Source organism: Fibrobacter sp. UWH5 (assembly GCF_900142505.1).
Taxonomy (GTDB): domain Bacteria; phylum Fibrobacterota; class Fibrobacteria; order Fibrobacterales; family Fibrobacteraceae; genus Fibrobacter.
Map to the genome: position 1 here is coordinate 1 of NZ_FRBB01000021.1, position 57,671 is coordinate 57,671.

Here is a 57,671-nt window from a genome sequence, read left to right on the forward strand (position 1 = left end):
GTGCACGAGGGCTACGGGAAGGAGGTGCTGGACATCTTCATGAGGGAACTCAGCGAAGAGCAGCGCAAGGGCGTGGAGCTTGTGACTTGTGATGGGGCCAAGTGGATAAGGTCAAGCATCGAGGAGTTCCTGCCCAATGCCGAACGGTGCGTGGACAGCTTCCATGTCGTACAGTGGGCGACAGACGCCCTGGACAAGGTCCGTGTGGAAGCCTGGAGGGAGGCCCGCAAGGAACGCTGCAATCCGAAACGGGGACGAGGCAGGCCCACGAAGGATAGCGTCCCGAAGGACCGCACCGCGGAGGGGATAAAGAACTCCAGGTACGCTCTGGGCAAGGCTCCAGAGAACCTTAACGAAAGCCAGCAGAGAAAAATAGAGCTCATAGCCAGCCGCTATCCGCGTCTCTACAGGGCATACCAGCTCAAGGAGGAGCTACGCATCATCCTGAAGATGGACTATGCCGATGCCAGGGAAAATCTGGACAGGTGGCTGTGGCGGGCAAGCCACTCACGCATCGGCTCAGTAAAGGATCTGTACGCAAAGATCAAGCGCAACTACGACGGAATCCTCAACACAATCAGGCTGGGCGTGTCAAACGCAAGGATCGAGGCGACGAACAACAAGATAAAGCTACTGATACGGACTGCCTATGGCTTCAGGAACATGAACAACATGCTGTCGCTGATAATGCTGAGCTGTTCCTATGTAGATGTACAGATAGCCTACGAATGGGAATCGGAATCGAGAGAATCATCTAGCAAGGCTGCCTAAATGCTTCCACACATGTTGATGATGCCTCATTTTTCTTTTGAATGGATCCTTCGCTTAGCTCAGGGGGACGTGGGGGGGGGGGCGCATCCACGTTTAGCTATTGTCAATGAATGAATTCATTTCAGCACATTTTCTAATGTTGTCAAGCCATTTGTAGATGTCCTTGGCGGAATAGGTTGGTAGGCCATCTTCATTACGTTTCTTTTCAAGAGCGCAGGCAAGCAGGGTGTATTCCTTTTCTAGTGAAGTGGCGAATACCCCCTGGTCATCAGTGTTTATAGATACGTTTATTTGGTATGATGTTGAATTTGGAACAAGATCCCTGTTGTAGAATCTTAGTACAGGGTGTTTTGAATATCGATCGAGATCTGTGATTCTCAGATTCGATGTCGGGTTTGTTTCTATTGCGATTTTCTTTTTTGCGATTTCTTCTCGCATTTTTTCTTGAATGCTTGCAATAATGTCTATATCACTATTTTCGAGAGCTTGTTCCGTAATTTGATTGCCTTTATTTCGGACTTGGGGGTCATAGTGATATTTCCAATAGATTTCTAGGGCCGCTTCATTTTGCCTTGCAATGTTTGTAGCTGGATCAGCGTTATTTCTAATGTTTTTTTTCCAGATATATTCATTAGATGTCATGTTTGGGGAGGGCTTGTCTCCTCGCAGCAACCATGCGTCATAGTAGTCGTCGATAGAATCGCTGATTTTTTTATTATATATGGCCAGGTATTGTTCCCTGAAAATGTTTTTGAGCCGTAATTTGATCCCTCCTTTGTCGGGAATAGAATAGTGATCCATTTTTTTGATTAGCCATACAGCATTGTCGAGTAAGTCTTGCCTGGGAATCACGATTCTAAAGTTTCGCGTTTTATAATAGCCATAAGGTGTTATTCCTAAAGCTACCGCATGACCTAAACGGTCTCCATTACCGAAATTCAAGAAGGTTATGCATTCATCAATTGCTCGAAGACCGTCAACAATAGAGTAGTAGTCTTCTCCTACATGAAAAGTGCGCCCTAGTTGCAGATCCCTTTTTGGGTATAGGTAGTCTAAAGTTGTTCGGCGAGGAATCTGCTTTAGCCATCTAAATATGGGGGCGAATACTTCGGGGCGGCAGCCAAATTCGGAACTAGCGGCATCGATTCCAATGATTGGATATTTTTCGGCAGAGATGCCCCCCTTAACTGATCTGTTATTTGTCCTGATCAACCAGGCTAAGGATGCTGCCTGCTTGGCTATTTTTTCTCTAAGATTCTGGTTTCGACAATAAATGGTGCAGTCTTGGGAACTTGATTTGGTTGTTTTATTGTCTGGCCGTTTGATAAAGTGAAGAATGTAGCCTGCCTTGACTTTGCTTTCAAGAAGGTTTGGCTGGTTTAAACGGAATACCTCGCTATTAATGATTTCTCCGAATTCCTTGATAGCCTGGGCTTGGTTTTGATGACAATTTTTAGGAGAAATCCTCATTTCTAAATTTGTTATTGGCTGATTACAGGCTGTACAGTGGATTGCCATGAAGGTAAACAGCTTTTCGTAAATGGATCTTTCTGGGATGAAAGTGGATTTTCTGCGTTCAATTTCAGAAAAATGTGAAAATCCCTTTATGCCGTCGTTTTGCAGAAGGAATCGGCTGAACTTATTTTTTGCTAGTAGGTAAACATGGAAAGGTAAAAAGATTTTTGACGCGCTTTCGGACTCACTATAAATCCTCTTGAAAAGTTCAAACAAGAGCTTTCGTTCTCCGATTAAGGGCACGTTGTAATATCTTTTGATGTCTTGCGATGTGATTGGATTGCGCAAGGCGTAATCAACGTACTTGCCTTTATAGTTAAACGCATCGAACTTTGCTGCACTAATCCCAGCACAAAGTTCCCTAGATGACATGTTGATGGATGCTTTGTCGCTTTTTAAAATTTGATATAATTTTCTTCGATCTTTGTCTGTATCTTGATTTTGAATAACTTTGAATAGGTAGAGTCGAGAAGCACGGGCTTTTTCTACAATACCATACATTTCGTTTGATATGTCAAAAAGAGACTGACGGATTTTCGCTTCTTCGGCAGTGGCGTTCATTAACGCCAACCAATTTAAATAGAAGCATAGGGATGAACCGTACAGGTGAAAGTGCAGTTCGCTGAGCCCTTGGTTTAATACTGTAGACAGTTCTGTATTGTCTGAAGTAATGTGAGGCTTCCATGCAAATGAATCAATCTTTTGGTTGTGCCGTGCAGCTTTGCTTGCTAAAAATGCTGTTGTGAATAAATCTTCGCCGACGATAGATGATATATCGTTCCAACTTAGATAATCATTGTATTTGCAAACAGGTTCATCTTTTTGCCAAAGCAAAAAGTTTTCGGCAGCGACCAAAGGAATGTTAAAAATATGGACGTTGTTGGACTCGTTAGATTTTAACCAATAGTCCTTGGCCATGGTGTGAACCGCCGATATGACGTCGGTCCCGTACATGGAATTGTGCTTCAAAAAATTGTCTTGAAAACAGCTTTCTTCGAGACCTTTATAGAAAGGCCTGATTGAATTATGTTTATCAATTTTTGATTCTGATTCAACTACGGAATTGATGTCAAGATCAACGAAATATGTTTGGAGGACTGCGTCTATATTGGTCATTTAGAGATCCAAATAATTTTTTTTGTAGAATTCAATGAATTTTTCTACAAGATTTTGGATTTCGGGGTTGCGCCATGGATTTTCTCTTGCAGGAATATTTCTTGTTATCCATTGTGACATTTTTTGATTATAGAATTCCTTAGGCTTCAAGACTTCACGGAATGTGGCTCTAATTTCTTCTGTATGGTAATTTTTTGCTAAGCTGAATTCTTTAAAAATGTCTTCGTATACTTCATATGACGGGGGGTAAATGATTTTTTTATCGTCGTCATCAAGGCTATATTCGTTATAGCTAGCCTTTGAATATTGTATGGCGAAAAGCTTGTCGAAAGTTTTGTTGTCGGCTTCGTTTAGTACATTTTGGAATTCTTTGACGAAGTTGTATTCGATAGCGTGCCAATCTCCATTGTTTGTTTCAAGATAATTGCGAATGTTGTATTGATTGACATTGTTAAAGAATTTAATTATGACTTCTCGATCAGAGCCCTGGTATTTACTTTCGGGGGTGTAGGCAATGGAATTCAGAAAGTCATTTAATACTTCCATATTCCGGATTGAAACAAAGGATTCTATTCCGTTTGTCCTTTTTTCTATACAAGTTTTCTTAATTCTGTTGTATAGGGAATCGCATTCTTTTTTTGTTGCGATTGTATATAAATCTTCGTCAATTCGCTTGTAGCACTCTTCGATATGATTCAGGTTAAAAAAGAAGGCTAATACATCAAAACAAACGTAGTCAACGTTGCTAGTTGAGGTTTGCCATATGATTTCTTGAACCTTACGATATTCGTTGTCGTTTTGATATTTTTTGTAGAAACGTCTAGAAATCATCAATGCGAAAAACTCAATTAGGCGAAGTTCTTTTATTGAATCGTTATTATTGATTGATTCAGATTCTATTTTGTCTTCTATAGTCTTGAATTCGTTTTGAATTGTTTTCAACGAAATGACTCGCCAGTCTCGTCTTAGCTTATAGCTTCCCTTTGTTTGGGGGAGAAGCTGGTAATCAAAGGTGTCGAAATAGTCTCCAGCAGACAAGATGTCGTAATCTGAAATATTGTTCAGTAATGAATTTTGCCGAATATTTTCTTCAATTTGGGGTGTTGTTGTTTTTAGATCCTGTTCTGTTTTTAGGTCGTATAAATCATATAGTCGCATAGAGTAGAATGTTTCTATGGCGAATAAAAAGGCCTTGTCTTGCTGGAATACAATCTTCTGCTTTATATACTGTATGACTTTGTTTACGTCGCCAAGAGAAATATTGTAGGATGTGTTGAATTCATTGCAAATAAAATCTATTGTCTTCGTTGAACCCTTAGGATTGCCCCTACCATCCTCTAGGTATTTATTGTGAAGATGTCTGACCACCGTTTTGTTGATTGTTGCGATGTCTGCTATGTTGAATAAGTTTGTAATGAAATTGCTGTCGGTAACGGTGAGTGTACTTCTTGCCCAGGATGTTGTGAAGTAATGAGAAAAACGTTGCTGGTTTTCCTTGAATTCTACGATATTGTCTTTGAATTCTTCCTTATCCTTCATTTGTATGAGCAATGACAGAAGTTGGTTGAATTCACGAAGGGTTCTGGGTACAATAAGGCTTGTTGTTCCCTTTGTATGGTAAAATAGATAACGGGTCTTGTTAAAAATGAGCTTTGTGACAGCGTATCTTGCGTGATATCCAGAGTTTTTTTCGTCTTTTATCCAATTGGAACCTAAGAAACTTTTGCTTTCTGGGATTTGTTTAGAATATGGTAAATATACATCTAAAACGTTATCGAATAAATTCTCGAAGGAGGGAAGTTCGAATCTGTGATTTTCGGGTATGAGCTTGATAAGGTATTTGTTTGCCATGTCGGCAATAGTGTCACTGCTCATGTTGTTTGATTCGAGGAGTAGTTTGTATTCTTTGTAGAATTCCTTTTCAACCACTTTATCTAATTGAGTGATTTTTAAAGCCATCAATATAACGACATTACTATGGTTTAGATATTTGCGGATCTGTTCAACCATTTCGTAGCCACATGAAGAATGAAGATCTATGTCGTCGATAGGGAGTACAAGAATGTTTTTCTGTTTGATGTTTAGGTAGGCGCTTATCAATTTATTGATTGAGCTTTCTAAATTGACCGATGCGCTAAGATCTATCAGTTTTTCAACGTTGTCGCTTTCTGAAAGGCAATTCCCGTCGGAATACTTTCTTTGGTTCATGTAAGAAATCGTATTTTTTACAATTTCAAATTTTTCTAGAATATCCTGCTTTTGGGACAGCGTTGTTTTATTTTCGTTACCGCTTTCGACATCTTTTTTGAAATCTGAAAATATTTGGCCCAAAAATACATCTAGAATGTTTGTGTTCTTGTCAAAAAAGGATGGGTCTATTGATGGAAGAACCGCGAATTTTTGTTTGGCAAAAACCTCGTTTTCGTAGATGAGATCATTTTCATTTTTATTAAGCATATGAGTGATTGAGTACATACAGGATGTTTTACCTGCACCTCTTTCGCCTATGAATGCAAAAATGTTGTTTTTGGGCTTTTGACCAAAATTGTTCCCAGAATTATTTGTTATGGCGATGTAGTCTTGCAGTTCCTGGAAAAACGACTCGTAAATCGTGCTAAAGACGGAATCCTTACTTTCGTCTCTATTTTCCACGTATATATTTGATTCTGCTTTGTAGTAGTACTTGATTGTCCCGTTATGTTTAGTATTTGGCATAATCGCCCCTTTTTTTGTTTTTACGCGCTAAATATAATTTTGTATGAAAGATTTTTGTTTTGTGTAAGATATTTGAAGTAAAATTTGTTTTATTTAGTCGTGGTGTCGTCCTTTTTTTTTTCAAGACAAAAGGCTTTCTATTTACAAAATTGTGGTGGGAAGGTTGAATCCTTCGCTTTGCTCAGGATGACGTGGTGGGGTGCAGGTGGATGACGTTTGTGGTATGATGTGCCAAAAGATGCAAAATGAATGTATATTGACGTTGAGTAGGGAAACGGCTATTATGTCAAAGACGCAGATTCAGCATTTTATTTCGGAGGTGGAAAACCTCTGCGAAGATGATAAGCTTCAGATAATTTCCATAATCCTGGACTCTTTACGCGTATCATCTAGAAAATCCATGGATGACGAAGCTGCCGTGAAACTGTTTGAAAAGTTTACTGGGTGCATAAAGGCTGATACTCAAGTTGATTGCCGCAGAGAAAAATGCGAATATCTTGACGAAAGGTATGGGGCATAATGAAACTCTTTGTGGGTACCAATGTTTTCGTTGAGGTAGAGTCAAGTTTTTTTGAAAAATAACACGTTCCAACATCAGTTTTAAGCCAGGTTCTTCCTGGCTTTTTTTATAACGCTTTCATTATTCTTTTGAATGGATCCTTCGCTTTGCTCAGGATGACGCGGGGTCGCGACACTCATGCAAACAGTTGTTTGCAAAATGATCAACCCTAATTTGTATCCCTTGACGCGGCAGGGTTAGTGATTCTAGATTTGCTTTTGGGACCACCGGTCGGTCGCCAACCTGCCTAAAGGCTGTTATTTAGATGAACCAAAACAAGAGGTAATTATGGCTCGTGAAATACGAGAAACCCCGATCTTGTTCGGTGAGGATGCTCGCCGTTTCTTAGCCCGTATGCAGGAAAAACGCACCGAGTCTCCAGAAGCTCGCGCTAGACGCTTACGGAATTACGAAATCATGTGTAAAGCGTATGAGGAGGGAATGCGTGAAAAACGCGCCCGCGAAGAAGCAAATGGAGGTGTTGATCCTTGTTTCAGACAGGTGTGATTGTCCCTAAATTTCTAAAACTTAAGTCTTCGGAAACTGTTAAAGCATTTGATTGTGGCGATGCTGATTTGAATGACTTCATTTTAAATCAGTCGGCTCCATTTGCTAAATCATTGCTAGCTACAAGTTATGTGTGTGTCAATCCGCAAGATGCTAGTGACGTTTATGCATTTTGTAGCTTGGCGAATGATAAGGTTGCCATAACAGATTTTCCGGGCAGGACTGAGTTTAATCGTTTCCGTAAAAATCAAGGTTTTCCTCAAGCTAAACGATTTAAATGTTATCCTGCAGTTAAAATATGTCGCCTTGGGGTTGATGTTTCTGCAAGGAAAAAACATGTTGGATCGATGGTTGTGGACTATATCAAGTCTCTGTTTTCAATGGATAACAAGACTGGCTGTAGATTCCTTACTGTAGATGCGTATTTGGCTGCGATTCCATTCTACCAAAAGAATGGGTTTGATTTCTTGAATCACGTAGATGAATGTAATCCGCATACCCGGTTGATGTACTTTGATTTGATGGACATTAAATGAAAGTGGTTCGTGAAATACGAGAAACACCGATCTTGTTCGGCGAGTTTTTTTATAGCGAAGAAGCTAACGGAGGTGTTGATTCATGTCCAAAAAAACTACCGATACAACCCTCAGCAAGTTCAGCCTCGTCGCAAAATCCGAGGGCATGGACATCGACAAACTGGAAAAATTCTGTGCAGAGAACGGGGTCTCCTTTACCGAGCTTCAGTCCTGGAGAGACTTGTCCCTGTCCGCAATGGAGAACTTTGGTGACGGAAACGTGATGTCCGTAAAACAGCATGAGGATGAAGTTGCCAAGCTCAAGGCGGAACTCGCTCGGAAAGAAAAGGCACTTGCTGAAGCCGCTCAAGGTATATCGTAGGCTGGAGTCTGCATACAAGGGAAGACGGAAAACTGGCGGAACTTCTTTTTGCGGAAACAATCCAGAAGCGTTGTCCTGACCAGAACATTTCGCTGCTCGTCCATGCGGACAACGGGAAGCCAATGCGGAGCAAGGATCTAAAGTCGCTATTCGAAATGCGGCATGTGATGTCCAGCCACAGCAGGCCGCACACGAGTAACGACAACGCTTTTGCCGAAAGCATCTGTATAACAATGAACACCTGCATTCAGGCCTGGATCTATTGCCGCCTTGCGCAGTCCATTTTGGCTACCATCAGGAAATTCTCGATCGTCGAAACGCCCTGCTGGAAAGATCTAGAGAACTGCATCCCGAACGCTTTGGGGGAAGGAGAAAGTTCTATAAAATTGAAGAAACAGTCTGCTTAAAGCACCGTATACACTTGCCAAAGGCGGGATGACGAATTAACTTTTAACTGAACAACCCGAGCGGACATATTGCCTGAAAATTGCCGGGAAATCTGCAGGGAGCACGGAATCAGTTCCGCACTCTACTATCGCTGGCGATCAAAGTACGGCGGCATGGACGCCTCCCTCATCGCCCGCCTCAAGGAGCTGGAACGCGAAAACGCGCAGCTGAAGAAAATGTACGCAGAGGAACGTCTCAAGGCTGAAATCGTTCAGGAGGCTCTCTCAAAAAAATGGTAAGGCCGTCTTCCAGGAAGGGGACCCTTCCCGCCGCGGCATGTTTGCATATACAGGAAAATTCGCGGCATCCTTGGCCGTGTGAAGAGGAAATTGCTGTAGCAGTTTATTGGGGAGCCCCTATGTGGAAAATAGCTGGAATAAAATTTTGTCAACTATTGTTTGCAAAATGAAAAAAAATTTTGATGGGCTTGCTTTTTTATTTGAGTTAGTGTACATTTGTGTAGCTTTTGCGAGCCGGGGTTCTTTTTATGTTTGAGGAATCCAAAGAAATGGAAGGAGGTGTGTTGAACATGGTCATTTACAAAATGTATATTGGGGGAGTGAAATGATTGGAGTTTTCTCGGTGCTTTTTGACATAGAAAAACTAGTTGGCTTTGCTGCCTATATCATGAAAAAGCTTGATGTCGATTCCATGAAGTACATCATGCTTATAAAGTTGATGTATCTTTCGGATCGAAAGTTCGTGGAACTGTATGACAGCACCATTTCTAATGATGATTTTGTTTCTATGCCCAAGGGCCCGGTTCTTTCTAGACTTTTGAATCTTATTCGAAATGATTCTTGTGAAAATCTTCAGAAAACGTGGAACGAATATTTTAGCACAAGTTTCAATGATATTCGTATGAATGAAAATTTTGCCATGGAAAAAATCAACAAACTTTCTCGGGCCGAAATGAAGGTCATTGACGATGTTGTTGAAAAATATGGCAATTGGGATCGATGGGCTCTTATTAACGAGGTTATGCATAAGCTTCCCGAGTGGGAAGACCCCAATGGTTCTTCTCGTCCGATTTCTCTCAGAAAAATGATGCTTGCTTTGGGCAAAAGCGAAGATGAAATTAATGCGGCTGTTGAAGAAATTGAACTCTACGAGCGGGAACTAGCTTAATGTGTAATCTTGAAGAAAGTTTTTCTCGTTTTGATGATAAGACCACGCATCGCTATTTTGTGATTACCCATGTTGATTCCAATGATGATGTTTTGGTGGTTAATCGTTCTACATATCATGGTTTACCTTCGGAAGAAACGACATGCATTCTAAATCCAGGGGATCATAGCTCTGTTGAGCATACCTCATATATTCCCTACAAGAGAGCAAAAATTGAGAAGTATTCTTTGATTCCTCGTAATCGCTTAGAAAAAGATGTTTCTCATGAATTGTACGAACGGATGCGTAATGGTGCAAGGATGTCGGACTTTATTCCGTATGAATGTTATCAGTTTATTATGAGTCACTGATTCCCTCGGGAAAATGCAGGTTTATCAAGCCATTAAAAAGAAGCAACTGCGCGTGAGGGGCGGGGCGTCGCCTTGGCGGCGAAACGGTCCCGCAACATAAAGCGCGACGGCACTGTTGTGCCGGGCCGCCCATAGCAAGGTTTCTAGATTTCCGAGGTATTTCCACATGCGCGTTGTCGTGCGTATAGAAGTATTTCTCGTCCACTTTGGTCGTTTTCGTCTAACAACTTTTCTGCCGCGCTAAAAAAATGACGCATGCTAAACTCGGCAAACACGCAATCATTCGGGTATCCGTCAAAGCTGTTTTCCGATGCATATGAAAATGCTTTTGCAAGTATCATAATTTCAGAATACGAAAGTTCCATTTTATATTTTCTTTGAGTATCGAACATGGGATTGTCTGTCGTTGGCAAATAATCTTTTATTTTCTCCAAACAATTGTCGTCATGCCCGATTCCACAAACATTAGACCATATTTCATATATTTGACATTCTAGATTGAAGATTTTTATTCCATAATCTTCAATTTCTTTTTGATGCGCATATAGAACGTCTCGAAGATTGTTGTGAATAAATCTGCGAAGTTCGATTTCCTTATCAAGAGAAAGCTTTATTCCTAATTCTTTAAGCTGTTCTACTTTATTTTCCGTATCAATAATTGATACTAGGAAGGATTCGACAGAGAATGTATTTTTCTGGTTCATATTTTCCTCATTTGCTTGTCTAGTCCTGCCAAAAGTAGATTACAAAATGTGAGTTGATTGCGTTTTCAGAGAAGCGCATATAAGAACATCGCCCGGCAAGCCTAGAGTCTTGCCGGGCAAAAATATTTTATTGTTGGTCAATAATGCTCTTTACCAGCAAGTAAACCCTAGTTCCCAGGCCTTGCGGCCAACGATCCTTGACATTTACATCCAAAGATTCCGCTCGTTTAATTGCATCTTGAACAAAAGGCATCAAAGATTCTGCATCATAGGATGATTCTGAATATGCCCCCATCAATTCACGAAGACGCTTCTTCAGCAACGGGTCTCCACTCTTTGATACTCTCTTGTTGTCCAAAAGGTTCTGTTTCTCCGAGTCGCTAATCTGAGAAACGTCAATCTTATGCAATAGCAGCCATAGCTCAAAGCATGGGTTGCTAAGGCAAAAATGCATATATTCTTTTTGTTCGCAGCGAGCTGCTATTTCGGACAATGTTTTATCAAGCCACTTGTCCTTGTCGATGACCAGCCACAATTGATCCTTTTTGTCAAGGTCAAATTCCTTGGCGAAAGTTTCAAGCTGCTGTTCAACGTTTTCCGGGCTTGAACTATTGTTGTCCCTTTTCAGAATTTCAACATGAACATTGGCTGCGCGTTGACTGTTTTTGACTGTTTCGAAATAGATGTTCTCAGTGTAACGACCTTCTGCGGCAATCACAACTAGACGTGATGATTTACCGCCTTCAGTCCTTCCATAACCCTTAAATTTTCGCATTCTATCCCTATAGTTTAAGATTCACAGGCGATGTAAAGAATGGAATGGCTCCATAACGACCTTGTAGGTAGCCCTTCTTTATGTCTTCCTTAAAATCAAATTCTGCTAGAGATGTTGCGTGGCTAGCGCCGTTCTTCTCTTTTTCCACAAACCAGATTTCATCTCTTCTAAATATTTTCGTATCGAGAAGGTTGCTTTCATGTGTTGTTGCGATCAGCTGGCTCTCGCTATCTCGAGCAAGTCTTTGCAAGAAGAAGTCAAAAATTTGGTACGAAAGTCTTGGATGCAGACTTCTATCGATTTCATCAACCAGGAAAACATAGTTGCCCAGTTTCAGCATAATCAACATAGGAATAAGGTCGAATAATCTAATAGACCCATCCGATTCCTCGTGCATATTAAAGGTGTATTCCTTATTATCCGATCCCTTATGGATGGTTTTCTGCATAGAAATCTTTATCGATCCATCTTCAGCCATTTCGAAGAAATACAAATCCTCTCCATTTCCAGAAAAGACGATGTTTTTACTATCAGGTTTTAGTTCAGACTGTATTTCGGCAACAATATCGCTAGACAGCTTGAGTTCTTCTTTATTTATCGGAATACGTTTAATCCGGTCGATGCCGGTATTAAAGTACTTTAACAGAGAATTGAATGATTTTTCGAAATTCTTGTCTTCTTCTATTTTAAAGGACAAACCTTGAAATCTAGATTCGGGGAATATGATTCGCAAAGTTTCGTCGAACCAACTATAAGCGTTCTTAATAGAGTCAATGCCTTCACCGTTCCTGCTATTGTATTCAGATAGAAAACTCTTTTTTGACGGCGTTGCCTTTGCTAGGAATTCGATAAACTTTGCAGTTTCTGTATTAAGTTTCTTTTCTCCCAGCGAGATGCTGTTTTCTCCCGGTTTAACAGTACGTTCAAAAACCTTTTTCTGAGAACGCGCCTTAACTTCATAAAGCCATTCTTCAACAACGCCCTGAATATTGAATTTCATTCCGTAAGCAAAATATTTTGCCCCAGACTTGAATTCAATTTCAATTCTAGAAGGTTCGTTATCGGGTCCTTTTAGTTTAAATGGTTCAATAAGGTTTGCGGGCCACTTTCCACAAGCAATTTCCTTGAGCAGATGAATTGCCTTTATGACATTACTTTTGCCCGAAGCATTTGCACCATAAATTATACCAGATTTCAGAAGGGAGATTTCATCTCTCTTTTGGGCTCGAACAACAAGTTCCTCAAGGTTGTCACTTTTTCCTGCAACAAAACTTATGCTTGTTTCTTCATTAAATGAATAAATATTCTCAAACGAAGCTCTTATGATCATTCAAGTCCTCCTTCGTGAAAATTTCAAGCCAAATTTAGCAAATTACCGACATAAATATCAATATTTTTTTTAAATTTGTCAAATTTTATTAAAAAATAGTTGTAAAATGACAAGAAAAAGATGCAAAGATTTGTAGAAAAACCTTCCATGACACTATATTCTTTGAATGTTTATGCCCATCCGCAATCAAACTGCGGTCAAGCTTATAAGAAACGGAGGATTTTCTTATCGTAGAATTGTATAATCCATAGATCAAAAACTCTGGCTCAACTTTCCATTTTGAAGGTTGGGTCACAGTTTTCTTTAAAAAGGTAGATGCCCATAACATTAGATTCAAGGGTAGCGCCTGTGCTATTGCTGGTGCATTGGTATTGGGGCAAAACCGTTGTTTCGTGCAACCTTTTTCGCTTGTAGGCTGCGGGAGGAGTCTGTAAAAATGTACATTGTGTTTAAGGTGGTAAATGTCCAATGATTAATCCGATATATGGAACAGATGTTTTATTGAATGCGGCCTTGTGGGTTGCAGAACGTCTTCCTGATCAGGATAGGCGTATCCACAAACTGTTCAAGATTCTTTGGTTTGCTGATTTACATCACCTTAAGCAGTATGGTTGCTCAATTACTGGTGATACTTATATTGCTATGAATTATGGCCCTGTGCCATCAGCCCTTTATGATATAATCAAGGGTAACTGCTCGCCTGAATTGCGAGTGTTCACAAAGTACGAGAATGGATTCTTTGATATTTCAAAGAAAAGCGACAGGGAGTACCTCTCTGAGTCTGATGTTGAATTTCTTCAAAAATCCATGGATGAAAATGCTTCCCTCTCTTTTCCGAGCCTAGTCCAGAAGTCTCACGCTTCTGCTTGGAATTCCGCTTGGAAAGAAGGGGAGAATACGTCTATTCGTATGAGTGAAATCCTTGATGAAATTGATGCCGATGCAGAAATCCGTGAAATTGTCAAGAATGAGCGTGAAACACTTTCTGCATTGAACGTTAACGATGGCTGATGAAGAACTTGTACAAGGTGATGTCGTTCGTTCAATGACAGGAACGATTGTTAATTGTGAACACCAGAAAATGCTTGTGTTTGTGAACGAACTTTCCGGAAAGGTTGGTCTTGTTACCATTAACTCTAAACCTTATCCGAAGAGGGGACCAGAAACTCAACTATGTTGATTGTTCTAGCCTATTCGTGAAGACTATTGAGGAATTCAAAAATTTGATGAAGAACGGCCAGGTTTTCCGTATAGGCAATGTTGATACCAGAACGATGGATAAGATTGTTCTCGCTGCTTCTGACAGTAAGCTTCTGAGAGATTTCCAGAAAAAGTTCTTCGATTCATCCTTAGGTTGAACTTCCAACATCATGTTTTAAGCCAGGTTCTTCCTGGCTTTTTTTATAACGCTTTCATAATTCTTTTGAATGGATCCTTCGCTTTGCTCAGGATGACGTGGGGTCGCGACACTCATGCAAACAGTTGTTTGCAAAATGATCAACCCTAATTTGTATCCCTTGATGCGGCAGGGTTAGTGATTCTAGATTTGCTTTTGGAAAAAGAGGTACTTATGGCTCGTGAAATACGAGAAACCCCGATCTTGTTCGGCTAGTTTTTTTTCGAAGAAGCAAATGGAGGTGTTGATCCTTGTTTCAGACAGGTGTGATTGTCCCTAAATTTCTAAAACTTAAATCTTCGGAAACTGTTAAAGCATTTGATTGTGGCGATGCTGATTTGAATGACTTCATTTTAAATCAGTCGGCTCCATTTGCTAAATCATTGTAGATTCCTTACTGTAGATGCGTATTTGGCTGCGATTCCATTCTACCAAAAGAATGGGTTTGATTTCTTGAATCACGTAGATGAATGTAATCCGCATACTCATGTCCAAAAAAAACTACCGATACAACCCTCAGCAAGTTCAGCCTCGTCGCAAAATCCGAGGGCATGGGCATCGACGAACTGGAAAAATTCTGTGCAGAGAACGGGGTCTCCTTTACCGAGCTTCAGTCCTGGAGAGACTTGTCCCTGTCCGCAATGGAGAACTCTGGTGACGGAAACGTGATGTCCGTAAAACAGCATGAGGATGAAGTTGCCAAGCTCAAGGCGGAACTCGCTCGGAAAGAAAAGGCACTTGCTGAAGCCGCTGCGCTCTTGATTCTACAAAAAAACTTCGGCAATTTTGGAACAGGAAAAGTAGCGGAACCGAAGAAGCTGGAAATCCTTGCCGCCATCGAGGAGGCCACCGGCTATCGCTGCGGAATGCCCGAACGGCGTGCCCGCAAAGAAGGAATTCCTGCTGATGCTGCCGGGCGATGTTTACCAGACGAACGCCGACACCGCGAAACTCGAGGCGGAATGCGGCTACAAGCCCTACTGGAGCCTTCACGACGGCATCGCCGAATTCATGAAGTGGTACAAGAGCGACAAGAATCCGTTGAGGTAGGGCTGTTGCTGGATGCGGGGCGCAAGATGCCCACGGGGTCGCCGGCGCGCCCCCGCGAAATATTTTTCAAAAAAATGCGCCGGGGGTATTGACAACCGTCCTGCGTTTGCGTACATTTAATAGTGAACAAATGTATAGATTTTTAGAGCGATATGAACGAAGAGATTGTAATTTTCAGGACCAATGACGAGTCCATCAATGTGGAGGTCCGTTTCGAGGACGAGACGGCCTGGCTTACGCAGGACCAGATGTCCGTGCTGTTTAGCAAGTCTAAATCGACCATAAACGAGCATATAAAGAACATTTTCCAGGAAGGTGAACTGGTCGAATCGCAGGTGATGAGAAAATTCGGAAATTCCGAATTTACGCATAATTTGACGAAAATGACCAATTTTTACAACCTTGACGTCATTATTTCTGTCGGTTACCGCGTAAAGTCCCTGCGTGGCACCCAGTTCAGGCAGTGGGCCACGAAACGCCTCAAGGAGTATATTGTCAAGGGCTTTACGATGGACGATGAACGCCTGAAAAATCTTGGCGGAGGCAGCTACTGGCAAGAACTTCTGGCGCGGATTCGCGACATCCGTGCCAGCGAGAAGGTGTTCTACCGACAGGTTCTCGACATTTACGCGACGAGTATTGACTATGACCCCAAGGCGGATACATCGGTTCTGTTCTTCAAGAAGGTGCAGAACAAGATGCATTTTGCCGTGCACGGGCAGACTGCGGCGGAGGTCATCTATAGCCGCGCAGATGCCGAAAAGGTTTTTATGGGACTTACGACTTTTTCTGGGGATAAGCCGACTCTTCAAGAGGCGTTGATTGCCAAAAATTATCTGGATGAAAGGGAATTGCGAGCCATGGGGCAAATCGTTTCAGGTTATCTGGACTTCGCAGAGCGCAAGGCCGAACGCCATGAACCGATGACTATGGCGGACTGGTCAAAGCACCTGGATCAAATCCTGACGGCTGGTGGCGAACATTTGCTTAAAGGCAATGGCTCTATTTCCCATGAACAGGCGGTCGAAAAGGCTTCCGGTGAATATCGAAAATACCAGCAAAAGACGCTCTCGTCTGTAGAAAAGGCTTTCTTGGATTCTATCAAGACGATCGAGAAAAAAACTTCAAAAAAAACTTGAGCAGGGTAAAAACTTTATTGACAAATTGCCTGGTTGCAGGAATTAGAGAACAGGAAGGGCCGGGCGGGCTCTTGCCAGGGCCAAGTCGGATGATGGTGCCGCCGAGACGGTTGTGCTCGTGGAATCCGCCGCTTAAGCCCACCCCCTCAGAGAAATTTGCGAAAGACAACATACGTTATCGCTTGAACTTTATTATAATTGTCTAGTGGGTTTTGCCCGGTTTTGTTTACGATAAGAACGAGGTTTTATGGAAGGATTGCCGAGAACACATGAAAGCGACGTTATTCAGTTTGTAGTCCTTGCCATAGAAGGTGGGGCGAAAGTCCTTGGCGTGGAACCGACTGAATTCGTAAACCGTCTTGAAAAATAGAATCTGATAGAAAAGCGTCTTTTGGAAGGCTATGAAATGCTGCATACTCAAAGCAAGGAATATGTGGCAGACGACATCGCCGAAACCCTAGTCAACTGGGAGAATGATTTGTGATTTTATATCATGGCTCCTTGGTTGTTGTTGAAAGACCTCTTGTGGGAATAGGTCGCTCGGATCTTGATTGCGGCCCTGGTTTCTATTTGACGAAACACCGAGAACAGGCTGAACGATGGGCGAAAATTAAGTCTGGAAGAAAGAAAATTCCGAGGCTTTTTCTTAACATTTGGACTTTTTATCAGGGGTAGTTTACGGATAAAATTACAGCTGGTGGTTTCAAAACCATCAGCCTTTTGTTTTATCGTTTGCTCCTGTATTAAAATTGATTTACAAGCATTTTGCTGTATATGTATGACAAATTAACTGCATCTGTATTGCAGATTTTTTGCTCGTACAAAATTTTACCGAAATTTATGACAAACTATTTTATATTTCGCCAACGATCGTATTAACGGTCGTAAAACTGTTGCGTAGGGAAAATGAAGAGGAAAAGATGAAAAAAAAGACACTGTGCGTCATGACGACGGCGCTTGCCTGCGTAACTGCAGGTGCAGCGACTAATTATGACCTTCTTGGCCGTAAGGCTAGCAAGATGAATTCACCCATGGTCTATAAGGATGCTGACCACATGGCTATCAAGAAAAATGGCCTTGGTGGCGACAACCTGCAGGCTGCATCTGTAGCTGTTAAGACTGCGTACCGAGCCGAATTCGACGAAGGTATTTACAATCATGATCGTGGATCTGATGGTCTCCCTACGAAGAATTTCATCACGTACCAGACCTACTACAATACCAATTGCTACTCCCTTTATCATACTCCTAACGCCAGGTATTATTTCGGGTGGAGCCAGTACGATCAAACTCCCGTCATATACAATTTCTCCACTACCCCCTATACGGTTAATGGTGCAAAGACGGCTACGGGCTACGATGTCAGTTTCTCCAAGACCAATTCCGACAAGCTTACGATTGTGGGGATTTCTTCTTCCTACAATGACTATGTTTACTTGCAGTTCAAGAACTTCGATGAAGTGCCGTACAGCCAGAGCGGAAAGGCCTTCCCTTACGAGAATCTGAAATACAGCTATTATAACTTTAGTGACGATTATGTCGGCATCTATGTAGATACCAAGGCTTACCCGGCCTGGTTGAAGGATCAGACTCCCTCGAAGTTCTTCTTGCTGGAAGGCAGTGTTTTGGATAATATCACTTGCCAGGCTCATGTACCCACCCCGAATGACGAATACAACGCCACTCTCCTGAATTACGCTATGCCGGGTCAGAATAAGGGTGCTTACACTTTTATTCACAACTCCAAGTGCGAAAAGAGCCCGTATCCCGAAAATCCGTCTAGCCGTGACCCCCAGATTTACATGGGTGTTCATGCTGCCGAAGATACTCCCACCGATAAGTATACCGAAGAGACCAGGGAGCTGGATAATTACATCTACGAAAACCACATGCTTGAAATCGTGGGTGCCGGTAACTACAAGAACAATAGAAAGGGCCTGATGAATGCCAAGGCTTATGCCGCCAACGCAATCACCGTCGGTTCTGTAGATACCAAGAATACCATGGGTTTCTTCTCGGCCTGGGCCAACGCCCCGTACACCAACGCTGGCAAGACCGTAAGGGGCCAGAAGCCCGAAATTGCGAACTACACGGACTTTAGCTTCTTCGATAAGTCCAAGCGCAAGACCGATGTCAAGACCTACTCCAAGGGTGATTCAGTCTACACCAAGTACGAGGTTATGGATGGAACTATGGGTGCTACGGCTTATACCGCCAACATGATGGCCAATCTCATTAGGAGACAGCCTTTCATGCGTTACCATCCCGAAATGGCCAAGGCTCGACTCCTTACTTCCAGCATCCTGAAAATCAACGATGAAAACAAGAGCGGTGCCGTAGGCATTCCTTACTATCCGGCTCTCATGGGTTCTGAATACATTAACGAACCTGGTTATGAACATTACATCAATAAGTCTAACTACTGGTATGGCGATGTCAATAGGATGTTCACAAAGGTTAGCGGCAAGAATCAGTACGAACTGTTCATCCCCTTTACTGTAAAGCCGGGATATAAGTATCGTGCCGCCATTTCTTGGCTCTCTTCTGGTGACGATATTGCAACGTATAACCGCGTTCCCCAGGACTTCGACCTGTTCCTGGTTGACAACTCGGGCAAGACTCTTGCCAGTGCCTCCAATAGCGGCGCAACTCCTTATGAACTGTTGAGCTACACGGCTACCCAGGAACAGACCGTCAAGGTCAAGATTCTTCTTTACGAAGATATCAATGGTGAAGGTCATCCCCGTCATCACAAGATTAAGCTTGGCTTCAACTTCCTTGAATATAAGGAATAGATGCGGTTCCGTTTCGTAAGGTTCTGACGAATAAAACTTGACCTGCCATTAGATGGCGGGTCATTTTTTTTGATTATACAATTTGAGGCGATCAAACGATAATATAGGTGAGGTGTAAAAATATGGATATCAATTCGATTAATCGTTTCATTGAAAATGGTCTTCTGCCGTCTCACACTCTGGGGCTCATGGGTAACCATGGTATCGGCAAGACCAGCTACGTTCACAACACTGTCCGCGAGATTATCGCCAAGAAGCACGGATTGCCCCTGGATCGGGTGCATGTGATTAGCCGCTGCGTGTCTATTATGGATCCGGCCGACCTGATCGGTAACTTCCAGGAATTCGGCGGTCGAACTTATAGCTGCCCGCCCAGCTGGATTCCCACTTGCAAGGCCTACGACGACAAGATGGCCCAGCTGTACGAAGAAAACGGCATGCATTACAGCCGTCTGACCCAGTACGACGATATTTATATTCTGTTCCTGGACGAATGTAAGCGCGGCAATGCGGTTATCCAGGACGGTATTATGGAACTGCTCCTGGAGCACCGCCTGTTCGGGGTGGATCTCAAGGAGAACACTTACGTGGTTTGTGCCGACAACGACAACGCCACGATTTATAACGGCACCCGTCGCGACCCGGCCCAGGAAAGCCGAATCAAGAACTTCACTTTCGCGCCCACCGACAAGGAGTACCTCGAGGATTTCAGCCGCCGCGTGGAGGCCGGCCAGATTCACGAGGCCGTTCCCGATTTCTTGAGAAAGTATCCGGGGTTCATCGTTCTCCCCACCAAGACCATCGAGGAGCTTGCCATTCAGGGCAAGAAGGGGCCTTCGCCCCGCGACTGGACACACCTGGGGGAATGTCTGATGAATTTCAGCAATAATAACGATGACATTACCACGGGTAACGTCAACTTCTTGACGGAGATTGCGTCGGCCTATGTGGGTTTCAGCTATGCCATGAAGTTTGCGGAATTCTGCGAGGTGGATCGCGTTCACGAGATTGACGTCAAGAAGATCCTGCAGTCCATGGACAAGGTCATGGTTAGGGTTGTCAGGGAGGCCTTCAAGAATAACATCAAGTTGGCTGTTCCGACCTGCCATTCCTTGCTGGAACTGGTAAAGTCTACCAGACTTAACGAAAAGCACGAGAAAAACATCCTGGCGTTCCTGGAATGCTGCCCCAACGAGGCCATTGTAGCCTTTGTAAAGGGCTGGATGAAGGAGAAGAAGGACCAGTTCCTGGCCTGGCGCAAGACTCCCAGGCGCTACAAGATTTATAACGCCGCCCTGATGAATAAGGAGGGCAAGAACGGCGGAGCTTCTGCCTATGACGCCTGGGTCTTGAACTTTACCAAGATGAACAATATTTCGGTGTCTGACCTGGACCGAGACGATATCATTATTGCGGCTTAGGGGGTGTCGTGACGGATTTTGAAAAGAGTTTTCAGGGGACCATATGCCGTCTCCTTGTGTACAGCCCGTTCAGCTTCAACTTGCTGGTGGGTATGAATACGGTGGCTACGGATTCTGTAGAAACCATGGGGGTGTGCGTCAAGAATGGCCGCATAAGCCTTCGGTACAATCCCCAGTTCTTTGTTTCGCTGGAAGAGGGGGAGCGCACCTATGTCTTGATCCACGAGATGATGCATGTGCTGCTGCACCACTGCACCCACCGCAGTTCCAGTGACCGTCGCCGTGCCTACAAAGAGAACGTGGCCATGGATCTGGCCATTAACAGCCTGATTTATGAAGAGACGGGTATCAAGATTCCCCGTTTCAAGGAGGATGTGGGCAACTGCAGAAAGGGCGATGTCATGAGCCTTTTGCCCATGATGTTTGGCTATAAGAACTGCCTGAGTTTCGAGCAGTACTTGACTCTGCTAGATCAGGATTTCCCCGATGTTACCGTCCAGTTTGTGGGTGGGGATGGCGAAATCGACGAGAATTGCCCCCTGGGCGAAATCACAAGGTGGCGCTTGGACAACCGGCATGGGGAAGGTTTCGAGGAAGATGCCTATATCGACGACTATGTGCGAAACGTGGTGGAGAACATCGGGCGAAACCACGGCTGGGGGCATCTCGATGGCACTGGTATCGAGATGGTGATGAAGGCCCAGGAGCAGCCCTTGAACTGGGGTGATATTCTGAGGCTCAAGCTGGGGCCCTTCCTGAGTTACCAGAAGGAACAGTCCCGCAGGCGCTGGAATAAACATTACGGCAAACCCTTTCTGGGGTATACCACGAAGTGCGTCGAACCGGTGGCGGTGTATGCCGATACCTCGGGCAGCGTGGGCACCCAGGACTTGTCGCGATTCATTGTGGAAATCGAGCGTATTGCCAACTATACCGGCGTATACCTCTGGAGTTTTGACACCGCGGTTCAGGATCCCGATGAAACGGTACTGTTCAACCGCCGCTCTATTGCCCAGATTGAGTTCAAGGGGCGTGGTGGGACTAGCTTTACACCTATTTTCGAGCATGCCCAGGAGAGGCACTTTTCGCAGGTGGTCATTCTGACTGATGGTGTTGCCGAAAAGGTAGACCCTGACCTGGCCAAGGGAATGGATGTTGTCTGGGTCATAACAAAAGACGGTGACACAGATAATAAACCTGGCACCGTCATAAAAATGGATCGTTAGTTGTAGAGGCTAGAGCAGCAGCATGCCGCCTTCGCCAAGGTTCAGGCAGGCTCTGTTGCGGCCGTTCTGCTTGGCGTTATAAAGGGCCTGGTCGGCACGTTCGATAATGGAGCGGACTGTGTCGCCATCCTGGCGTTCTGTAAAGCCCAGGCTGATGGTTACGGGAATCACCTGGCCGTCGGGCAGGGGAATGCGCAGCTTTTCGACGGCCTTGCGCAGGCGTTCTGCGATTATGCGGGCGTTTTCGGTGGAGGTTCCCGGCAGGAACACGCTGAATTCTTCGCCGCCGTAGCGTACGGGCATGTCGGAGGGGCGCAGGCTGTCGGTAATGGCTCCGGCCACGGCGATCAGGACCTGGTCACCGGCCAGATGGCCGTAAGTGTCGTTTACCCGCTTGAAATGGTCGATGTCCATCATGACGGCAGACAGGCGGAAATTGCCGGCGTTGCTGCGGTTGATTTCGCGGGTGTACATTTCTTCGAGCCAACGGCGGTTGTGGAGGCCCGTAAGGGAGTCCACCTTTGCATTTTCTTCGATGCAGCGGATGTGGTATTCTTCTTCGCACACCACGCGGTTGTTGTTGCGCAGGCGCTGGCTCAGCATATGCAAAAAGTTCAGGCACAAGTCGTGAGAGGCGTTGATCATGGCCAGGGCGACTTCGGGCTCGATCACCAGAATGCGGCAGGGGTCCTTGGCGAATACGTAGGCGCTGGGCTTTACGCTGTCGAAGATGGACATTTCACCGGCACAGTGGCCCGGTTCGATGACATCCTTGAAGTTGCCGCCTTCGACTTCCATCTTGACTTCCATCATTCCGTCTAACAACACCAGCAAGCGGCGCTTGGGGTGTTCAGGGTCGATAAGAAGGGTTCCCGGTTCCACATTTACTGTATGGCAGCTCAACAAATATCCTGCCAAACTTTCAAAGGTGACGTTCTTGAAGATGTCAAGACGCTGAAATTCGGAACGGGAAATAGGAAGTGTTTCTAGATCATTTATAGCCATACCTTAATTATACAATAAATTAAGTGAAAGTTGAGATCCTTCTTAAAAATTTGTTGCAAAAGGCGAAAAAGAGCTATATTCTGTGAACAAAAAAGTTCTTTTTTTCGCGAAAATGAGGCATTTATGGGTAAAATGGTATTGAAGTCCGTCTATTTTAACGGCTCCGTCAGGGACATCCTTATTTCGGGCAAGAAGTTCGCCAAGGTGGAACGCCCGCTGACCGCAGCCGATTACAACAATGCCGAAATCGTGGACTGCTCCGGCCTGGCGATCCTCCCGCCGTTCTATAACGGCCATACCCATGCGGCCATGACCCTCCTTCGCGGTTATGCCGACGATATGCCCCTGCAGCAGTGGCTGACTCAGCACATCTGGCCCTTCGAGGCGAAGCTTACTCCCAAGGATATCCGGGTGGGATCCCGCCTGGCCATTCTCGAGATGATCAAGTCGGGTACGGTGTTCTTTGCCGACATGTACTGGCACCGCGAAGAGACCATCAAGGCGGTCAAGGAAATGGGGGTTCGCGCGGCCATTGGCGTGACGGTGGCCGATGCGCTCCAGACGCCCGAACTGACCGAGGCCAGCTTCAAGTTCCTGCAGGAACACCGCATGGAGTCTGACCGTGTTTCTCTGGCGGTAATGCCCCACGCCGTCTATACCGTTAGCGACAAGACCTTCAAACGTTGTGTGGAAGTGGCCCGCAAGGAGGAGTATATTCTTCATACCCATCTGGCCGAAACTGCTACCGAAGTCAAGGACTGCAAAAAGAAGTACGGCTGCACGCCGGTAGAACTGATGGACAAGTTCGGCGCCCTTGGCGGAAATTTCGTGGCGGCCCATTGCGTCCACCTTAGCGGAAACGACATGACGCTCATGGCGGAATCCTGTTCTGCGGCCATTGTCAATCCCTGTTCCAATTTGAAGTTATGTAGTGGCATCCCCAAGATCCACAAGATGCTGGAAAGCGGCATGCTGGTAGGCGTCGGGACCGACGGTGCTTCCTCCAACAACAACCTGGATATGCACGAAGAGATGAAGTTGACTTCTCTCTTGACCAAGGTTTCTAGCAGCGCCGAAAAGTTGCCTGCCGCCGATGCTCTGAAAATGGCTTCTTCCAATGTGGCCATTGCCTATGGCGTTCCGGCCGGAGCCATTGTTGAAGGTCTTTTGGCTGACGCCCTTTTGGTGGACCTCAGGAATGAACGTCTAACCCCCAACCACAATCTGGTTAGCAACTGGGTGTATTCCGCAGACAATAGCGCAATCAAGCACGTTATATGTAACGGCCAGTTCGTAATGAGGGACCGTCATGTGGATGGCGAAGAGGATATAATGAAAGAAGCCGAGCTGACTGCCCGGCGACTTGCTCAGTAAAACCATTTCTGGTTTTTGATCTGGCTCCTACTTTTCTGAAGTGGGGGCTATTTTTTCGGAGGCTTCCTTTACGGCCTTGGCGGCGGCTTCCTTGGCTGCTTCCTTGGCGGCGTCGGTTGCCTTTTCTACGGTTTCCTTGGCCACCTCTTCTACTTTTTCGGAGGCCTTGTTGGCCATCTTCTCTGTGATTTCAGAGGCCTTTCGTTCGGCGGCACCTACAAGGTCTACAGGCTCCGTTGAGTATCCCATAGTCGCAAGGACGGTCTTGTAGGCGGCATAAGAAACGGAATTGTCGCGGGTCTCCTGCACAAAGCCCCCGAAGGGCATTACATGGAGGATGGTCAGTATGACGAACATGACCAGGGCGCCCTTCACCAGTCCAAAGAAGGCTCCAAGGATGCGGTCCACCTTTCCAACGACTGTGTCGGATACGTAATGGTTGACCATGTGGCCAGTAAAGAGCAGGGCGAGGAAGGGAACCAGGAATCCTATGCAAATACAGATAATCGAAGCGGAAAAATCGCTAAAGCCGAATCCTGCTACGGTATCGGAAAAGAACTTGTTGATGAAGTAGGCGTCGGTAATGGCGGCAATCCAGGCCAGGAGTCTGAAAATACCACGCAGGAGTCCGTGCCAGAGGCCAATGAGCATCAGGATGGTCATCAACACGAGACTGACTATATCGATAGTATTCATATTTAGGCTAAAAATAAAATTTTTTACAGGGCGGTATGGATGAGGACGGTCACAGCGGTGCTGATGACTACTCCAATTGATAGTCCAAGCAGGAACATTTTCTTGCGGCTATCCTTGTAGAGTGCCGGGGTCGAATAATCGGATTCCGACAGGGGACCGTTGGATTCCTTGAGGGCGGAACACCAGACGCTCATATAGGGAGTGAGGTCGCGGGGGTAGTTCTTCATGATGGCGGCCAGCTGGTCGGCGGCATCGGCTGCGGTGAGGGGGCGGTTCTTGGGCTTCTTGGCTACCAGCTTCAGCACGAACTTGCGAAGGGCCATGGGGACTTCCTTGGGGAATACCTTGGGGGTGATTCGCAGTTTCTGGATGCGCTGGATGGTCTCGCTGAAGTTCGCCCCGCGGAATATATTCTGGCCGGTGAGCATCTCGATGGCCACGATGCCGACGGCGAACAGGTCGGAAGCGGGGGAGGCGTCTTCGCCAAGAGTCTGCTCGGGGCTCATGTAGGTGACTGTACCGAGAATCGCGCCGGTCTGGGTGATGCGGCTGCGTTCCTCTTCGTCCTTGAAGAATCGGTTGAAGTCCAGCTTGTTGTCGGTATAGGCGATGCCGAAGTCCAGCAGACGCACACGACCGTCGTTATCGATCATGATGTTGGCGGGCTTGATATCGCGGTGGACTACGTTCTGGCGGTGGGCGTGGCCCAGGGCGCTCAGCACTTCGTAGAGCACCAGCATAACGACCCACAGGGGAGGCTGCTTGCACTTGTCCAGGATGTTGCGCAGGGTGTAGCCGTGAACGAATTCCATCGAAAGCGATAGCTTGCCGTCGCTTTCTTTCCAGAGGCCGTAGGGTCTGGTAATGGCGGGGTGGTTCAGGTGGGCTAGGATGTTACCCTCTTGCATGAAGCGCTTGAGGGCATCGGGGTTGTCTTCCTGGGTGGTTTGCATCTGCTTGACCACCACCATGCGGTCTAGGGAAGGGTCGTGGCAAAGCCACAGTTTGCCCATGGCGCCGGCACCCAGTTCCTGTACCGGTCTATAACCGCCAATCTTAGAAGGTTTGTCGTTCTTACCTGCAGCCAATTAAAATCCCGAAAACAGTGAATAGTGAACAGTGAAGAGTGAATAGTGGATAGTGGATAGTGAAGAGTGAACAGAGGGGTGTCATCCCGAGCGAAGTCGAGGGATCTAGACGTCTAATAATGAATTATGGGATATGAGTTATAAAGTTAGGCGCCTTCGGCGCGATTATTTACCTGAAAGGAGCCGCAGGCTCCGCCCTCATACCTCATACCTCATACCTCAAACCCCTTACTCCTTGTCGTTTAGGTAAATGCTCTGGTGCTTGGTCTTGGGATTCGGATTGGGGTAATCCAGAATGTAATGGAGACCGCGGGATTCCTTACGGCGCAGAGCTGCGATCAGGATCATCTTGGAGACCTGGAGGGCGTTCAGGAATTCAAGGAAGTAGAAGTTTTCGGTTTCCTTGTTCTTGATTGCGGCGTCCACTTCCTTTTCTAGACCTTCGATGACCTTGAGGCCCTGGTTCAGGCCGGCCACGGTACGTACGATACCGCAGTGGGTCCACATCATGTCCTGAAGGATCTTCTTGCGCTTGCGCCAGAAAGCGGACTTGGTGTAAGAAACCCTTTCCTTCTTGTTGGAACGAGGTGTGGAGATCTTTTCATTGAGGAGGCCGCTTTCCACGATGTTGTCGATGGCGCGAACGGCGTAGACGACGCTTTCGAGGAGGGAGTTGGAGGCCAGGCGGTTTGCTCCGTGAACGCCTGTTGCTGCGACTTCGCCGCATGCATAGAGACCTTTGATTTCTGTACGGGACCAGGTGTCTACCAGAACACCGCCGCACATGTAGTGTGCTGCGGGAACGACGGGGATCCATTCCTTGGTCATGTCGACGCCCACTTCCATGCACTTGGCATAGATGTTGGGGAAGTGGCTGCGGATGTCCTTGGGGGTGTGGCCGGTCAGGTCGATGTACATGTGGGGCTTGCCCAGACGCTGCATTTCGCTGTGGATGGCGCGGGCCACGATATCGCGGGGTGCCAGGGAGTGGAGCGGATGCACCTGGTTCATGAATTCTTCGCCCTTGTCGTTCTTGAGGATGCCGCCAAAGCCGCGGACCGCTTCGGAAATGAGGAAGGGCTTCTTGAGGCTGGGGGCGTAAAGGCTGGTGGGGTGGAACTGCATGAATTCGATGTCCTGCAGTGCTGCACCTGCACGGGCTGCAATGGCCATGCCGTCGCCGCAGCTGTCGGGCGGGCATACGGTGTACTGCCAGATACGTCCGGCGCCACCGGTAGAAAGGACTGTGGACTTGGCGTAGATGTTTTCGACTTCGCCTGTCTTCTGGTGAATGATCTTTGCGCCGATGCAGCGCTTTTCCTTGCCTTCGCCCTGGCAGATCAGGTCCTTGATGTAGCAGTTTTCAAGGTAATCGATGTTCTTCTGCTTGTGAAGTTCGCAGAGGAGGGCGCGCATGATTTCCTTTCCGGTAAGGTCTGCGGCGTGGAGGATGCGGTGATGGCTGTGGCCGCCTTCCAGATGGAGGTCGAACTCTTCGCGGTTCACCGGATTGGGGGTGAACTGGACGCCCCATTTTACAAGCTGCTGGATGGTGGCGGGGCCACTCTTGGTCAGGATGTTTACCGGTTCCTTCTTGCAGAGGCCGGCGCCTGCTTCCAGGGTATCGTCAATATGGAACTTGAACTTGTCTGTCTTCTTGGTAACGGTAGCGATACCGCCCTGAGCGTAGTTTGATGAACCGTCCGGTTTAGCTCCCTTGGTGAGGATGACTACAGAGAGACCTTTTTCTGCAGCATGAAGGGCTGCGCTTAATCCGGAAATGCCGGCACCGAGGACCAAAATATCGTACATGTTCAAACTCCGTTCAGAATCTATTGACTTTTGGATGTGTAATAGATAGAAAAAAAGCCGTATTTCGGCATTATATGACAACAAAATAAAACCAAATGGATTTTTTTACTACATTTTGCGCCGACAAAATTTTAATGGAGTCTACTCTATGTTAACGTGGATTAATGAAAAAGCCAAGTGGATTATTGTAATCTTTGCCGCAGGTATCGCTGTTGGCCTTCTGGCCATGGACCGTGTACCGAACCAGGGCAAGAGCTACCCGGTTGGTGAAGTCAACGACAGCAAGATCACCTATGCTGAATTCGATGCCCGTATCAAGATGATCGTGCAGAACCAGTATCAGGGTCAGCACCTCGAAGACGAACAGTACAACCAGCTCCGTTCCGAAGTCTTCCGCTCTTTCGTTCGCCAGATTCTCCTGAATGGCGAATTCGAAAAGGCCGAACTGCAGGCCTCGGTCGCCGAACTGGAATCTGAATTCACCCGCAATCCGGATGCAGTCCGCGGCCGTCTGGTGCAGGAAGCTCAGCGTCGCCTCTATGCTATCCAGCAGCAGGCTACCTCCCAGGAAGACTTGATGCAGCGCTCTCAGGCCTACATCGCAAGTCTGCCCAAGTTCCTCACCGATTCTACCTTCAACAAGGATGAATACGACGCCTGGCTCAAGACTCCCGAAGCCTTCAAGTGGGGTGTCATGCTTCAGTACGAAGAAGACCTGAAGACCAACACCATCCCCGTTCGCCAACTGCAGGCTCTGGTCGGTGCTTCCTTCCACGCTACTTCTCTCGAAGCTAACTGGACCGTCGGTCGCCGTATGACTGACTACGAACTGCAGGTGGCAGTCGCCTCTGCTTCTGACTTTGCCGTTGACGAAAACACTGTCGACAGCGTCATGGTTGCCGGTTACTTCAATGCACATAAGGACAGCTTCTTCGTGATGAAGGACATGGCTCAGTTCCAGTATGCTTACCTGCCGATCGAAGCTACCGCCGGTGACGATGCACGCATCCGCGAATATGCAATGACTCTCTACTACCAGCTCACCGACTCCTCTTCTACCACCACCTTCGAAGACATGGCTCGCATTTCTTCCGAAGATCCGGGTACTGCAGAAAAGGGCGGCATCCTGAGCGACGATTACGTTGGTCGTGGTGTCTATGTCAAGGAATTCGAAGACAAGGCTTTCGCCCTGGATTCCGGCGCTATCTCTGAACCGGTGAAGACCCGCTTCGGCTACCATATCATTAAGTCTTACGGCAAGTCCAAGGACTCTACCGGTGCTGACTTGGTCAAGGTCGGTCACATCCTGCTGGTCGTGAACGCTTCTTCTGAAACTATCGACAGCCTCGAAAACGTTCTTGCTCAGGTTAAGGCTAGCGTTGATGCAGGCAAGTCCTTCGAAGAAGCTGCCAAGGATCAGAACCTGATGGTTCAGAAATCCAACTGGATTTCTCGTGGCGACAACATCGACGGTGTCGGTTACCTGAAGGGTCTGGCTGCCTACGCATGGCCCAACGAAATCCTGCCCGAAGAATCCAGCAAGGTTTCTCCGGTCATGAAGAACAACAAGTGGGTTGCTGTCGCTATCAAGACTGCCGACCTCAAGGCTGGCGAACGTAGCCTCGACCTGTTCTTCAACGACATCAAGGCAACTCTCCTCCGCAACAAGGCTGCTTCCGCTGCTGAAGCTTACCTGAACTCTGTTGCCGACAAGGTCAAGGCCTTCAACGCCGACGATTCTACCACCAAGATCGAAAAGGTCCGCGTAGAAACCAAGAGCGCTTCTGTTGACGGTTACGTTCCGGGCTTCGGCTACGGCAACGTGAACTTCGCCAAGGCTGTCAAGAACGCCAAGGAAGGTGAATGGACCGCTGCAATGGCAACCGATATTGGTGCCGTGATGCTGAAGGTCACCTCCAAGAAGACTCCTGAAGAAGAAGCTCTGAAGTCCGCTGTTAAGTCCGACGTCCAGAACGCTTCTAGCTACGGTGCTGCAAGCCTGTTCAACGAATTCGTGAACAACCTGGAAGCTGCAACTCCGGTCAAGAACAACCTGGACCTGTACTACAGAGACTAATATCCGGTCTTTGATGACAAGTTCAAAAATGTTTACTACATTTAGCACCGCTTTTGCGAAGGCTTAAGTAGAAACATTTTTCGGTGCCATCGTCTAGTGGTCTAGGACACTGGCCTCTCACGCCGGCAACGAGGGTTCGAGTCCCTCTGGCACTATAAAAAAAGATCCGTAGCGGGAATGCTACGGATTTTTTGCGTATAATGGGCCTGTTTGAGGCCTTATTTTGGCTTTGTTGAATGTTTTTTGTAAGTCAGATGTATTTTTGTAAAAGAAAAGTTATATTTTTTGTTCAGTTATATGGTTTTGGTATTTGGATTAACGGGATTTGGTTTAAATGCGGCTTTTCGATGAAAAGAAGATCGTTCGTTTCCTGCTGATTTTTGCAGGAATTTTCTTTGCTGTGTTTATACCGGAGCTGGTACGCAGTATCCATAACGTGTTTATGGTGGTACCTTACGTGCTGTCGGTCTTTTTCCTGTTCCTGGTGGCATTCACTTATAAGTTCCCCATCGTGGGTAACCGCAAGAAGATGCGCAACGATGTGAATATCGTGCCGCCGCCAACCATAACTTCTTATCCGACCCGAGATCTTCAGCGAGATTTGCTGGAACGCGACGAACTGTTCCAGATGATGGTAGACGTTTCTGCCAACGGTTTTTGGACGTTCGACGTGGTTAGCGGAAAGGTTTACTGGTCCCAGAAGGCTCTTAAGCTGCTCATGGCCGAAATGGTCAATGTGGACGATACCTTCGACGTGATGCGAACCCGTATTGTCGAAAACGACTGGGAAAATTTCCGCGAAGCCTTGAATGGCGCCCTGGAACGCTGCGAAAACTTCAATATCAAGATTTCACTCCAGAATGCGGTTTCCAGGGAGCACCGTCTGCAGATTTCTGGACATGTGCAGAAGAACGAAGAGGGGAGGCCCATTCGTGTGATCGGTTCCCTGACCGAGGAACTGGATCGTTTTGCCGCAGAAAAGCAGAACTATTATTATGTCTACCAAGACGCTCTGACGGGTGTCTACAACCGCAAGTTCTTCTTGGAAAAGCTCAAGGTAGACGTGGACATGGCCCACCAGAATCCCAATTATATTTTTGCGGTGGCCCTCCTGGATATCGATAGTTTTGGTGCGATCAATACGTCGTTCTCTATTAACGTAGGCGACAACGTCTTGCGTGTCATGTCGGAACGTCTTAAGGCCCAGTGCCGCAGCAACGACTCCATCGCCCGCATTGGCCCCGACGTGTTTGCTCTTATTTTGCACGGCATCCGCAGTACCGATAGCGATGATGATGTTCTGCCAATTGTACGCCGCATTCATAATGCGGTAAAGATGCCTATTCAGATCGATGGCCGCGAACTTTATATCAGCGTGTCTATGGCGGTAGCCCTGAACCGCGACGTGGATTGCGTCGAAGATATTCTTGCCAATGCGACGGCCAGCCTCCGCGAAATGAAGAAGGGCGTTAACCACGGCGATATCCAGTTCTTTAGTGGCCGCATCCGCGAAAAGGCCATGAGGCTCTATAAGCTGGAATTTGAAATCCGCCGTGCCATTCAGGATAGCGAATTTATCTTGATGTACCAGCCCATTGTAGATACCGGTGCGAAGGACAAGGTGGTGGCCTTTGAAGCTCTGGTTCGCTGGCAGCAAGAAGAAAAGGGGATTGTCTCGCCGGCCGAGTTTATTCCCATTGCCGAAGAAACGGGCTTGATTATTCCTATGGGCGCCCAGATTTTGCGCATGGCCTGCAAGCAGGCTAAGCAGTGGGTGGACATGGGCTACAAGGACATTCAGGTTGCTGTTAACTTCTCGGCTAAACAGTTTGCCCTTGATAACATGGTGGATGACATCAAGCGAGTGCTTATCGAGACTCAGCTCCATCCCCGTAACCTGAAGCTGGAAATTACCGAATATACCGCCATGTGCGAGGCCGAAAAGACCATCGAGATCATGCGCGCCCTGTCGAATATGGGGTTGCAGATTTCCATTGACGATTTTGGTACGGGTTACAGCTCCCTCTCTTACTTAAAGCGCTATCCGATTCATACGCTGAAGATGGATAAGTCCTTTATCGATCATATGACCGAAAACGAGGAAGACGCCACGTTCGCCCGAATGGTAATCGGTATTTCTAAGTCGCTGGGTTTGGACCTGGTGGCCGAAGGTGTCGAAACCGAAGAACAGCTGAACTTCTTGAAGGAAGAGGGATGCCGCCTGATTCAAGGTTTCTATTTCAGCAAGCCTTTGACTACGGGTGAGGCCCTGGCTTATCTGGAACAGCACTACAAGCCGTAGACTTTCAGCCTAGATTCCGTAACACTGGCGAGTATTTTCGCGACATTGCCTGTAGAGTTCATCTACAGGTATTTTTTTGATGTCCGAAAGCATCTGGGCGGTGTAGGGAATGAATCCGGAATGGCAGGTTTTTCCGCGGTGGGGCACGGGGGCCATGTAGGGGGAATCTGTTTCTAGCAGGATCTGGTTGTAGGGGACCAGCATGGCGGCGTCACGGACGTTCTGGGCACTCTTGAAGGTGACGATCCCGGTAAATCCGATGAACACGTTTGCGTCTAGGGACAGAAGTTCTTCGACGAATTCGGGAGAACCCGTAAAGCAATGTACGTGGATGTTGCGGTCGTGCAGGTTTGCGTTACGGAGAATGGCCAGGGCGTCTTCGTCGGCTTCGCGGAGGTGGAATACCAGGGGCTTGCCGGAGTCTATGCCGATAGACAGCTGACGTTCAAAGAGTTTGCACTGGTCGATTTTTTTGTCGGCGCCGTAATGGTAGTCGAGGCCGATTTCGCCACAGGCGACGCACTTGGGGTGCTTCAGGAGGCCTGCAATGCGGGCTTCGTCGTCGGGAGTGGTGACGCTGACGTATTCCGGGTGGATTCCGAATGCGCCGTATACGAAACTGTATTTTTCGATAAGCTCGACGCCTTTGTCAAGATCCTTGGGGTCGCAGGCCACGTGGATGAATGCTTCGGGCATGCGTATGTTAGGGTCGGGCGTGTTGGACTTGGAGCTGCTCCAGCTTTTTTGGCTACTGAGGTCGGGAATGGGGAAGGCGGCGGTGCTGGTTGAATTTAAGCGTGCGGCATCCGTTGCGGCCTGCAGGCGGGCAAAAAGTGCATCCAGCGTTTCGCCAGAATATTCCTCGTAAGCATCCAAATGACAATGAGAATCGATAAACATAACAGGTACGAGGTCGCGGCGTTGCCGCTTTGAGGTGAGAGGGCGCATCCTTCGGATGCTTTGAGGTTTGAGGGGTTTCCGCATCGAACCTCAGAGGGCGCGAAGCGACCGGCTTCAATACTTAATAACTTACTTCCACGATTTCGTAGGTGATTAGGCCTTTGGGGGCCTGTACTTGCACTTGTTCGCCTTGCTTCTTTCCCATGAGGGCTTCGCCGACGGGAGACTTCATACTGATCTTGCCTTCCAGCGGGTTGATTTCCTTTTCGCCTACGATGCTGTAGATGCGTTCGCGCTTGGTCTTGATATCTTTCATCTTGACGGTAGCGCCGAATCTGATGGAGCCGTCGTCAGAGGCGGGGGCGGCAACCACCTGGGCACCGTCCAGGATTCGATCCAGTTCGCGGAGGCGGCGGTCGATTTCGCGGACTCGCATACGGCCATAAGTGTAGGCTGCATTTTCGCTACGGTCACCTTCGGCAGCGGCTGCCTGGACCTGGTTGATCATGGCGGGGCGTTCCACGAACTTCAAATGTTCCCATTCCGCCTTGAACTTGTCAAAACCTTCTTGCGATATCAGATGTTTCATGATTGAAAATGTAGAAAAATTGCTATCTTTGCAAACCATATGAGTGTTTTAGATAGAATCCCCAAAAGACGTCAGGAATCCAAGTATAAGCGCCTTAGCCGCATTTATTACAATAGAATGTTCCCGAGGCGTCACGATGCTCTGGAAGTGGCCTGGTCTGTATTTGTGGGTGTGTTTATTGGTGTGAGTCCCACCTTTGGCGTTGCCATCATTATGACTGTGGCTACTTGCGCCTTGTTCAAGTTGCCCAAGGTTCCCGGTGTCATCGCAGATTTTGTGGCTAACCCGGTCACTCAGTTCGGCTTTTTCTATCCGGCAGGTTATGCTCTTGGCTGTGCCATTGTGCAGCCCGAAGCCATCAGTTTTGACTTCCTCAAGGAATTCGAACAGGTCTCCTGGAGCAATTTCGGTACGATCATGGGTAACCTGTGGCACAACGCTTCCGGTCACCTTTTCGCCTTCCTGGTGGGTATCGAAATTATTGCCACCATTACTGGCTTTATTTTCTTCTTTATCGCCTACTTCGTGGTGGGCTACCGCAAAAAGAAGTGGCTTGCCGCCAAGACGGGCTATATTCACAATCTGATTGCCGAAGATGAAGTTTTAATCAAAGAAACACGCAACAAAGGAAAGAAACCTATGATGCACATCTACCCGTTCAAGGCTCTGCGCCCCGTTGATCCGGCCGAAGCCAAGAACATCTCCGCTCTCCCGTACGACGTGATGAACCGCGCTGAAGCCAAGGAAATGGCTCAGGGCCTTCCTCACTCCTACCTCCGCGTTACCCGTTCCGAACTGGAACTGGACGACAGCCTGGATGCATACGATCCTAAGGTCTATGCCCACGCTCGCGAAAACCTGGACAAGATGATTGCCGATGGCGTTATCGCTCACGACAAGAAGGACTGCCTTTACATTTATCGCCAGACCATGAACGGCCGCGAACAGTACGGTCTGGTTTGCTGCGTTCCTGCAGAAGACTATTTCAATGGTACCATCAAGAAGCACGAACTGACCCGCGCAGACAAGGAAGAAGACCGTCTCCGCCACGTTCTCGGCACCAACGCCAACACTGGTCCGGTGTTCCTGACCTACCGCGACGAAGGTCAGTTTGAACTGCTGGCCGACGTAATCAAGACTGCTCCCACCTATGACTTCGTTACCGAAGCTGATGGCTTTGGCCACACTGTGTGGGTTATCGAAGACGACGCCAAGATCGCCGCTATCCGCAAGGCTTTCGAAGCTGTTCCCGTGAGCTACATCGCCGACGGTCACCACCGTAGTGCTGCAGGCGCTCGCGCCGCTAGCTACCGTGCCGAAGAAGCCAAGAAGGCTGGCACCTACACCGGTGACGAAGAATTCAACCGCTATCTCGCTATCCTGTTCCCCAGCACCCAGCTGAAGATTTTGGACTACAACCGCGTTCTCAAGTCTCTGAACGGCCGTACTCCGGAACAGCTCATGGCTGAAATGGAAAAGGTCTTTGACATTGCTCCGCTGGCTGAAATGCAGAGCCCCGCAAAGCAGAACCAGGTCAACTTCTACATGGGCGGCAAGTGGTATGCTTGCACCTTCAAGGCTGAATACCTCCAGAACCTTGGCCCCGTAGATAGCCTTGACGTGGCTCTCCTCCAGAAGCTCATCCTGAAGCCCCTCTTCGACGTTGATGATCCTCGTACCTCCAAGAACATCGACTTCGTCGGTGGTATCCGTGGTCTCGGCGAACTGGTGAAGCGTGTCGATAGCGGTGAATGCGCTTGCGCATTTGCCATGTATCCGACCACTCTGGATCAGCTCATGAACATCGCCGACGCTGGCGAAATCATGCCGCCCAAGAGCACCTGGTTCGAACCTAAGCTCCGCGACGGTCTGCTGGTTCACACTCTGGACTAATTCCGAAAGCGAATGGACTATAAAGAAAGACGGCTGGTTTTACCGGCCGCCTTTCTTTTTTATCGGAATGATTCCGTTTGAAGTTTAGTGTTTGAAATTTAGTGTTTGGTTTTGCGATTGGAACCTACGATTAGGATTTCGTGTTAGGGCTCCATGTCTTCGCGTTTGATGGCTGACTTTCGGGGCTTAGTCGGCTGAGGTTTCTTGACCTTCTTGCTGGGAGCGTCCTCGCTTTCATCATCCTTTTCGCTTTCGTCAGCCTCGTCGCTCTTGAAGATCTCAACCACGAAGTTGTAGGCTTTTTCTGCGGAGTCCTTTACGATCCTCCAGATGTCCTTGGCTACGACTTCTGCTGCTTTGACGTAGGTGAGGGCCGGGTCTACGAACTTCGCCTTTATCTTGTCGGGGGTCTTTAGGTGGAGCCCCACAATGTGGTCGGCAGAGAAGTAACCTAGTTCACGGGAGTCGGGGCAGTTGGATCCTTTTTCGCAGGCTAGGAAGTAACAGTCCTTTGTAATGATTACTTCGTCTAGTGGTTCCGCAGTCTCTTCGGGTGGGGGAGGTGGCTGCGGTTCGTCGCTTGCCGTATCGACCTTGGCTATTTCTGGGACTGTAACTTCGCCTGGTGGGGTCAAGGAGATGTCTACAGAGTCTTGCAGGGAGTCTTGTTCCGCGATATTTGTAGGAGGCAGTTCCTTTTGCTTTATTCTATATAGTTTGCGTTTTAACTTGATTGGTGAATTACCGGGTTCACTCCGTCTAATTTGGAGTTCTATCAGGTAACGGTCTTGCCAGGGCAGAAAGTCAATTTCCTTTAGGCTGACCTGTCTGTTTGCGATCTTGGTTGCACCGACACGGTCAATATTGATTTCTCTTTCGCCTTGCCACAAGGTGGTCTTGACGAATACTTTTTCGCCTAGGCTATGGAGGTATGAAATCAGGTAATCCTGTTCTACTTCGTTCAGTTGTTCGAATCTGAGGGTGTCGCCGATTTTGGGAATGTAGATGGATTGGGTCTGGATGAATGCGTCTTCGCCTTTCCATTTGAAGTGGCGGTGGGGCGTAATGACTTTACCCTTGTCCGAGATGCTGATTGTATCGCCCGGCATGGCGATAATCCTGCGGATCATATACTCGTTGCTATAGAACTTTGCCAGGACGTAATCCTGCTCCTTGGCAGATGATGCGCATTGGGGGAGCTTGCATACCCAGACAACCGAGCGTTCCTTGAACTTAGGGAACATGGAAGAGTCGGGAATCTGCACCGGATCGATTACGTAGTATCGGGCTAAAATGGATGCCGCGAATATGGCTATCAGGACGAAAAACAAAAAGAAGGCGTGGCTTTGGCTGTTACGCCTCTGCAAACGCCTAACTTTTCGGTCTAGTCTAGACAACTCTTAACCCCGCCTCGATTAGTCTTCGCTGCCGCCGGAGGAATTGTCGGAGAGGGAAAGAACTGCGAGGAATGCCTTCTGAGGCACTTCCACAGAGCCGATGCTCTTCATGCGCTTCTTCCCTTCCTTCTGCTTTTCAAGGAGCTTGCGCTTACGGGTAATGTCACCGCCATAACACTTGGCAAGCACGTCCTTACGTACTGCCTTCACGGTGCTGCGGCTGATGATCTTTCCGCCGATGGCACCCTGGATAGCCACGTCGAACTGCTGACGGGGAATAAGGTCCTTCAGCTTGACGCAGATGGCGTTGGCGTAAGTGTGGGCCTTGTCGCGATGGATAATCACGGAGAAGGCGTCCACCGGGTCGCCGTTCAAAAGGATGTCCAGCTTCACCAGGTTGTTCTGGCGGTAGCCCATGGGGGCGTAATCCAGACCGGCGTAACCGCGGCTCACGGACTTCAGACGGTCATAGAAGTCGAACATGATTTCTGCCAGGGGCAGGTTGTACTTCAAGATACACTTGGTTTCGTCCAGGTATTCCATGGTCTCGAACTCGCCGCGCTTTTCGTCGCAAAGCGTCATGAGGGCGCCCACGAATTCCTTGGGGGTAAAGATCTGGGCCTTTACGTAAGGTTCCTCGATGTGGTCGTAGCGGCTGGCGTCGGGGAGCTTGCTGGGGCTTTCGATCTTGATCATTTCGCCATCGCTCATGTAAACGTGGTACTCCACGTTGGGGACGGTGGTAATGATGTCCACGTTGAATTCGCGGTCCAGGCGTTCCTGCACGATTTCCATGTGCAAGAGTCCCAGGAAGCCAGTGCGGAAACCAAAGCCCAAGGCTTCGGAAGTTTCCGGTTCCCAGGTGAGGGCGGAGTCGTTCAAGCGCAACTTTTCAAGAGCTTCGCGCAGGTCCTTGTAATCTTCCGGATTGATGGGGTAGATACCGGAGTAGATCATGGGGAGGATATCCTTGTAGCCGGGCAGGGGTTCCGTTGCAGGATTTGCTGCGTCGGTCAAGGTGTCGCCGATCTTCACGTCGCTGATGGTCTTGACGTTGGCAAGCACATAGCCTACCATGCCTGCGGTCAGTTCCGGCTTGGGGTCGCGACGCATGCTGAAGGTACCTACTTCGGTGACCATGTATTCGCCGCCGGTTTTCATCATGCGGATCTTCATGCCGGGCTTCAGGGTGCCTTCTACAATACGGATGTAGTTGATGACGCCGCGGTAGGAATCGTACACGGAGTCAAAGATCAATGCCTTCAGGGGCTTATCGCTTTCGCCAGTGGGGGCGGGAATTTCATCGACGATCTTGTCCAGGACCTGTTCCACGTTGAGACCCGTCTTTGCAGAAATGCGGGGAATCTTATCCGGATCGTAGCCTAGCAGGTCGCCGATCATCTGGGCGAAGTGGTCGGGCTGGGCACCCGGCAAGTCAACCTTGTTCAAGACGGGAATCACTTCCAGGTTGTTCTCGATGGCCAGGTACAGGTTGGAGAGGGTCTGGGCTTCGATGCCCTGGCTTGCGTCCACCACCAGGATGGCTCCTTCGCAAGCGGCTAGGGAACGGCTCACTTCATAGGTGAAGTCCACGTGACCCGGGGTGTCGATCATGTTCAGAATGTATTCCTTGCCGTCACGTTCGTAGACCATGCGGATGGCGTGGGCCTTGATGGTGATACCGCGTTCGCGTTCCAGGTCCATGTCGTCCAGGAGCTGGTTCATCATTTCGTTCTTGGAAACGGTCTTGGTCAGTTCGATCATTCGGTCGGCCAGGGTGGATTTACCGTGGTCGATGTGGGCGATAATACTGAAGTTTCTGATATTGTCGTTATGAGCCATAGTGAGCTATTGGTTCCAGTTGTTGAGAACTTCGTTAAAAGCGTCTTAATTTCGCCCAAATATAGAAAATGCTCAGCCTCCCCCGAACCGATATATTCTATATTCTACAGGCAATTAGTTTTTATTGACAAAAACTCGTTCGTATACGATTACATGATGGAATCTATGAAACTGTTCAAGAAATTAGCACTTGCATGTGTTTTTTGTGTTGGTCTGTGTGGGCTTTTTTCCTTGACATTTGCTGATGGCGAAAAAGGGAAGGTCTTCAATAAGGATTATACTGGAATCAAGTCCATTGTAGCGACCATTTCTACTCATGAAGGTCCTATTGTCGTGGAACTGGATTTTAAGGCTGCTCCGAATACGGTGGCAAACTTTGTTGAACTTTCCAATAGCGGTTTTTACAATGGACTTCTGTTCCATCGTGTGATTAACGGTTTTATGATTCAGGGTGGCGATCCTAAGGGAAATGGCACCGGCGGTCCTGGATACACCATTGACGATGAAATCAGCAGCCTGGTTCATGATGCCGGTGTGATTTCTATGGCGAACCGTGGCCCCAACACCAACGGATCTCAGTTCTTTATTACTCAGACACCGCAGCACCACCTGGATGGCAAGCATACTGTGTTTGGCCGCGTTCTTCAGGGGCAAGATATTGTTTGCCGCATTGAACCGAACGACCCAATTTTAAACATTAAAATCGAAGAAAAGAAGTAATCTATGAGTTCTAAGAAAGTTGCAACGAAGGAAACCAAGGCCGCCGAAAAGAAACCGGCTGCAAAAAAGACTGCCACTGCCAGTGCAGCCAAGAAACCGGCAACTAAGCCTGTAGAAAAGGAAGTTCCCAAGGCCGCAAAGTCTGCTGCCAAGGAAACTGCCTCCAAGACTGCTTCTAAGTCTGCTGCCAAACCGGCTGCCAAGGCTGCCGAAAAGGTTGAAAAGGTTGAAAAGGCTGCTCCCGCCAAGGCAAAGGCCGCAGCCAAGGCTGCTGAATCCGCTCCTGCAAAGGCTTCCAAGGCAAGTGCCAAGGAAACCAAGGCTTCTAAGGCTGCAGCGAAGGAAACTCCGAAGGCCGAAGAAAAGGTTGCTGAAAAGGCTCCTGCAAAGACTGCAAAGGCCGCCGTGAAGGAAGCTCCCAAGGCCGAAGAAAAGGCTCATGCAAAGACTGCAAAGGTTGAAGTCAAGGAAGAAAAAGTGGAAGTGAAGGTTGAGCCCAAGGCTGAATCCAAGGTTGACTCCAAGTACGACTATGCTGTTTTGCTGGAAGGCGTCAAGAAGTTGTCTAAGTCTGTCATGTTCGTCGAAATTGATGAACAGGAAGACCGTTCCAACAAGAAGAAGATGTCTTCTGAAATGAAGAGTCTCGAAATGAAGCCCACTGCAGCTATCCGTCACAAGGCTTCTCTTGCTGAAGAAACTCAGGAAGAACTGACTGAACGTATCCTTAAGGAACTGGAAGAACAGAACCTGGCTTTCGAACGCGAAGCTGCATCCCAGATGTGTACCCGTTGCAACCGCAACCTGGTGTCTCCGGAATTCTGGGTCGATAAGCATCTCGGTTACTGCGAAGAATGTGCATTCATCCTCAAGCTTGGTCAGTCCAAGGAAGCCCGCAAGGTGGAATACCAGCTGGGCGGCATGGGCGACTCCCTTGATGAAGAAGATGAAGATATCATGGGACCGGACGCAGACGATCTGAAGGCTGCCGAAGACGATCTCGCCGATCTTGATGATTAATGAATGAATCCACCGGCTTTCGTCGGTGGTTCTTTCTTTATGGCTATAAAAGTGTGGGTATAAAAAAAGACGGACTTTTGTCCGCCTTTTTTTGTATAAATGCAAGCGAGTTTGAAAAATCGCAGGTTAGCTAATCTTGCGCATAACGCCGATGACGCGGCCTGCAATGGCAAAGTCCTTGTCTTTCTTTACGATGATGGGACGATAGCTGGGGTTTGCAGGGCGCAGCTCGACGTGGTCTGCGTTGGGGTGGTAATATTTGACGGTAGCTTCGTTATCGACCTGGGCTACGATGATTTCGCCGCGGTCTGCGGTTTTCTGCTGACGTGCAAAGATCAAATCGCCATCAAAGATTCCTGCGTTGATCATGGAATCGCCCTTGACGCGGAGTGCAAAGACGTCGGTACGGCAAGCCAGAAAATCGCGGTCGATGGTAACAGTACCTTCCAGGTTCTGCACTGCGAGAATGGGGGTACCTGCTGCAACTCGACCCACGATAGGAATTTCGATGGTGTTGCTGGGTGCCAGTTCCTTATTTTCGTCATCGTTGGAACCGATGATTTCGATACCGCGGCTCAGGCGGGGAGAACGGCTGATGTAACCCTTCTTGATGAGGGCTGCGAGAATGGAACGCACGCCATTGGTAGAAGAAATTTCAAAATGGTTGCCGATTTCGCGCACGGTGGGCGGCATCTTGTTTTCCTTGGAGTACTTCTTGATGTATTCCAGGATTTCTTCCTGACGGGAAGTCAGTTCCTTGCGGGAACTTTCGTTACCCTGCATAGAATCGTTCATTTCCATTATAAACCTCGCTTTTGAACTTTACATTTATAAATATAGTGTTCAAATGGATAATTGTCAATATGAACACTGCACAAAAGTGAGTTTTTTTTCCTGTATACTGGTAGAACCAATTTATTTTGAGGTCCATCTAGTTTTTGGCCGTCTTTATTTCTAAAATCCGCGCCATGAAAAAGGTTGAAGTCAAGGATCGTTCCCTTATAAGCCTCTCGTGGCCTCTCATTTTGACTTTTGCCATTGGGATGCTCCAGCCCCTGATGGATAGCTGGTTCCTTTCCCGAACGTCGGAAACGGCTGCGGCTGGGGTCGGTGCCATGATGCCTGTTCTTGCCGCCCTTTTTACGGCCCTCAATGCCCTGGCCCAATCCGGTGCCAGTATCGCATCGCAGTTTATCGGGGCCAATCAGAAAAGTCACGCCCGTTCGACGCAGTCCATGGTGTTGGTGGGCAGTCTGATTCTTGGATTTGCCCTCAGCTTGATCATTTGGCCCATTTCGGGGTACATTCCCAAGTGGATGGGGTTGGAAGAGGCTCCCGCCCAGTTTGCCAAGCAGTTCCTTTCTGTGGTGGCTGCCGGTTTTGCTTTCAGGTCTGCGCAGTCCACCTTGACAGCTCTTATTGCGACTCATGGGTTGACAATTTGGAATTTGCTAGGCAATTTGGTGACCATTATTTCCAATGCGGCCATGAACTATGTCTTTTTGGAAGGTTGTTTTGGCTTACCCAAGATGGGCGTGTATGGCGTCGCCCTGGCCACCGCGCTTTCCTGGTTGATTTCTTCTGGAATCTTGTGGTGCGTTTTGCGGTATAAGGTGGAACATCAGACTCACCGTCGCGACCTGAAACGTTCCCGCGCCATTTTGCCGGACTGGATCCGAATTGGATTGCCTGCCGCTGCGGAACCCATCAGCTTTCAGCTGTTCCAGGTTTTTATTACCGCCATGGTTGTGTATGTGGGAACGACGGCCATGACGGCCCGCGTCTTTGCGGGAAACTTCGCAGCCCTTTCTGTGATTCTTGGCAGTGGCCTTGGCCACGGAAACCAGATTCTGGTAGCCCATCTGGTGGGGGCCCACGATTTTGAAAAGGCCAACAAGAGGGTCTATCAGACTCTTGCCATTGGCGTGGTCAGCGGTCTGGTGCTGTCCATTTGCATGGCCCTGATGGGGGAGCATCTAATCGGATTCTTTACGGATAATCCCGACGTCATTAAGCTTGGATGCCTTTGCCTTTGGTGCGATGTGGCGGTGCAGCCTTTCAAGGCGGTGAACTTTATTGTGACCACGTCCTTACGCGCTTCCGGTGATTCCAAGTTCCCGGCCATTGTGGGAAGCTGCATGATGTGGGTCCTGGCGGCTCCGACTGCACTGTTCCTGGCTTTTGTTCTGGACCTTGGGCTGGTGGGTTTATGGCTCGGCATTGCCTGCGATGAATTCTACCGTTCCATTGCAAACATTTGGCGCTGGCGTAGCGGCCGCTGGAAATCCAAGGCTGTGGTGTAAAGCTAAAAAAGCTATCTTTACACCGAATTATGGAATCCTTATCAGAATTTTTAACCTTCGCCCACTCGCAAACCCTTAACGTTTTTCACAAGGTCAAGGGAGAGGCCATCCACGTAAACGGAGCGACGATTCCGCTTGCGGCCATGATGGTGGCGACTCGTTACTTGAAGAATCCGGAGCCCATTATTGTGGTGGCTAGGGATTACCGAAGTGCCGAGGCATGGGTTGAAAATCTGGAAAGCCTGGTGGGGGAGCAGTTCGTGCGATTCTTCCCTTCGGTGGGCCTGAAGCCTTACGAAAAGAAGGTTCCTTTTGAGGGTGTCCTAGAAGAACGTCTAAAGTTTTTTCGAGACGTAGATAAGTACAATTCCAATCATGGGGAGGCGCCCTTTATTACGGTTTGCCCCCTGGATTCCTTTATCATGCGCCTGCCCAGTCCGGGTGCCGTGATGAAGAACTGCCTGAATTTGAAGGTGGGTGACGTTCTTGAACCGTCTACGCTTCGCCCCTGGTTCATGGACCACGGTTTTGTGGAACAGCCTGTGGTTAGCGGGGTTGGGGAGTTCTCGGTTCGCGGTTGTATCGTTGACGTAAACTGCCTGCTTTACCCGCACCCGATCCGAATTGAATTCTTTGGCGACGAAATCGAATCCATTAGAAGTTTTGATATTTTCAGCCAGCGTTCTGTGGAGCAGATGAAACAAGTTCAGCTGTACCCCATGGGCGAATTTACCGTTCCCGAAAAGGAACTGTCTCGCTATAATGGCGAACAGGAAGGGCTCTGGTGGCACCGCGGTCGCTATGAACGTCTGGAAAGAAGTCTGCTGGATTACTTGCCGGGAGCCTCCCTGGTTTTCGAGGAACTTTCCCTGCTTTCGGAACAGGCTTCCAAGACTTATTATGCTTACGAGGCCGCCTACCATGAAGTGCGTCTGGTGGATGAAGAAGCCTGCGCTCCCAGCGATTTGATTTACAAGATCGGCGAACTTTCCCGCGGCTTTGTGGGGCGCGCCTCCATGGACATGACCCGCGTCAAGGTGGATGACTGCAACTGGTTCGATCTTCATTGTAAGCCTCAGGATTTTTCATCTCACGGAACCGAACAGGTGGAACGTGAAATTGAGGAATTCACTGCGGCGGGCGGCACCGTTTATGTTGTGGCCCCCACCCAGGGGGGCCTAAACCGTTTGCGTCTTGTTTTTGGCAATTACCCCATCGAAGAATATATCCTGGGCAATATGACCGAAGGTTTCTGGCTTGAAGAAGACAAGGTCGCCTTCTTGACGGAAACTCGAATTTTCAATCGTCATTCCAATAAGGTCCGCAAAAGGAAAATCGCTGGCTCTGTTTCGGGTGCGTTAATGGTGGAATCCCTGAACCGCGGGGATTTCGTAGCCCACGAAGATCATGGGGTTGGCCGTTATTTGGGCCTTGTCCGTGTAGAAGTGAACGGCGGCATGGTGGACTGCGCCTTGCTGGAATATGCCGGCGGCGACAAGCTGAAATTCCCTGTGGCGGACCTTCAAAAAATTGAGCGTCTCGATAACGGCGAAAACGAACCGAAGCTAGATAAGCTGGGCGGCAAGAGCTGGGAAAATGTCAAGAAGCGTGTCAAGCAGAAGGTCATCCAGATTGCCCGCGAACTGGTGGAACTTTACGCCAAGCGCGAACTGATCGATGGTTTTGAGTTCCCGCCTGATGATAGTCTGCAGCGTGAATTTGAAGACGCCTTTGAATACGATCCCACACCCGACCAGGTGAAGGCAACCGCCGATATCAAGAGGGATATGGAAAGCCATAAGCCTATGGACCGCCTGATTTGCGGTGACGTTGGCTTTGGAAAAACTGAGGTGGCCATGCGCGCCGCCTGCAAGAGTATCGCCAGCAAGAAGCAAGTTGCCGTTCTTGTTCCCACCACCATTTTGGCGGCCCAGCATTATGAAAATTTCATGGATCGTTTTGCGGGTTTCGGCGCCAACATCGCTTTGGTGAACCGCTACAAGACCACCAAGGAAAAGAAGGAAATTTTCAAGCAGGTGGCCGAAGGGAAGGTGGATATTCTGATCGGAACACACGCCTTGCTTTCTGAAAAGAATCAGTTCCACGACTTGGGACTTTTGATTATTGACGAAGAACAGAAGTTTGGCGTAAAGCAGAAGGAAAAACTCCGCGAGATGCGTCTGGCGGTGGACACCTTGAGCATGAGTGCCACGCCCATTCCCCGTTCCCTGCATTTGAGCATGACCGGCGTCCGCGATATTTCCTTGATCAATACGCCGCCGGTAAATCGCCTGCCTGTTGAAACCAAGTTGCTGAAGCGTGACGATGAAGTCATCAAGAACGCCATTGTAGACGAACTGGCCCGTGGCGGTCAGGTGTTTATCGTGAATGACCGCGTGCAGAACATTTACGATTTGGCCGACGAAATTCAGGAACTGGTTCCTAATGCGGTAATCGGTGTGGCTCACGGTCAGATGGACGATCGCGATCTGGAAAATTCCATGGACGCGTTCCTGTCTCGAAAGTTTGACGTTCTCGTAAGCACAAGCATTATCGAGTCGGGCCTGGACGTTCCTAACGCCAATACGATTATCATTATGAACGCCCATCATTTTGGCATCAGTCAGCTGTACCAGATGCGTGGGCGAGTGGGCCGCAGTAGCGTTCTTGCAAAGGCCTTGCTGGTGATTCCCGCCAAACATGAAATTTCTCCGGAATCCATGCGCCGCCTGAAGGCTCTGGAACAGTTTACGGACTTGGGCAGCGGCTACCAGCTGGCTATGCGCGACCTTGAAATCCGCGGTGCGGGCAACTTGCTAGGCCAGGAACAGCACGGCTTTATTGCCGAAGTTGGCTTTGAAACTTATGTGCGCCTGGTGAAGGAAGCGGTAGAAATGCTCCGCGGCGGTCCGCTGGAAAAGCCCATCCAGACTCGCGTGGAATTGGGTGTGGACGCCTACCTGCCCGAAGACTACATTCAGGATGGCCTTACCCGAATTTCGCTGTACCAGAGGATTTCCCGTGCGGCAAAGCCCAGCGATCTGGAAGCCATTGGCCAGGAACTGAACGACCGTTTTGGCCCTGTTCCCGAAGCGGCCAAGATGCTTTTGCTTGTGTCTGAAATTGGCCTGCATGCGGGCCGCCTGAAGATCCAGGGCTTGCAACAGAAGAAGGGGCTGCTTGCGGCCACCTTCGTGGAATCGCCCCCGGTTGGCCCCCGCGTGTTGAGCGAAATGTACGCCAACGCGTTGTTCCCCATGCGCATTATGGGCGGTTCACCCTTGCAGGTGGTGATTGAACTTGGCCGCGGCAAGGCGTCGGAACTGGCGGAAAACGCCTTGAAGCAGTTCAAGGCTTTTGATAAAATTTCGGTTTAACGGCGTGAGAGCCCCCGAAATTGCGATTTTTACTAACCAAACTCCGTTTTTTGGTGTAATTGGTTAGTAGTTTTTCATAAAAAAAATCCGTTCCGGGATAATTTGTGTTTTATTTTACTAACTAAATCTCTATTTTAAAGGAGTTTGGTCCGTAATCAAGACTCGCTACCCATAAAAAAGAGACATACAAATTAAAATTTTACTGCCTAATTGGCCATTTGGCACCCGTTTGGTTAGTAAACCTGCGAAAACAGCCCATGAATTCGCTCCAAGCACTCCTGAATTCGGGAGGCAACGGCGGCTGAGGTGGAACAATCCGACGCTGATTCGCCTTTGGGGGTGTCTGAGCCATTTCGGGGTGGCACGTCTGCGCCGTTTGGAGTGTTTGCGTCGTTCGGTGAGAAACTTTCGTCGGCGTCGGTTTCAAAGCGGACTTGTTCCCGAGGGATTAGACCCATTGCGGCTGCCGTTGATTTTTTGCGGAAGGAGTCGGCGTGCAGCGAAAAGAGGGCCCGTGTACCCAGCTGTTGCAGTGTCGCCTTGATAATGCCAGCGTCCCCGCCGAAGCGGTGGAAAATGACCTGAGGGACCGGGGCGGTTTCCCGTTGGCAGCATTCCACGTCTGCGATCATTTTCAATATCCTGCTGTAATCTCCGACGCAGTGAACCTGAATGGGGCGGTTTAATTCCTGCGCCCACTTTACCTGTCTTTTAAAAATTAGCTCTTGAACTCCTGCGGACTCATATCCTTCAAAACGCTTGTCTAGCCCGCATTCGCCAACGGCATAATCGCCGCTACGGAGAATCTGTTCTAGGCGGTTCATTTCTGATTCGCTCACTTGGGCGGCGGCCATGGGGTGTACACCGAAGGCTTGTGTCCATTTCGTTGCGGACTGGGCGTGCTGAACGTCAGTGATTTTCATCAGTTCCATCGATTTTTCCCATTCCCAGGGCTCGCAAGCCACGTTGTTGAATCCGCAATCGGCTTGTAAGAGGGCTTTGGCCACATCGGCGGAGTGGGGGAGTCGTGACAAATGGAGGTGAAAATCGAACATGTGTCAAAATATAGACTTGCTAGGTCTAAAAAATGCCTTTTTTTTGCTCAAATTCTGTAAAAAAGGGTTGTTTTTCCAAACGAAAAAGCCTAATTTAGGGCTATAAGTTTTATCAATCCTCAAAAAAGGAGTTTCTAATGCGTGATTTGCTGGAAAAGGCTCTGAATAAGGGTCTGTCTGTTTCTTTTTCTAATGAAGGTGGTTTCACTATCATTCGCATTGCCAAGGGTAGCGAAGTTGTTGCTAGCTGCAGCCTGGGTGTTGCTGACTTCCGCACCAGCGTCGAAGATTCCCTCCAGTCTCTCATGATGGATCTGGATCGCAAGGGTCTCTAATTTAAAGTCAAATTTTTTGCGAGCGCTCGGCTTAAGCCGGGCGTTTTTTTTGTTTGGGTTTATATGTGGGAAGGAACGTTTAACCTTGGGAATAAAAAAAGTGCCTGGCGCTAAACCAGACACTTTTTCAGAGAAATTCTCTAATGTGATTAGTTGATGCGGCCAACCAGGTTGCCAGACAGCATGTAGTCCTTGGTAGAACCGTAGCTGTGGAAACCAGCAGAGAGGCTGAAGCGGTCGGTGAATGCCTTTTCCAGGTAGATTGCACCGAGAACGTCCTTCACATGCTTCTGCTTGTCGCTAACACCGAATTCCTTGTGTTCGTTACGGTCAGCAACGTATTCGGCTTCGACGATGATGCGGTCTACAACCTTGGTGTAGAAGGTAACACCGCCGGTAACCGGGATAACCAGGTCGTCGGAAACGTCCATGAGGGCGCCTTCAGCGAAGATGTCCATGGTGTTGGAGACAACCGGCAGGTTGAACTTGGCGGAAACGTTGTGCTTGATGTCTGCATCGGCGTCGTAGATGGCGTCGAAGAGGTTGCTGCGGTAAGCCAGCTGAACCTTCAGCTTTTCAAGACCTTCGAGGCCGTGGAAGTTGAATGCAGCACGGATGTCGCCTCTGTCCAGATTTTCAGACTTGCTGATGAGAGACAGGTACAGGTCCATGTTGTCGCTCGGGGTGAAGCCGAACTGCAACTGGTTTTCGGAAGCCTGAGTGGAGAGGAAGCCGTTTACGTAACCATCGATGTAGCCACCGAAGTAGTCACCGCTCTTGTCAGTGTTGTCCCAACGACCCACCTTGAAGGTGAAGTAGTCGGTGCCCTGCATTGCCCATGCTTCGTCCAGGGAGAAGTAGTCGGCTGCTGCAGTTTCTGCGGAGCTGTTACGGATCTGTTCCTTCTTGACCTTCTTGTCGACGTTGTCGTCGGAGGACTTCAGGTCGCCGGGGTAGAATGCGAGGCCGATCTTGCCCTTGAAGTCTTCGGTTTCAGCGAGGACTGCAAAGTTAGCTTCTCCGTTCCAGGTTTCCAGGTTGTCGCTATACTTGTCGTTTTCGGAAGACCAGAATACCTTGCCTGCTTCCAATTCGAAGTCAGCGTTGATGTCGAAGTTGATCTGGTTAACAGACATCACTGCGTTTTCGATCATCTTTTTCTTTTTGCGCTTCTTCTTCTTGGGCTGAGCCTGTTCAGCAGCGGGAGCGGCTGCAACTTCGGCTGCAGGTGCTGCTTCGACGGCAGGTTCTGCGGCAGGAGCTTCGGCGGCCTTTACTTCTTCGGCCTTGGCTTCTTCTGCGGCAACAGCTTCTGCTGCGGGTGCTTCAGCGGCAGCGGCTTCGACGGCGGGTGCCTGTTCGGCAGCGGCTTCGGCGGGAGCTTCGGCAGCCTTCACTTCTTCAGCGGGGGCGGCAGCGGCTTCAGCAGGAGCTGCTTCGGCAGGGGCGGCGACTTCGGCTGCAGGTGCTGCCTTTTCGGCGGCGGGAGCAGCGGGAGCGGCGGCCGGGGCTGCTACTTCAGCTGCAGCGGGAGCAGCGGCAGGAGCAGCTGCTTCGGTAGCAGCAGGAGCGGCCTTTTCGGCAGCGGGGGCAGCAGGCTGGGCAGCGGGAGCTGCAGCGGCGGGAGCGGCAGCAGGTGCTGCAGCGGGTGCAGATGCTTCAGGTGCAGCAAAAACAGCTGCAGCCATGATGCAAGAGGCTAAAAACATTTTCTTCATAGAGGGAACTCCTTTCACTAATTCCACGTTCAAATTTTAGTAAAAAATTTTGGCAGTATGGTAAAAAAAACTTTCCTTAGGGGTTTTTACTTTCATTTATCATTTAAAATGGCTAACTTTACGCTTCAAAAGAGGTGAATTTTGAAGAGATCTATCATTTTTGCATTGTTTTTTGCCGTTGCATTCGGTTTTTCACAAGAAACTCTGTCCGTTTATAAAAAGGTTGGCGGTACCGTAGACGAAAGTACCCCCGCAGCAACCCTCCAGCTTAATGACTGGATCAAGGAACTGCCCATTCCCCAGGATTCCGTAAAAAAGACCAAGATTGTCAAGGAAAAGGTGGAAGTCAAGGACAAGAAGGGCAATGTCAAGAAAGACAAGAAGGGACGCCCCAAGATGAAGACCGTCAAGAAGAAGGTGGTCTATTATGAAAAGGTAACTCCCTCTGAACCGCCCCGTTTCGTTCCCATCGATTGTAAGTATGGTGCCCTCTGGGTCAAGCGCGCCGACCTGGCCCGTTTCCAGCAGGCAGCCCAGGACCTGAGTGGCGAGTACGCCTCCGCAACCGGTCGCGTTGTCCTCAAGAAGTCTCCTACGAACCCCAGACAGTTTACCTTTATCATCCAGAATGGCCCCGAATCTGGTCGTGCCGAACTGGAAGCCAGCAATGTGGAAATGCGCGAAGCCGGCGGCCAGGGTCGCATGACCTATAGCGAAGAAGGCTGCACCGTTGACCTGGCAATCGCCAACCGTCGAGTGAAGGTGGCTCAACGTGGCTGCTCCGAATACAACGTGGGCAACTACACTCTCGAAGGCGAATACAACGACTTCAGGGGCATCCGTCGCGTGGTCGAAACCTTCAACATGCCCGAACAGGCTTTCACCTACAAGTACTTCAAGTGGTGCGACAGCGGCTTTGATTCCTGCAAGGAAGAAAAGGATGAAAATGGAAAGGTGACCATCACCTGGAGTAAGGGCGGCAACGGCTTTATCGAACGTAAGGCTGGCGAAGAAGTTCATACCTATCGTCCCTTCGAACACGTGATTCCCCACAAGCGCGACTACTTCAAGGGTGAAAAGCCCGTGGCCATCAAGACCAAGCGCACCGATATTAGCGGTGAATGGTGGATCTGGTACTTCTACCCCAAGGCTGAACGATTCAGGATGGTTCGTGCCGGCATGCGTGAAGACATCGCCCAGATGGAAATCTACGAGTAATTACAGCAGGTCAGACACTCTAACTTTATGAACAAGGTTATAGAACAGTCCCGCATTCTATTTCTGGATACAAGCGCAGTTGTCCGCCTGCTCCAGATGCATCCGGACTTCTATCCTGTCGTTTCGTCGGTGCTGGACTATGCTTACGAAAAGAACATCACGATTCTGACTTCTAGCGTCACCCTGTTCGAACTTTCCCGCAAGGCCTGTGTGGCAGGGGAGGGCGTTCTTGCCCGCCAGTACCGTGAGTTCTTTGAACATTCCCAGAACGTTAAACTCTGTGACGTGAATGGCGAAATCGCGGTGAAGGCTGCAGAACTTTTTGCATCTGCCAATCGTACAAACCACAAACTTTCCGAAGAAGATTCCCTGCGACTGGCCACGGCATTCGTGAACGGAGCGGATTGCATCCTTACCGAGAATGTGAACTTTGCGAACTCTACGGATATACCCGTGGTAACGCTGGAAGAAGTTTTATAATTATATTTGCGCCCGACAAAAGAAGGACTCGATATGGCAAATGAATATAAGATGCAAATGAACCTGACGTCTCGTCTGGACAAGTATTCCCTGAAGCTGCAGCAGCTCATGGTGAAGTCTAAGTTCACCCTCAAGGCTATGGAATACGGCGCAACCCACGGCATGCTCCGCGACCTGATCAAGTACGGTGTCGAAATTGATGGTGCATTCAACAGCGTTGGTGACTTCTGCTTTTCTAAGACCACCTTGCCTCTGGAAGAATACGCCCTGGACATGACTGTTCAGTTTGATGCAGTGACTCTCAATGCCCGCCTGATGAGCATCAACATCTCTACCAAGCGCGTTAAGGATGGCAACACCGAAACGGAATATTCCTTCAACTTCGAAAAGGATGCAGACAAGGATGACTTCGACCTGGTAATCCCTTACTTCAAGGTCAAGGAAGCCGAAGAAGAAGACGATCCCAACAAGGTTGAAATGGGCGGCCTCCAGGATCTGGTCTCTGAATTGGAAGGCGGTGGAAAGGGCAAGTTCAAGAAAAAGAAGAAGCGCCCCTTTATCTACTACGATACATACTTCACCATTGAGTAATTTTGAATTGAGCCGCACTTTGTTAGTGTGGCTTTTTTCTACATTTTCTCTTGTAAATTTACTGGAGTTAATATGCCTAACTACTCTACCGTTATCGGTCTCGAAATCCATTGCCAGCTCGCTACCAAGACGAAGATGTTCTGCGGTTGCGAAATAGAAGTGAACACTACTCCTAATAAGCACGTTTGCCCGGTTTGCCTGGGTATGCCCGGTGCCATGCCGGTTCCCAACAAGCAGGCTGTGGAATACGCTATCCGCTTGGGTCTCGCTCTCAACTGCGAAATCGACCTGAACGCTATGTGGACTCGTAAGAACTACTTCTATCCGGACCTTCCTAAGGGCTATCAGATTACCCAGACTGGTGGTCTTCCGGTGTACGACCACCCGATTTGCAAGAACGGCTGGCTGGAAATCATCAAGGCCGACGGTACCAAGAAGCGCGTGGGCATTACCCGTATCCATATGGAAGAAGATGCCGGTAAGCTGATCCACGACATGAGCCCCACCGACTCTCACTTCGACGCAAATCGCTGCGGTACTCCGCTTTGCGAAATCGTTACTGAACCGGATATCCGTAGCCCGGAAGAAGCCGTGCTGGTCCTCAAGAAGATCAAGCAGACTTTGGAATACACCCGCGTCTCCAATGCCAACATGGAAAACGGCAACATGCGCTGCGACGGTAACATTTCCCTCCGCGCTTCCGAAGACGCACCTTTCGGCACCCGTGCAGAAATCAAGAACTTGAACAGCTTCACCAACCTTGAAAAGGCTTTGAACGCTGAATACTACCTGCAGTCCGCCACTTTGGACGCTGGCAAGGAAGTGGAACAGTGCACCAAGCGTTACGACCCCAACGCCGACAAGACTATCGTTATCCGCAGTAAGGAAGACGCTCACGACTATAAGTACTTCCCGGAACCGGACATGGTACGCCTCGTTACCGATCCTGCCTTCGTGGAAGAAATCCGTCGCACCCTTCCGGAACTGCCGGATGCACGTCGCGCCCGCTTCATGAATGACCTTGGCGTGTCTGAATACGATGCACAGGTTCTGACCGACGACCGCGACATCAGCGACTGGTTCGATACCGCATCCAAGAACTGCAAGAACGGTAAGGTTCTCGCTAACTGGGTCATCACCGAACTTCTGGCAAAGATGAAGGATCTGGAAGGTGGCCTCGCTGACCTGAAGATCAAGCCGGAACAGCTCTGCGCTCTGGTGAACCTGATCGAAGACAAGACCATCAACGGTAAGATTGCAAAGACCGTCTTCGCCGACATGTTCGAAACCGGCAAGGATCCTGCAGACATCGTTAAGGAAAAGGGTCTGGTCCAGGTGGCTGATACTGGCGCTATCGAAGCTATCGTTCGCGAAGTCTGTGCCGCCAACGCAGCCCAGTTCGCCGAATTCAAGGCTGGTAAGGTTGCACTGAAGGGCTTCCTTGTGGGTATGACCATGCGCAAGTCTGGCGGTAAGGCCAACCCGGGTATGGTGAACGAAATTCTCGACAAGCTGGCTCAGGAATAATCGGCCTAATCGCCACCCTTCGCTATGCTCAGGGCAGGCTCTGCTTCGCAAGTTGCTATGGCATTGAATCGTGTGTTTGCAATATTCGCATTTGCAATCGCCTGCGTCGCACTGACGCCGGCGGTTTCGTCTGCCGCCGACAAGCTGGACCAGTATGATTCCGCCTATGTCAATACCCTAAATATGACGGATGCTGAAATTGCCGAACTCTATGGTATTGATAGTACAAAGCTGGCGGAAGGTCCGACCTTGCAGGAACTGAACGAAGAGAACCCTAGCTATGTCAAACGCGAGTACGACCATAAACAGCAGGTCATAGTTGGTAGTGTCGTTATGTTGTGCGTAGCTATCGCCATGGTGCTGATGAACAATTATAATCCTAAAAGATGAAAGGTTATAGGAGAAAGGATAAAGGCGAGGTTAGGCGCTTCGCGCATAATTAAGAACGGCGAAGCCGTGTAGCTATAATCTTTAAACTATAATCTTTAACCTATAACCTTATTTGAGGTACAATATGTCTTATACAGATGAAGCAAAAGAAAACTTCAAGGCTCTCACCAAGAATCCGTATCCCGGTCGTGGTATCGTTCTCGGCACCAGCCCCGATGGCAAGTCCTTCGTTCAGGTTTACTGGATCATGGGCCGCAGCGTCAACAGCCGTAACCGCGTTTTCGAAATGGAAGCTAAGACCGGCTTCATGAAGACCAAGGCTTTCGATGAATCCAAGCTCACCGACCCGCACCTCATCATCTACTATCCGGCTCGCCACACTGCTGATGTTCAGATCATCACCAACGGTGACCAGACTGATACTATCTATGACGCCATCAAGCTGGGCGGCACTTTCGAAAGCGCTCTGGCTACCCGTCAGTACGAAGACGACGCTCCCAACTTCACTCCGCGTATCTCCGGTATTCATTACAAGAATGCCCAGCCGGCTCTCTACAAGCTTTCCATCCTGAAGTCTCGCAACAACTGCGAAGACGCTGGCTGCGAACGCGCTACTTTCGAATTCGAAAAGGCTCTCCCGGGTCTCGGCCACTTCATCAGCACCTACGTGACTGACGGCAAGCCCATTCCTTCCTTCGAAGGTTCCCCGAAGCTCATGCCCATCTTCGACACCGCCGAAGAAAACCTGAAGAAGTACTGGAACGCCCTGGACAAGGACAACAAGGTTTCCCTGATGGTCAAGGTCATCGACCGCAAGACCTTCAAGGCTAAGACTTTGATCGTCAACAAAAACAAGTAAACTTGTTTTTGTCTAGATCAAAGTCAATTATGAATTACGATGTATGAATTATGAGACTTAGTTAGGCGGCTTCTCCGCGACTATTATTCTCGTAATTCGTACTTAATAATTCGTAATTGGAAATGTTGTTGAAAAATGAAGGCCCCTTTTGGGGGCCTTTGTTTTTGTGGAATTGTTTCGCTATTTTTCAACAACATTTCCTAAAATGTGGTGGATTTTCTTTTTGTCGTAATATTCCGACGGATTGCTGATGCTGTAGAAAATCTGCTCTACCAACGCTTCGGTATTGAAGTCATAAGAGGGGAGTCGCAATAGGTAGCTTTCGATGGAATTGTCGAACCCCACCAAAACGGGACCGTATTCCGGCTGTTCCAATTTGATGTCGCCATCGTCATTCATTTCGATAAAGATGCCGGCCACTTCGTCGTTGACGCAAACCCAGGGAATGTTCGGCTTGCCTTGGCGGTCAGCGATTGCGCGCTGGGCCATAGACTTCAGTTTATCCTTTTCCAGGTTGCGGGCGTATGTTTCGACAGAATGCTTTTCCACATTCTTTCTGGCAATTTCCTTATAGTCCCAGGGACTTGCAAATTCATCGTCTGCGTAGGGGTGTACCTGCAGGCCCGAAGTCAACAGCCCCATAAGGCGATCCTTGGACCAGGAACTATTATGGTAGGGCGAAAAGTAGTTGATTTCCTTGACGCCCTGGCTCATCAGGTAGCGGCCTGTTTCCTGACCGGGATTTTCTCCGAAGGTGGAGTTGAAGAAGGTCCAGTTCAACTTTCGCAAGAATGTTTTGGGGACTGCTTCTTCGGGATGCTCCCACCAGACGGCCACGGGATACTTGGCGTCGGCAAAAAAGTTTAACAGGGGCTGGAATCGCTGCACCAGCAGAGTGGACAGGACGGCTCCCACAGCGTTGGGATAGTCTGAAAGTCTGCGTTCCTTTCCGCTACGGTCTACGATCTTGCCTGTTTCATCATTAATGCCTAATAAAGATAGCTTGTACCGTTCTGCGCCGGCCTTTCTATATACTAGACGCAAAAAATCCAGTTCGCGTTCACTTTCTGGCGTAAAACCGCCCCAACTGTTGCATCGAGTTACAAAAATCACTTCGCTGAGGGGGGAAGTTTCGTTTACAACCCTGTTTTGGGCAAAGAAATATTGTCTGCCGGACTTGTTCAGGACTCCCTGGGAAACCTTTCCATCCAGGAATTTGCGCAAGGTGTTCTGGGCTACGTTGTAACGCAGGGCCAGTTCCTTGGACTGGGGGAGGGACTTAGACGGCTTGAGGAGTCCGCGCTCGAAATCGCGGTCAAAAGCTTTTGCCAGACGTTCGGCCACAGTTTCGTGAACCATGGGTATATTCTGGCTGATCAGTTCCTTTCCCCAGAAGCACCCCTTTCCTTGAATTTTGCAGATTTTTCCTTCTTCCGTCAGTTCTTTCAGGGCGGACTGTACCGTACCCGAAGACGTGTTATAATGCTTCATCACATCTCTGATAGAAGGGAGGCGGTCTCCATCTTTATGGGGAGTATCCAATAAAATTTGCTTAATCCGGTTCTTCACGGACTACAAAATAAAAAAAGTCTGTACAATATTGCTACTGTACAGGCTTTGTTGTTTGGGGTTGGAGTCTTTTTTAGAGCTTGAAGTCTACGCGGTAGCGGGCTGCGTTAGCCTTGTTCACCATTTCGCCCTTGGCGTTGAAGGTGCCGCGAGAATTCTGGAGCTTTGCTGCAGGAGTGAGCTTCTTGATGGAAGACGGATCTTCAGAAGCGCTAGAAGCCGGATCGGCGGAAGCGCTAGAGGAAGGATCCTGGCTTGCAGAGCTTGTAACGGGGCTGGGTTCTGTATCCTGGGGAACCACGCCGTTGAAGCTTTCCTGACCCTTCTTGGTGAGGGCGAGGATCATCATGCCGTCCTGTGCGTAAATGTTCTTGGAGCTGATGTAGACTCGGTTGCCGTCAAAGGTCCAGTTACCCTTGAGCCAGCGGGAAGAGTCGAAAGAATCGAAGTTATCAACCCAGTCCAGAGTGAAGTCGGAACCGTTTTCGCCCTGACCCGGAGTGTACTTGTAAACCTTGACCCAGTTGATGAACTGGTAAACGGGGAGGATGGAATCGTCCCACGGGCCAACCCAACCTGCATCGGTATGGGACCAGAGGTTGAAGCGGAGACCCTGGGGCTTCTTCTTCAGGTCTACGACCTGATCTGCACCCTTGCTGTTCAGTTCGCCAGCCTTGGTTCTGCGGACTTCAACACCATCAATAATCCAGGCCACGTAGTCCGGAGTCCATTCCATGACGTAGGTATGGAAGGCGGTGTTCACGGCGGGGCTCATGGGATGAAGCTTTTCGCTGTACTGCTTTCTGTCGGCGCAGCCATCGGCAGGACCGTAACCGGTAATGATGTTGGACTGGAATTCATTGGGGTTCTTGCCCAGAATTTCGATATCCACTTCGACCCAGGGTTCGTCGCAGCCAATGTAAGAATCGTTGTGGTAGAGGAACATGGAACTGACGGTGCCGGAACCGGCTGCCATCTGCATACGGGCTTCGAAACGACCGTATTCGTAGGTGTCCCTAGTGTAAAGTTCGGCGCCAGAGTAGTCCCTGTCGTTGGTTTGTGCGGAAACTGCTGCTGCAGCCATTGCCAAGAGAGAGAGAGATTTTTTCAGGTTCATTTTGACTCCTTTTCTACACCGGAATCAAACATATAAACTGTCTAACTTTATAACAAGTTTAACGAGTGTTAATTTCTCAGCACTGTATCGATTGATGGGTTGTCTGGCAACAAAAAAAGGTAGCCTTCTCCCAATTGGAAGGCTACCTCTCTTTGTCCCCCAAGTGATAATGCTCTCCTATAAGAGGTGTCGGACAGAGAGCGTTTCTCCTTCTTAGGTATTCATAAAATAATAAGTTGGTATGATTAAAGCCATAGCCCATATGGGCTATATAAATGAAAAAAGGCAGGGTAAACTGCCGTTTTTTCGTGATTTTAGTCAAAAATGTTTTGGATCGCCTCTAGGAGAATCTGCTTGAGGTTGGGAGATACTCCTCCGATAAAACGCTCCAAGTCATTTCTTGTAAAGTTTGGATGGTATTCGTAGAATATCTTCACCTGTTTCTTTACTTCGTCCAAATTCCCATTCTTGTTGTTGCAGGCAATTACAAAAAGCCTTGCAAAGGGGATTTCGGGGTGGAACATCAGTACTTGCCTAGAAACTTTTTCGCAGAAATCGTAATTCCCCTGGAGGAAA

General features: G+C 48.5%; 52 protein-coding genes, 1 tRNA gene and 1 pseudogene (1 of these 54 running past the window's edge). 35 read left to right on the plus strand and 19 right to left on the minus strand.

What is annotated here, in order from left to right; translation table 11 throughout:
• Positions 1 to 771 (plus strand): transposase (locus BUB38_RS13540; RefSeq protein ID WP_175547691.1); only part of this gene is annotated, 771 nt, incomplete at its 5' end.
• Between the two features lie 93 nt (positions 772 to 864).
• Here BUB38_RS13540 and BUB38_RS13545 read toward each other — a convergent pair.
• Positions 865 to 3,402, minus strand: coding sequence for a hypothetical protein (locus BUB38_RS13545; protein ID WP_073161274.1), 2,538 nt, complete (start codon positions 3,400 to 3,402; stop codon positions 865 to 867).
• Positions 3,403 to 6,117: a hypothetical protein gene (locus BUB38_RS13550; RefSeq protein ID WP_073161275.1), complete on the minus strand. Its 2,715-nt coding sequence runs from the start codon at positions 6,115 to 6,117 to the stop codon at positions 3,403 to 3,405.
• Between the two features lie 283 nt (positions 6,118 to 6,400).
• Here BUB38_RS13550 and BUB38_RS13555 point away from each other — a divergent pair, with 283 nt between their 5' ends.
• The 8 genes and pseudogenes from BUB38_RS13555 (at position 6,401) to BUB38_RS16120 (ending at position 10,005) form a co-directional block, all read left to right on the plus strand.
• Positions 6,401 to 6,637 carry a hypothetical protein gene (locus BUB38_RS13555; protein ID WP_139258460.1) on the plus strand — a complete coding sequence of 79 codons (237 nt, stop codon included), beginning with the start codon at positions 6,401 to 6,403 and terminating at the stop codon, positions 6,635 to 6,637.
• 327 nt (positions 6,638 to 6,964) lie between these two features.
• Positions 6,965 to 7,183, plus strand: a complete 219-nt coding sequence (locus BUB38_RS13560) for a hypothetical protein (RefSeq protein WP_073161277.1) — start codon at positions 6,965 to 6,967, stop codon at positions 7,181 to 7,183.
• Positions 7,165 to 7,719, plus strand: a complete 555-nt coding sequence (locus BUB38_RS13565) for a GNAT family N-acetyltransferase (RefSeq protein WP_073161278.1) — start codon at positions 7,165 to 7,167, stop codon at positions 7,717 to 7,719. Before BUB38_RS13560 ends, BUB38_RS13565 begins: the two co-directional genes overlap by 19 nt.
• An 82-nt stretch (positions 7,720 to 7,801) precedes the next feature.
• The gene (locus tag BUB38_RS13570; RefSeq protein ID WP_073161279.1) at positions 7,802 to 8,080 is read left to right on the plus strand and encodes a hypothetical protein; all 279 of its coding nucleotides are present in this window, start codon (positions 7,802 to 7,804) and stop codon (positions 8,078 to 8,080) included.
• A 122-nt stretch (positions 8,081 to 8,202) separates the two neighbouring features.
• A complete protein-coding gene (locus BUB38_RS13575) occupies positions 8,203 to 8,487 on the plus strand; it encodes a hypothetical protein (RefSeq protein WP_073161280.1) in 285 nt (94 codons plus the stop codon).
• 87 nt (positions 8,488 to 8,574) lie between these two features.
• Positions 8,575 to 8,760 (plus strand): annotated as a pseudogene (locus BUB38_RS13580) (transposase); the annotation flags it as partial.
• Positions 8,761 to 9,091: 331 nt separating this feature from the next.
• Complete coding sequence (locus BUB38_RS13585; protein WP_083542211.1) at positions 9,092 to 9,655, plus strand: Panacea domain-containing protein; 564 nt, start codon at positions 9,092 to 9,094, stop codon at positions 9,653 to 9,655.
• Positions 9,655 to 10,005 carry a hypothetical protein gene (locus tag BUB38_RS16120; protein ID WP_139258462.1) on the plus strand — a complete coding sequence of 117 codons (351 nt, stop codon included), beginning with the start codon at positions 9,655 to 9,657 and terminating at the stop codon, positions 10,003 to 10,005. Before BUB38_RS13585 ends, BUB38_RS16120 begins: the two co-directional genes overlap by 1 nt.
• Positions 10,006 to 10,148: 143 nt before the next feature.
• On the opposite strand, the gene BUB38_RS13590 is transcribed toward BUB38_RS16120, so the two are convergent.
• The 3 genes from BUB38_RS13590 to BUB38_RS13600 form a co-directional block, all read right to left on the minus strand.
• A complete protein-coding gene (locus tag BUB38_RS13590) occupies positions 10,149 to 10,709 on the minus strand; it encodes a hypothetical protein (RefSeq protein ID WP_073161282.1) in 561 nt (186 codons plus the stop codon).
• A 127-nt stretch (positions 10,710 to 10,836) separates the two neighbouring features.
• The gene (locus tag BUB38_RS13595; RefSeq protein WP_073161283.1) at positions 10,837 to 11,484 is read right to left on the minus strand and encodes an RloB family protein; all 648 of its coding nucleotides are present in this window, start codon (positions 11,482 to 11,484) and stop codon (positions 10,837 to 10,839) included.
• A 7-nt stretch (positions 11,485 to 11,491) separates the two neighbouring features.
• Entirely contained in the window at positions 11,492 to 12,814 is a 1,323-nt protein-coding gene (locus tag BUB38_RS13600) for an AAA family ATPase (protein WP_073161284.1), read from the minus strand.
• A gap of 468 nt (positions 12,815 to 13,282) precedes the next feature.
• Here BUB38_RS13600 and BUB38_RS13605 point away from each other — a divergent pair, with 468 nt between their 5' ends.
• From BUB38_RS13605 to BUB38_RS13640, 10 genes are all read left to right on the plus strand, one after another.
• On the plus strand, positions 13,283 to 13,825 hold the full coding sequence (locus tag BUB38_RS13605; RefSeq protein WP_073161285.1) for a Panacea domain-containing protein: 543 nt from the start codon (positions 13,283 to 13,285) through the stop codon (positions 13,823 to 13,825).
• 185 nt (positions 13,826 to 14,010) lie between these two features.
• Positions 14,011 to 14,172: a hypothetical protein gene (locus BUB38_RS16430; protein ID WP_175547692.1), complete on the plus strand. Its 162-nt coding sequence runs from the start codon at positions 14,011 to 14,013 to the stop codon at positions 14,170 to 14,172.
• Between the two features lie 589 nt (positions 14,173 to 14,761).
• Complete coding sequence (locus tag BUB38_RS13610) at positions 14,762 to 15,352, plus strand: hypothetical protein (protein ID WP_073161286.1); 591 nt, start codon at positions 14,762 to 14,764, stop codon at positions 15,350 to 15,352.
• Positions 15,353 to 15,412: 60 nt separating this feature from the next.
• Positions 15,413 to 16,399: a virulence RhuM family protein gene (locus tag BUB38_RS13615; RefSeq protein ID WP_073161287.1), complete on the plus strand. Its 987-nt coding sequence runs from the start codon at positions 15,413 to 15,415 to the stop codon at positions 16,397 to 16,399.
• A 247-nt stretch (positions 16,400 to 16,646) separates the two neighbouring features.
• Entirely contained in the window at positions 16,647 to 16,769 is a 123-nt protein-coding gene (locus BUB38_RS16860; protein WP_256382244.1) for a hypothetical protein, read from the plus strand.
• 21 nt (positions 16,770 to 16,790) lie between these two features.
• Positions 16,791 to 16,883, plus strand: a complete 93-nt coding sequence (locus BUB38_RS17055) for a DUF3791 domain-containing protein (RefSeq protein WP_217650890.1) — start codon at positions 16,791 to 16,793, stop codon at positions 16,881 to 16,883.
• Complete coding sequence (locus BUB38_RS17060) at positions 16,880 to 17,074, plus strand: DUF3990 domain-containing protein (protein ID WP_073161288.1); 195 nt, start codon at positions 16,880 to 16,882, stop codon at positions 17,072 to 17,074. Before BUB38_RS17055 ends, BUB38_RS17060 begins: the two co-directional genes overlap by 4 nt.
• A 245-nt stretch (positions 17,075 to 17,319) precedes the next feature.
• Positions 17,320 to 19,194 (plus strand): S8 family serine peptidase, encoded by a 1,875-nt coding sequence (locus BUB38_RS13630; protein ID WP_139258463.1) that lies wholly within the window; start codon positions 17,320 to 17,322, stop codon positions 19,192 to 19,194.
• A gap of 122 nt (positions 19,195 to 19,316) precedes the next feature.
• Positions 19,317 to 20,615, plus strand: a complete 1,299-nt coding sequence (locus BUB38_RS13635; RefSeq protein WP_073161290.1) for a hypothetical protein — start codon at positions 19,317 to 19,319, stop codon at positions 20,613 to 20,615.
• Between the two features lie 8 nt (positions 20,616 to 20,623).
• Positions 20,624 to 21,841, plus strand: coding sequence for a vWA domain-containing protein (locus BUB38_RS13640; RefSeq protein ID WP_073161291.1), 1,218 nt, complete (start codon positions 20,624 to 20,626; stop codon positions 21,839 to 21,841).
• 9 nt (positions 21,842 to 21,850) lie between these two features.
• Here BUB38_RS13640 and BUB38_RS13645 read toward each other — a convergent pair whose 3' ends face one another.
• Positions 21,851 to 22,846 (minus strand): GGDEF domain-containing protein, encoded by a 996-nt coding sequence (locus BUB38_RS13645; protein WP_073161292.1) that lies wholly within the window; start codon positions 22,844 to 22,846, stop codon positions 21,851 to 21,853.
• 123 nt (positions 22,847 to 22,969) lie between these two features.
• Between BUB38_RS13645 and BUB38_RS13650 the strand changes: the two genes are divergently transcribed.
• Entirely contained in the window at positions 22,970 to 24,220 is a 1,251-nt protein-coding gene (locus BUB38_RS13650) for an amidohydrolase (RefSeq protein WP_073161293.1), read from the plus strand.
• A gap of 27 nt (positions 24,221 to 24,247) precedes the next feature.
• Here the strand turns inward: BUB38_RS13650 and BUB38_RS13655 are convergent, their stop codons facing one another.
• From BUB38_RS13655 to nadB, 3 genes are all read right to left on the minus strand, one after another.
• Positions 24,248 to 24,916 (minus strand): CvpA family protein, encoded by a 669-nt coding sequence (locus BUB38_RS13655; protein WP_073161294.1) that lies wholly within the window; start codon positions 24,914 to 24,916, stop codon positions 24,248 to 24,250.
• 23 nt (positions 24,917 to 24,939) lie between these two features.
• Positions 24,940 to 26,004, minus strand: a complete 1,065-nt coding sequence (locus BUB38_RS13660) for a serine/threonine protein kinase (RefSeq protein WP_073161295.1) — start codon at positions 26,002 to 26,004, stop codon at positions 24,940 to 24,942.
• A gap of 228 nt (positions 26,005 to 26,232) precedes the next feature.
• Positions 26,233 to 27,816 carry an L-aspartate oxidase gene (gene nadB / locus BUB38_RS13665; RefSeq protein WP_073161296.1) on the minus strand — a complete coding sequence of 528 codons (1,584 nt, stop codon included), beginning with the start codon at positions 27,814 to 27,816 and terminating at the stop codon, positions 26,233 to 26,235.
• Positions 27,817 to 27,964: 148 nt separating this feature from the next.
• Here nadB and BUB38_RS13670 point away from each other — a divergent pair, with 148 nt between their 5' ends.
• From BUB38_RS13670 to BUB38_RS13680, 3 genes are all read left to right on the plus strand, one after another.
• The gene (locus tag BUB38_RS13670; protein WP_073161297.1) at positions 27,965 to 29,893 is read left to right on the plus strand and encodes a peptidylprolyl isomerase; all 1,929 of its coding nucleotides are present in this window, start codon (positions 27,965 to 27,967) and stop codon (positions 29,891 to 29,893) included.
• Between the two features lie 82 nt (positions 29,894 to 29,975).
• Positions 29,976 to 30,048 (plus strand) — tRNA-Glu (locus tag BUB38_RS13675).
• Positions 30,049 to 30,227: 179 nt separating this feature from the next.
• On the plus strand, positions 30,228 to 32,195 hold the full coding sequence (locus BUB38_RS13680; protein WP_073161298.1) for a putative bifunctional diguanylate cyclase/phosphodiesterase: 1,968 nt from the start codon (positions 30,228 to 30,230) through the stop codon (positions 32,193 to 32,195).
• A gap of 9 nt (positions 32,196 to 32,204) precedes the next feature.
• Here BUB38_RS13680 and BUB38_RS13685 read toward each other — a convergent pair whose 3' ends face one another.
• Together BUB38_RS13685 and greA are read right to left on the minus strand one after the other, a co-directional pair.
• Positions 32,205 to 33,095: a TatD family hydrolase gene (locus tag BUB38_RS13685; RefSeq protein ID WP_073161299.1), complete on the minus strand. Its 891-nt coding sequence runs from the start codon at positions 33,093 to 33,095 to the stop codon at positions 32,205 to 32,207.
• Between the two features lie 121 nt (positions 33,096 to 33,216).
• Positions 33,217 to 33,684, minus strand: a complete 468-nt coding sequence (gene greA, locus BUB38_RS13690; protein ID WP_073161331.1) for a transcription elongation factor GreA — start codon at positions 33,682 to 33,684, stop codon at positions 33,217 to 33,219.
• Between the two features lie 39 nt (positions 33,685 to 33,723).
• Here greA and BUB38_RS13695 point away from each other — a divergent pair, with 39 nt between their 5' ends.
• Entirely contained in the window at positions 33,724 to 35,577 is a 1,854-nt protein-coding gene (locus tag BUB38_RS13695) for a DUF1015 family protein (protein ID WP_073161300.1), read from the plus strand.
• Positions 35,578 to 35,720: 143 nt separating this feature from the next.
• Here BUB38_RS13695 and lepB read toward each other — a convergent pair whose 3' ends face one another.
• Positions 35,721 to 36,944 (minus strand): signal peptidase I, encoded by a 1,224-nt coding sequence (gene lepB / locus BUB38_RS13700; RefSeq protein ID WP_073161301.1) that lies wholly within the window; start codon positions 36,942 to 36,944, stop codon positions 35,721 to 35,723.
• A 48-nt stretch (positions 36,945 to 36,992) separates the two neighbouring features.
• Complete coding sequence (gene lepA, locus BUB38_RS13705; RefSeq protein WP_073161302.1) at positions 36,993 to 38,816, minus strand: translation elongation factor 4; 1,824 nt, start codon at positions 38,814 to 38,816, stop codon at positions 36,993 to 36,995.
• A 231-nt stretch (positions 38,817 to 39,047) separates the two neighbouring features.
• On the opposite strand from lepA, the gene BUB38_RS13710 reads away from it, so the two are divergent.
• Positions 39,048 to 39,536, plus strand: a complete 489-nt coding sequence (locus BUB38_RS13710) for a peptidylprolyl isomerase (RefSeq protein ID WP_263859330.1) — start codon at positions 39,048 to 39,050, stop codon at positions 39,534 to 39,536.
• Between the two features lie 3 nt (positions 39,537 to 39,539).
• Entirely contained in the window at positions 39,540 to 40,556 is a 1,017-nt protein-coding gene (locus BUB38_RS16435) for a hypothetical protein (RefSeq protein ID WP_073161303.1), read from the plus strand.
• Positions 40,557 to 40,682: 126 nt separating this feature from the next.
• Here the strand turns inward: BUB38_RS16435 and lexA are convergent, their stop codons facing one another.
• Complete coding sequence (gene lexA, locus BUB38_RS13720) at positions 40,683 to 41,357, minus strand: transcriptional repressor LexA (RefSeq protein WP_199173986.1); 675 nt, start codon at positions 41,355 to 41,357, stop codon at positions 40,683 to 40,685.
• Positions 41,358 to 41,524: 167 nt separating this feature from the next.
• Between lexA and BUB38_RS13725 the strand changes: the two genes are divergently transcribed.
• Entirely contained in the window at positions 41,525 to 42,859 is a 1,335-nt protein-coding gene (locus BUB38_RS13725; protein ID WP_073161334.1) for an MATE family efflux transporter, read from the plus strand.
• A 29-nt stretch (positions 42,860 to 42,888) separates the two neighbouring features.
• Positions 42,889 to 46,236, plus strand: coding sequence for a transcription-repair coupling factor (gene mfd / locus BUB38_RS13730; RefSeq protein ID WP_083542218.1), 3,348 nt, complete (start codon positions 42,889 to 42,891; stop codon positions 46,234 to 46,236).
• A gap of 233 nt (positions 46,237 to 46,469) precedes the next feature.
• Here mfd and BUB38_RS13735 read toward each other — a convergent pair whose 3' ends face one another.
• Complete coding sequence (locus BUB38_RS13735; protein ID WP_073161304.1) at positions 46,470 to 47,291, minus strand: TatD family hydrolase; 822 nt, start codon at positions 47,289 to 47,291, stop codon at positions 46,470 to 46,472.
• 137 nt (positions 47,292 to 47,428) lie between these two features.
• Between BUB38_RS13735 and BUB38_RS13740 the strand changes: the two genes are divergently transcribed.
• The gene (locus BUB38_RS13740; RefSeq protein WP_073161305.1) at positions 47,429 to 47,626 is read left to right on the plus strand and encodes a hypothetical protein; all 198 of its coding nucleotides are present in this window, start codon (positions 47,429 to 47,431) and stop codon (positions 47,624 to 47,626) included.
• Positions 47,627 to 47,775: 149 nt separating this feature from the next.
• On the opposite strand, the gene BUB38_RS16125 is transcribed toward BUB38_RS13740, so the two are convergent.
• Positions 47,776 to 49,344: a hypothetical protein gene (locus tag BUB38_RS16125; protein WP_073161306.1), complete on the minus strand. Its 1,569-nt coding sequence runs from the start codon at positions 49,342 to 49,344 to the stop codon at positions 47,776 to 47,778.
• A gap of 141 nt (positions 49,345 to 49,485) precedes the next feature.
• On the opposite strand from BUB38_RS16125, the gene BUB38_RS13750 reads away from it, so the two are divergent.
• The 6 genes from BUB38_RS13750 to BUB38_RS13775 all read left to right on the plus strand — a co-directional run bounded on the left by BUB38_RS13750 (position 49,486) and on the right by BUB38_RS13775 (position 54,409).
• Positions 49,486 to 50,562, plus strand: coding sequence for a hypothetical protein (locus BUB38_RS13750; RefSeq protein WP_073161307.1), 1,077 nt, complete (start codon positions 49,486 to 49,488; stop codon positions 50,560 to 50,562).
• 27 nt (positions 50,563 to 50,589) lie between these two features.
• On the plus strand, positions 50,590 to 51,042 hold the full coding sequence (locus tag BUB38_RS13755) for a type II toxin-antitoxin system VapC family toxin (RefSeq protein ID WP_073161308.1): 453 nt from the start codon (positions 50,590 to 50,592) through the stop codon (positions 51,040 to 51,042).
• A 33-nt stretch (positions 51,043 to 51,075) separates the two neighbouring features.
• Complete coding sequence (locus BUB38_RS13760; RefSeq protein ID WP_073161309.1) at positions 51,076 to 51,633, plus strand: hypothetical protein; 558 nt, start codon at positions 51,076 to 51,078, stop codon at positions 51,631 to 51,633.
• 72 nt (positions 51,634 to 51,705) lie between these two features.
• Positions 51,706 to 53,160: an Asp-tRNA(Asn)/Glu-tRNA(Gln) amidotransferase subunit GatB gene (gatB, locus tag BUB38_RS13765; RefSeq protein ID WP_073161310.1), complete on the plus strand. Its 1,455-nt coding sequence runs from the start codon at positions 51,706 to 51,708 to the stop codon at positions 53,158 to 53,160.
• Between the two features lie 57 nt (positions 53,161 to 53,217).
• A complete protein-coding gene (locus BUB38_RS13770; protein WP_254793713.1) occupies positions 53,218 to 53,550 on the plus strand; it encodes a hypothetical protein in 333 nt (110 codons plus the stop codon).
• A gap of 124 nt (positions 53,551 to 53,674) precedes the next feature.
• Complete coding sequence (locus BUB38_RS13775; RefSeq protein ID WP_073161312.1) at positions 53,675 to 54,409, plus strand: IMP cyclohydrolase; 735 nt, start codon at positions 53,675 to 53,677, stop codon at positions 54,407 to 54,409.
• 180 nt (positions 54,410 to 54,589) lie between these two features.
• Here the strand turns inward: BUB38_RS13775 and BUB38_RS13780 are convergent, their stop codons facing one another.
• The 3 genes from BUB38_RS13780 to BUB38_RS13790 form a co-directional block, all read right to left on the minus strand.
• Positions 54,590 to 55,978, minus strand: a complete 1,389-nt coding sequence (locus tag BUB38_RS13780; RefSeq protein ID WP_073161313.1) for a GntR family transcriptional regulator — start codon at positions 55,976 to 55,978, stop codon at positions 54,590 to 54,592.
• A gap of 73 nt (positions 55,979 to 56,051) precedes the next feature.
• Positions 56,052 to 57,095: a family 16 glycosylhydrolase gene (locus tag BUB38_RS13785; RefSeq protein ID WP_073161314.1), complete on the minus strand. Its 1,044-nt coding sequence runs from the start codon at positions 57,093 to 57,095 to the stop codon at positions 56,052 to 56,054.
• A 314-nt stretch (positions 57,096 to 57,409) separates the two neighbouring features.
• A protein-coding gene (locus BUB38_RS13790) for a LuxR C-terminal-related transcriptional regulator (protein ID WP_073161315.1) crosses the window boundary here: on the minus strand, positions 57,410 to 57,671 show its end. Its footprint extends 1,049 nt past the window's final position; only the last 262 of its 1,311 coding nucleotides appear in the window; its start codon lies off the right edge, out of view — the gene reads right to left on this strand; the stop codon is at positions 57,410 to 57,412.

Coding starts and splice junctions, on each gene's coding strand:
- BUB38_RS13570 (WP_073161279.1), top strand. CDS start 7,802: ATGTCCAAAAAAACTACCGATACAACCCTCAGCAAGTTCAGCCTCGTC.
- BUB38_RS13575 (WP_073161280.1), top strand. CDS start 8,203: ATGCGGAGCAAGGATCTAAAGTCGCTATTCGAAATGCGGCATGTGATG.
- BUB38_RS13755 (WP_073161308.1), top strand. CDS start 50,590: ATGAACAAGGTTATAGAACAGTCCCGCATTCTATTTCTGGATACAAGC.
- BUB38_RS13615 (WP_073161287.1), top strand. CDS start 15,413: ATGAACGAAGAGATTGTAATTTTCAGGACCAATGACGAGTCCATCAAT.
- BUB38_RS13560 (WP_073161277.1), top strand. CDS start 6,965: ATGGCTCGTGAAATACGAGAAACCCCGATCTTGTTCGGTGAGGATGCT.
- BUB38_RS13775 (WP_073161312.1), top strand. CDS start 53,675: ATGTCTTATACAGATGAAGCAAAAGAAAACTTCAAGGCTCTCACCAAG.
- BUB38_RS13735 (WP_073161304.1), bottom strand. CDS start 47,291: ATGTTCGATTTTCACCTCCATTTGTCACGACTCCCCCACTCCGCCGAT.
- BUB38_RS16125 (WP_073161306.1), bottom strand. CDS start 49,344: ATGAAGAAAATGTTTTTAGCCTCTTGCATCATGGCTGCAGCTGTTTTT.
- BUB38_RS13685 (WP_073161299.1), bottom strand. CDS start 33,095: ATGTTTATCGATTCTCATTGTCATTTGGATGCTTACGAGGAATATTCT.
- BUB38_RS13555 (WP_139258460.1), top strand. CDS start 6,401: ATGTCAAAGACGCAGATTCAGCATTTTATTTCGGAGGTGGAAAACCTC.
- BUB38_RS13725 (WP_073161334.1), top strand. CDS start 41,525: ATGAAAAAGGTTGAAGTCAAGGATCGTTCCCTTATAAGCCTCTCGTGG.
- BUB38_RS13650 (WP_073161293.1), top strand. CDS start 22,970: ATGGGTAAAATGGTATTGAAGTCCGTCTATTTTAACGGCTCCGTCAGG.
- BUB38_RS13785 (WP_073161314.1), bottom strand. CDS start 57,095: ATGAACCTGAAAAAATCTCTCTCTCTCTTGGCAATGGCTGCAGCAGCA.
- BUB38_RS16435 (WP_073161303.1), top strand. CDS start 39,540: ATGAGTTCTAAGAAAGTTGCAACGAAGGAAACCAAGGCCGCCGAAAAG.
- BUB38_RS13605 (WP_073161285.1), top strand. CDS start 13,283: ATGATTAATCCGATATATGGAACAGATGTTTTATTGAATGCGGCCTTG.
- lepA (WP_073161302.1), bottom strand. CDS start 38,816: ATGGCTCATAACGACAATATCAGAAACTTCAGTATTATCGCCCACATC.
- gatB (WP_073161310.1), top strand. CDS start 51,706: ATGCCTAACTACTCTACCGTTATCGGTCTCGAAATCCATTGCCAGCTC.
- BUB38_RS13645 (WP_073161292.1), bottom strand. CDS start 22,846: ATGGCTATAAATGATCTAGAAACACTTCCTATTTCCCGTTCCGAATTT.
- BUB38_RS13680 (WP_073161298.1), top strand. CDS start 30,228: ATGCGGCTTTTCGATGAAAAGAAGATCGTTCGTTTCCTGCTGATTTTT.
- BUB38_RS13610 (WP_073161286.1), top strand. CDS start 14,762: ATGGGCATCGACGAACTGGAAAAATTCTGTGCAGAGAACGGGGTCTCC.
- BUB38_RS13670 (WP_073161297.1), top strand. CDS start 27,965: ATGTTAACGTGGATTAATGAAAAAGCCAAGTGGATTATTGTAATCTTT.
- BUB38_RS13545 (WP_073161274.1), bottom strand. CDS start 3,402: ATGACCAATATAGACGCAGTCCTCCAAACATATTTCGTTGATCTTGAC.
- BUB38_RS13550 (WP_073161275.1), bottom strand. CDS start 6,117: ATGCCAAATACTAAACATAACGGGACAATCAAGTACTACTACAAAGCA.
- BUB38_RS13600 (WP_073161284.1), bottom strand. CDS start 12,814: ATGATCATAAGAGCTTCGTTTGAGAATATTTATTCATTTAATGAAGAA.
- BUB38_RS13595 (WP_073161283.1), bottom strand. CDS start 11,484: ATGCGAAAATTTAAGGGTTATGGAAGGACTGAAGGCGGTAAATCATCA.
- BUB38_RS16120 (WP_139258462.1), top strand. CDS start 9,655: ATGTGTAATCTTGAAGAAAGTTTTTCTCGTTTTGATGATAAGACCACG.
- greA (WP_073161331.1), bottom strand. CDS start 33,684: ATGAAACATCTGATATCGCAAGAAGGTTTTGACAAGTTCAAGGCGGAA.
- BUB38_RS13760 (WP_073161309.1), top strand. CDS start 51,076: ATGGCAAATGAATATAAGATGCAAATGAACCTGACGTCTCGTCTGGAC.
- BUB38_RS13655 (WP_073161294.1), bottom strand. CDS start 24,916: ATGAATACTATCGATATAGTCAGTCTCGTGTTGATGACCATCCTGATG.
- mfd (WP_083542218.1), top strand. CDS start 42,889: ATGGAATCCTTATCAGAATTTTTAACCTTCGCCCACTCGCAAACCCTT.
- BUB38_RS13770 (WP_254793713.1), top strand. CDS start 53,218: ATGGCATTGAATCGTGTGTTTGCAATATTCGCATTTGCAATCGCCTGC.
- nadB (WP_073161296.1), bottom strand. CDS start 27,816: ATGTACGATATTTTGGTCCTCGGTGCCGGCATTTCCGGATTAAGCGCA.
- BUB38_RS13630 (WP_139258463.1), top strand. CDS start 17,320: ATGAAAAAAAAGACACTGTGCGTCATGACGACGGCGCTTGCCTGCGTA.
- BUB38_RS13590 (WP_073161282.1), bottom strand. CDS start 10,709: ATGAACCAGAAAAATACATTCTCTGTCGAATCCTTCCTAGTATCAATT.
- BUB38_RS13635 (WP_073161290.1), top strand. CDS start 19,317: ATGGATATCAATTCGATTAATCGTTTCATTGAAAATGGTCTTCTGCCG.
- BUB38_RS16860 (WP_256382244.1), top strand. CDS start 16,647: ATGGAAGGATTGCCGAGAACACATGAAAGCGACGTTATTCAGTTTGTA.
- BUB38_RS13740 (WP_073161305.1), top strand. CDS start 47,429: ATGCGTGATTTGCTGGAAAAGGCTCTGAATAAGGGTCTGTCTGTTTCT.
- BUB38_RS13585 (WP_083542211.1), top strand. CDS start 9,092: ATGATTGGAGTTTTCTCGGTGCTTTTTGACATAGAAAAACTAGTTGGC.
- BUB38_RS13695 (WP_073161300.1), top strand. CDS start 33,724: ATGAGTGTTTTAGATAGAATCCCCAAAAGACGTCAGGAATCCAAGTAT.
- lexA (WP_199173986.1), bottom strand. CDS start 41,357: ATGGAAATGAACGATTCTATGCAGGGTAACGAAAGTTCCCGCAAGGAA.